The organism is Nocardia otitidiscaviarum NBRC 14405 (assembly GCF_000308635.1).
Lineage (GTDB): Bacteria > Actinomycetota > Actinomycetes > Mycobacteriales > Mycobacteriaceae > Nocardia > Nocardia otitidiscaviarum.
Genome location: NZ_BAGD01000048.1, coordinates 1 through 57,671 on the forward strand (window position 1 = coordinate 1; position 57,671 = coordinate 57,671).

Below are 57,671 nucleotides of genomic sequence, written 5' to 3' on the forward strand. Positions count from 1 at the left end.
GGAGCGACCGGCGCGGGCGCGACCGGCACCGGGATGGGCGCGGCGGGCGCGACCGGGGTCGCGGCGACCGGGGCCGGAGCGACCGGCGCGATGGGGGCGGCCGGAGCCACCGGGGCCACCGACACCGGGGCGACGGCGGGCGCGACCGCAGGAGCCACGGGTGCGGGGGCGGCCGGAGTGCCGACCGGGGTCGGTCCGGTCGCGCTCGGCGCCGTGCCGGGTACCGGATTGGCGCCCGTGCCAGGCGAATTCGCGCCCTGTCCGCGCAGCCCGGACAGCCCGCCGACGGACTGGTCGACCGCCCCGGAGCCCTGCGTGGCCGCCGGGTTGATCTTGGACGGATCGGACAGCGCATCCTCGACCGACTGGTTGAACCGGTCGAGCTGATCGCCGACATCACCGACGCCGATCTCGATGTTCATATGCGAGTCGACCCACACCCCGTCGAGGCCGACGTGCATCGAGAAGCCGGTATCGGTCGTGACGACCACACCGAAGTTCTCGCCGATGCCATCGAAAACACCGCTGTCCACACCGTTTCCGGAATTCACGGGGCCGAAGCCGCCGCCGTTCATCCCGGGCAGGTTGAGCCCCTCGGTGCCGGGCAGCTTCAGCCCCTGCCCGAACTGGTTCCACAGCTGCTGCGGTTCGTCGATACCGGGCATCCCGAAGCCGTGATCGCCGTCCGGCTGTCCGAGTCCGGCCGACGGGTCGAATCCGGCCGGACGCTGGAGACCCGCGGACGGGTCGAATGCCTCGGCGGGCCGGCCCGGCCCGGTGGCGGGGTCGAAGGCGCTCGGCGGCTGCCCGATCCCCGCGGACGGGTCGTAGGCCGACTGCCCGAGCCCGGCGGACGGATCGAATCCGGTCGGCTGCCGCAGTGTCGCCGAGGGATCCCAGTCGGCGGTGGGGTTGTGCCCGTATCCCGGCACGCCGTGCTGGCCGAAATCGGTCGGGAACAGGCCCGCGTCGGTGCCGAGCTGTTCGGCGACCGGCTCGATACCGCCGAGCAGCGGGGGCACCGACTCCGGGTCCAGTTCGGGGAAGGTGATGACGGGACTGGGTGCGTCGGGTTCCGGATCGTCGGGTTGGGCCCAGCCGACATTGCGGCTGTCGTGGGCGTCGCCGGTGCGGTCGGGGCTGCCGTTGGCGGCGATGAGCGCGCCGCCGGTGACGTACGCTCCGGCCCTAGCCACGCGCGAGATCCCGGTGGCCAAGCGATACGCGGTGTCCGCGTCCTCGCCCGGACCGGCCTCGTCGTCGAAGGACTGGTCACGCGTCATACAGGCTCCGCTCTCGGGTGTTCCGGCGGCTCCGGAGCGCCCGCCGAAAATCGGATCGTTTCACACCTTATTTCTCGCAAACCGGCCTGTCACATCCTCCAGGTCAGGTGAGGTGTGCACACCGATGCACCGGATAGCTTGTCATCCGCCCTATACGGACGCCAAGCCCCAGTTTTCGCCTGCTTTCGAACCTTACGAAGGTTTAAGACAGGGGCGCGGGCTGCCCACACCCTGTACCCCGGCGGCGGAACACGCAACCCCCGGAAACGCCGGTGCCCCGCCACCCATGGGCAGCGGGGCACCGCGAGTTCGCACTACCGCGTCGGACGCGCTACTTCTTCGGCTTGTCCGAGGTCGACTCGGTGGACAGCGCCGCCACGAAGGCTTCCTGCGGCACGTCGACCCGGCCGATGGTCTTCATGCGCTTCTTGCCCTCCTTCTGCTTCTCGAGCAGTTTGCGCTTGCGCGAGATGTCGCCGCCATAGCACTTGGCCAGCACGTCCTTGCGGATGGCGCGGATGTTCTCGCGGGCGATGACCTTGGAGCCGATGGCGGCCTGGATGGGCACCTCGAACTGCTGGCGCGGAATGAGTTCGCGCAGTTTGGTGGTCATCTTGTGCCCGTACGCCTGGGCGGCGTCCTTGTGCACGATGGCGGAGAAGGCGTCCACCGCCTCGCCCTGGAGCAGGATGTCGACCTTCACCAGCGCGGCCTGCTGCTCACCGGCCTCCTCGTAGTCGAGCGAGGCGTAGCCGCGGGTGCGCGACTTCAGCGAATCGAAGAAGTCGAAGATGATCTCGGCCATGGGCAGCGTGTACCGCATCTCCACACGGGTCTCGGACAGGTAGTCCATGCCGAGCAGTTCACCGCGCCGACTCTGGCACAGCTCCATGATGGTGCCGATGAACTCGCTGGGCGCGATGATGGTGACCTTGGTGACCGGCTCGTAGATCTCGCGCACCTTGCCTTCCGGCCAGAAGGACGGGTTGGTGACGACGTGCTCGGCTCCGTCCTCCATGATCACGCGGTAGATCACGTTGGGCGCGGTGGAGATGAGGTCGAGCCCGAACTCGCGCTGCAACCGCTCGCGGGTGATCTCCATGTGCAGCAGGCCCAGGAAGCCGCAGCGGAAGCCGAAGCCCAGCGCCACCGAGGTCTCCGGGACGTAGGTCAGGGCGGCATCGTTGAGCTGCAACTTGTCCAGTGCGTCACGCAGATCCGGATAGTCGGAACCGTCGAGCGGGTAGAGGCCGGAGTACACCATCGGCCGCGGTTCGCGATAGCCGGTGAGCGCCTCGGCGGCCCCGTCGCGCGCGGTGGTGACGGTATCGCCGACCTTCGACTGGCGGACGTCCTTCACGCCGGTGATGAGGTAGCCCACCTCGCCGACACCCAGGCCCTGGGTCGGTTTGGGTTCGGGCGACACGATGCCGATCTCCAGCAATTCGTGGGTCGCGCCGGTGGACATCATCTTGATCTTGGTGCGCGGGGTGAGCTTGCCGTCCACCACACGCACGTAGGTGACGACGCCGCGATAGGTGTCGTACACGGAGTCGAAGATGAGCGCCCGCGCGGGCGCGTCGGCCACCCCCACCGGCGGCGGCACCTCCGCGATCACCTTGTTCAACAGCTCGGTCACGCCCACCCCGGTCTTGCCCGAGACGCGCAGCACCTCCTCCGGCTCGCAGCCCACGATATGGGCGAGCTCGGCGGCGTAGCGGTCCGGATCGGCGGCCGGGAGGTCGATCTTGTTCAGGACCGGGATGATGGTCAGGTCCTTGTCCAGCGCCAGATAGAGATTGGCGAGGGTCTGCGCCTCGATGCCCTGCGCGGCGTCGACGAGCAGGATCGCGCCCTCACAGGCTTCCAGCGCCCGCGACACCTCGTAGGTGAAGTCCACGTGTCCCGGCGTGTCGATGAGGTGCAGGACGTAGTCCTCCCCGTCGACCTGCCAGGGCAGGCGCACGTTCTGGGCCTTGATGGTGATACCGCGCTCGCGCTCGATATCCATCCGGTCCAGGTACTGGGCGCGCATCTGCCGCTCCTCGACCACCCCGGTGAGTTGCAGCATGCGGTCGGCCAGCGTGGACTTGCCGTGGTCGATATGCGCGATGATGCAGAAGTTCCGGATCCGCGCGGGATCGGTGAACGTCGTGTCCGCGAAGCTTGGCACTCCACTCCTCAGGTGATCGGTGAACTGCCGTCCATCGTCCCATGGTCGGCCGATGTGACCGTGCCCCGGTCCGGTCCGGCCGGTCCACCGCCGCATCCTGCCCGGATGAGAACCCGGCCCGCCCCCGTTAAGCTGCCGACATGGCGGGCACGTGGAACGCTCTCGGAAAGCAGCTGGGTCTGATCGCGAAAGAGCAGGGCTCTCAGATCGTCAAGCGGCAGGGGCCGAAGCTCATCGGACGGGTACAGCGGTCGTCGGTGCTGTCGCGGACGATCCAGTCCCTCGGCGGCACCCGCAAGGCCCCGGGCGTGGCGGTGCGGCCGACGGCCTCGGTGGGGGTGCCGAGCACCGAACGCGCGCGGCGCATCGTCTACAGCCCCCAGCTGGACGGCCGCGCCGACCCCGGCGAGATCGTCTGGACCTGGGTCCCCTACGAGGAGGACCCCGACAACGGCAAGGACCGCCCCGTCCTGGTGGTCGGCCGCGAACGCGACACCCTGCTGGGCCTCATGCTCTCCTCCAACGCCGACCACGACCGCCACCACAACTGGGTTGGCATCGGCTCCGGACCCTGGGACCACGCCGGCCGCGACAGCTGGGTCCGCCTCGACCGCGTCCTCGACGTCCCCGAGGCGGGCATCCGCCGCGAGGGCGCGATCCTGCCCCGCAAGACCTTCGACCGGGTGGCACACCGCCTCTGCGCCGAATTCCATTGGCACTGAGGCCGGTCGCGGCAACCACGGCTCAGGCCGAATGGTCTTGACGGTTCCCGCATCGCCGCCGACACTCACTGAGTGCGGGCGGGAGAGGTGTTTGCGGGCTATCGCGTGGAACGCAAGCTGGGCGCGGGGGGAATGGGATCGGTCTACCTGGCCCGACATCCCCGCCTGACGCGCCTGACCGCGCTCAAGATCCTCTCCGACAACACCGGCTCCGACGACGAGTTCCGGGCCCGCTTCCTGCGGGAGGCGGAACTGGCCTCGCGCCTGGCACATCCCAATGTCGTGGCGATCCTCGACCGCGGAGTCTTCGGGGAGTCGCTGTGGATCGCCATGCAGTACGTCGACGGCACGGACGCCGCCCGCCTGCTGCGCGGATTCCCGGGCGGTATGCCACCGCAGCGCGCGGTCCACATCGTCACCGAGGCGGCGCGCGGTCTCGACGCGGCCCACGACGCGGGTCTGCTGCACCGCGATGTGAAGCCCGCCAATATCCTCGTCTCCCCGTCCACCGATGGCCCGGACCGCGTGCTGGTCACCGACTTCGGCATCGCGCGGGCGCTGGACGAGAACACCATCCTCACCGCCGCCGGTGATGTGCTGGCGACCGTGGCCTACGCGGCGCCGGAACAGTTGCGCGGCGAACCCCTCGACCACCGCGTCGATGTCTATGCGCTGGGCGCGACACTGTGCGAATTGCTCACCGGCACCAAGCCGTTCCCACGAGCCACCGCTGCCGCGGTCATGCACGCGCATCTGACGGAACCCCCGCCGCGCCCCAGCACCGTGAATTCGGCCGTGCCGCACCGATTGGATCGCGTGATCGCCCGGGCCATGGCGAAGGATCCGGCGCAGCGATACCAGAGCTGCGGCGATCTGGCCGCCGCTGCCAATGCGGTACTGCGCGGCGAGCCCGTGCTGAGCGTCACCGGCGCACGTCGGCCCGCCGGGCGCACCGTCGCCGCGGTCGTCGCGGCCGTGCTGGCACTCCTGATCGGCACCACCGCCTTCGTGCTGGGCACCGACGGCGCGGGACGAGACCAGACAGACTCCGTGACCACGGCTGCCGGGGCACCTCCGGTCGACGGCTCCGGCCCCTGGGGCACAGCGGAATTCGTGGTCGCCGCCTTTCCCGACCTACTGCCGCGCTCCCCCGTGAGCAGCGGTTATCGAGGACTGTGGTGCGACGTGCTGAGTGCGGACTTCCGGCAAATACCCTTGGACGTACGAACACCCCAGGTCAACCTGATGTGCACCGGCGATGGTGATCCCCTCGACACAGTGTGGGTGAGCTGCCTGGCCAACCGCCTGCCCTGGCCCGAACGTCCCTGGGACAGGGCCACCAAAGCCGGCGAAGAAGTCTGGACGCGCCCCTCCGGCACCGGCCGCATCGAGTGAGGCGACGCGGTTCCGGCACCCGGCGAAGCATCCCAGGGACAGCTGCGCATCAGCTTCGACGACTCCGATCGAACCTTCTGCGCGATAACGCTCTTCGCCGCGGGCGCGTCGGGGCGGCAACTGCGCGATGGCTGGTGGGCGAATGCTCCGCTCTGACCATCGTCTCGCCGGTGTGACGGCGCTGTGCGCGGTCGCCGTGCTGGCGGCCGGACTCCTGTGGGGCGCGCGTACCGTCGAGGGAACGCCGACCACCGCCGACATCGATCTGGCCACACTGGATTTCGGCGATCTGCGCGACGAATCCCTGACCGAGCCCGGCAACGACAACGACCGATACGGCCGCATCATCGAATCGGCACGCATGGCCGAAGCCGTCGTCGATCCTCGCGACATCGATGCCGACCTGTATCCCTATCAGCCGAGCCTGCTGCCGAAGCCGAAGGACACCATCGGCTTTCTCGCCGACGTCGCCCGCCCGATCCTGGTCGAGCACGGCATGCTGGCCGGTTACACGGTGATGGGGCGCCCCGACTGCCAAGGCGAGCACTGCCGCGATGCGAGTCGATCGGTGCGGGTGACGGTCCTGCGGATGCCGGACGGGTCGGCTGCCCGCGCCGCAGCGACCGCGATCGAAGCAGCCGACTTCGCCGTCAACCCCGAGAACACCGCGGTCACACTGCCGGAATACCCGGCTGCCCAAGGACACTGGCGACCGACGGTACCCACGCTCGGCATCGTCGTACCGCACGAGAGTTTCCTCGTCGCGCTGTTCGTCACCCACCCGAGCCCGGACCTGGCCGCGCTGACCGGCCTGGCCACCGCCACGCTGAAGGCGGAACTGCCGGTGCTGGACCGGTTCCAGCCCACTCCAGCGGCCGCGCTGTCCGACCTCGCGCTCGACACCGACGGGATGCTGCGGCGCATGGTGCCCACCGAACCCGGCGAGTGGCCCTATCCCTACACCACTCGGATGCACGGCGATCGAGAGGCGGGGGCGGGCGCGTATCGCGAGTCCAGTGGCGTGGTCTACGCCGGTACCGGAGCCAACCACTGGATGTCGGTGGATCCACGGACCTACGGCGTCCAACGCACCGAGATCGAGAGTCTGGCGGTGGTGGATCGACGCTGGCTGATCCGCTTCCGGGATGCTGCCGCCGCGCGCCGAGCCGCCGCGCGGGAGTCCGAGCCCTCCGCCCGCCAGACCCCGATGGCGCCGCCTCGCATTCCCGACACGGCCTGTTTGCGAGCGGAGGGCATCGTACCCACCTACTACTGCGTCGTTCGGGACGGCCGCTATGTCGCGATGGTGCGCGCCATGGACGAAAAGTCCGTGCATCAGATGGCCGCCGCCCAGTACGCACTATTGGTTCGGAACCGGTAGGAGCCCCGATGCGCGCAGTGACTCCGGGGGCGGTGGTGGCCGGGTATCGCATCGAGCGACGCCTCGGTACCGGCGGAACCGGCAGCGTCCATCTGGCCCGGCATCCCCGGCTCCCGCGCCACGACGCGGTGAAAGTGCTGTCGCGGGGCGCGGATCCGGAATTCCGTGCCCGCTTCCTGCGCGAGGCCGATCTGGCGGGTCGCCTCGACCATCCCAATATCGTGGCCATCTACGATTGTGGCGGCGAGGGCGACATGCTCTGGATCGCCATGCAATACGTCGACGGCTCGGATGCCGCGGAATTGGTACGCCGTCATCGCGGCGGCCTGCCCGCGGAGCGTGCGGTCGCCATCGTGACCGGCGCCGCACGCGGCCTCGATCACGCGCATCGTGCCGGTCTGTTGCACCGGGACGTGAAGCCCGCCAACATCCTGGTCGAGCGCGGCGCACCCGGGGCGGAGCGGGTATTGGTCACCGATTTCGGAATCGCCAGGGCGACAACGGAAACGGATGCTCGCACGGCCGCAGGCAGACTACTGGCCACACTGGCTTTCGCCGCGCCGGAACAAATCAACGGCGGTGACCTCGACCCGCGCACCGATGTCTACGCCCTGGGCTGCACGCTGTACCAGTTGCTCACCGGCTCGGTGCCGTTTCCGCGCGAGACGGCGGCGGCGGTGATGAACGCGCATCTCACCGCGCCCCGTCCACGACCGACCGATATCGTCCTTGATCTGCCGAGCGGCCTGGACATCGTCATCGCACGGGCGATGGCGACGAATCCTCAGGAGCGCTACAGCAGTTGCGGCGAACTGGCGGCCGCCGCGGCGGCCGCGTTGCGCGGCGAACTCGTGGCGTCACCCCTAACCCGCCGACGCAACCGGCGCGCGTTCGCGATCGCCGCCGTCGGTGCCGCCGCGCTGATCGTGATATCCGGCGCGGTCGTAGTCGCCCAGCGCGTCGGTGGTTCCCATGAGAAACCCGTGGCCACGCCCCCAATCACCGCCGCCGTTTCCCCGTGGGGTACGGCCGGGTTCATCGTCGACGCCTTCCCCGGTCTACTGCCCGCAACCCCATCCGATCGCGGCCACGACGACTTGCGCTGTACCGCCGCCGACGACGCCAACCAGGCGGTAGCCGCCGACGTCGTGCTGGAGCAGCCGCGAATCGTCTGCACCGGGCGCGTGTCCGCCCTGTGGGTGAGCTGCCGGCGCGACCGATCGCCCATGCCCATCGAGGATCCGCCGGCCCGGGTGATCGGCCGCGAATCCTGGTCGCGGGCGTCCGGATCCGGGCACCTCATCTGGTCGGACCTCACCACCGACGGAGTCGAACGCGGTCGTCTCGACATCTGGTTCGACGACGACGACCGCGAATTCTGCAAGCTGTGAACAACCGGGGCGGGCTCGGGACGCGAGCTGTACGACCGATGGTGGCCGACGGCCCCGATCTAGCGAGGACGGTGGATGAACGAGGTCAGTGAGCCCGGTGGGCGCACGCGGCTGTGCGCGCGGACGGCGGTCACGGCGGCCGTGCTGCTGTCCGGGCTGCTCGGCGGCTGCGCGGAGACCGTCACCGGCACCGAACGGATCGCCACGCCGGATCTGAGCACGCTCGATGTGGGCGAACTGCGCACCCATCCGGTCACGGTGCCGTCCAATGACAACGACACGCACGGGCGCGTGCTCGAATCCGCCCGTCTGTCGGAGGCCGTGATCAACCCGCCTGATATCGATCCGGCGCTGATCTACGGCACGTCCACGCTGTTGCCGACGCCCGGGCGCGTCTCGGTGCTGGCCCCCGAGATAGCCATCGAGCCGATCGCGAACTTCGGAATGATCGCCGGATACACCGTGACCGGCAGTGATGTCACCGGCCAGGAACCACGGGTGGGCGAAGCAAAGGCCATGCGGTTCACGGTGCTGAGCTTCCGCGACGACGACATCGCGCGGATGGTCGCGGGGCGAATAGACGAGGCCGATATCGCGCGCACCCCCGATGCCGTGCGCGTCCACGTGCCGGGACACGCCGGGGCGTACGCGCATTGGCGGGATCGATCCCCGATCCTGTTCACCACACTCGCGTACCGGTCCTTTGTCATCGTGGTCTTGGCGGCGGATCGGACGCGCGACGAGGCGGCGCTGACCACGCTCACCGCGAATGCGCTCACCGCTGAACTGCCCCTGCTGGACGCCTTCGAACCGACCCCGCCGGACAAACTGTCCACCATGCCGTTCGACGACGACGCCATGCTGCGTCGCATGCTGCACCCGGACGAAGACCGTTGGCCGTATCCTCTCGCCGACGCGAACGGCACCGCGCAGGACGACTCGTCCTGGCCGGACGAGGGCTGGGGCAGTGGCGTCGTCTACGGGCCGCGCGGGGTGAGCCACCTGCTCGGCCGCAGTCCCGAAGGCCGCGACAGTCCGGGCGCCGGGGTCGAGCGGGCCGCGTTCATCGGCAGCCGGTGGCTGCTTCGGCTGTCCGATCCGGCACGGGCGCGCGCAATGAACGTGCGCCTGACGAACACGAGCCAGCACGAGGCGGTGACGCCGCCGAGCGGGGTGCCCGACAGCGCGTGCTTCCGCAATCCCGCCGTGACCGACGCCCAGCGCGAGAGCCGCTACTACTGCTTCGTTCTGGACGGGCGCTACTGGGCCATCGTCTCGGCAGCCGACGAACCAACGGTCAAGCAGCGCGCCGCCGCGCAGTACGCGCTGCTGGTGAACGCCCGCACGATCATCTAGGACGGTACGGGCGGTCTCAGCTCAGCGGATTGCGGGAGCGGCCGAAGATCAGGCCGTAGACCAGTGCGCCGAGTACGCCACCGACCAGCGGGAAGACGATGAACACCCAGACCTGGGCGGCCGCGCCGTCCTGGTAGAAGGCCACCGCGAGGCTGCGGGCCGGGTTGACCGAGGTGTTGTCGATGGGGATCGAGATGAGGTGGATGACCGCGAGGGTGATGCCGATCGACAGGCCCGCCAGCGGGACATCGGAGATCTGGTCGGTGGAGGCCAGCACGACGAAGACCAGCAGGGCGGTCAGGATGACCTCGACGGTGATGGCGGCCGCCAGGCCGTAACCGTTGAGGGTGATACCCGCCAGCTCCGTGGCCGAGGGGCTGTGCGGGCCCCAGCCGTTCGCCCCGAGACCGTCCTCGGCGCGATCGTAGGAGGGTAGGTTCTGGGCGATGGCGTAGATGACCGCACCGGCGATGAGACCGCCGATGACCTGCACCAGCATGTACGCGCCCGCGACCAGGGCGGTGACCCGGCCGAGCAGGAACTGCCCGACGGTGACCGCCGGATTCACATGGCACCCGGAGATGGGTCCGATGGCGTAGACCAGGAACAGCAGGGTGAATCCGAACGCCAGCGCCACTCCGAGCGCGCCGACCCGGCTGCCCGCGAAGACCGCGGTGCCGACACCGCCCAAGACCAGGACGAAGGTGCCGAACGCCTCGGCGAACAGCTTGCGCCCGAGCGACACTTCCTCGAATTCCGTGAGATCCTCGACGACTTCCTGCGCTGTGGGAGACATCAGCCACCTTCCCGGATCGTCCCCGCCGGTCGCGGAGAACTCCTGTGTTCCGCTACATCAGGCACCACGTACATCAGGCATCAGGCGAGGCGGGTGATCTCCACCACGACCTCGAGATCGGTCGAACCACTACCGGAGAAGATACCTTTGAGCGGCGGCACATCGGCGTAATCACGACCCACCCCGATCGCGACGTGTTGCTCGGTGACCGGAATGTTGTTGGTCGGGTCGTAGCCCCACCACTGCCCGGTCCACGCCTCCACCCAGGCGTGCATCTGCCCGGCGACCGTCCGCCCCACCGCACCGGCCGGATCGGGATGCAGATAGCCCGACACGTAGCGGCTGGGAATGCCCATGCCGCGCAACAGCAGCAGGGTCAGATGCGCGTAGTCCTGGCAGACGCCGCGACGTTCGGCGAACGCCTCCACCGCACTGGTGTGCACGGAGGTGGTCCCGGCCAGGTAGGACATTTCGCGGTGCACCCATTCGGCCGCGCGCACAACGGCTTTGGCGGGCGCGACGCCGCGGGTCAGCTGCCGCGCCACCGTGCCGAGCCGCCGGTCGCGCGGCACATATCCGGTGGCGGTGAGCAGTTCGTCGTAGCGGTCGACGACGGGTTCGGACCGCAACCGCTCCCAGGGCAGTTCCTCCTCCGGGCTCGCGAACGGTTCGGTCTCCACCACCGAGGAGCCGGTGACCTCCAATTCCGTATGCGGGGCATGCAGATCGAAGGCGGTGACGGTGGTGCCCCAGTAGTCGACATAGCGGTAGGAGCGGGTGGAGGGCACCGTCTCCACGCGATTGAGGATGACGTTCTGCCGGCTGTCGGCGCGCGGGGTCAGCCGGGCCTCGTTGAACGACCGCATGACCGGGGCGTCGTACACGTATCCGGTGGTGTGCACCACCCGCATCCGCCAACTCACAGCGCCTCCTCGATCATCCGGTCGCGATGCCCGTGCAGCCCCGTCCACGCCACCCACGATTCGGCGTGGAAGTACTGCAGCGCCACCGCCTCCCCCACGTCCCGGCAGGACTGCTGCAACCACAGCAGCCGGTGGTGCAGATCCTCCAGCAGCACGCCCGAGGGCAGGAATTCCAGTTCGCTGCGTGCCCGGCCGAGCAGCCGGTGTGCCTCGTAGCGCGCGGCGAAACGACTGCCCGGGCGCTGATCCAGTTCCTTCAGACAGGTTTCGGCCACCCGCAGCGAATGGAAGACCGAGCGCGGGAAGAGCCGGTCCAGCAGGATGAATTCGGCGATGAGGGTGGCGTCGATGACGCCACGGTGGGTGCGCAGGTACGGGTCGTGCGCGCCGACCGAACGCAGCACCGTCACCCAGGCCGGAGAGGAGGTGCGGTCGCCGGCGCGGGACAGCAACAGCCGCACCGTCATATCCACGCGCTCGATGGAACGGCCGAGCAGCAGGAACCGGTAGCCGTCGTCGCGGCTGAGGGTGGAGTCCGACAGCCCGCCGAACATGGCGGCGCGGTCGGTGATGTAGCGGCAGAACTCGTGCGGCCCCAGCGACCGGGCGGCGCGTTCGGCCGTCGCCAGGCCGTTGTAGGTGGCGTTGAGGCACTCCCACATCTCGGTGGAGGTGACCTCCCGCGCCCCACGGGCATTCGCGCGAGCCCGTGCGATCGAGTCGACGATCGACCCGTCGTTGTCGCGGTCGAACGCGACCAACTCGGTCACCGACCACACGTCGAGTTCGTTCTCGGGCAACTCGATCCCCAAGACCCGCAGGAGAACTCGCGAGGTGCGGTCCGGGTCCACGGTCGCGTCCTCGAGCAGTTGATGGACCGTGACGTCGAGAATGCGCGCGGTGTAATCCGCGCGCTCGACGTAGCGGCCGATCCAGTACAGGGATTCGGCATTGCGCGCCAACATGTTCCGAATCACCTCACGTATTCGGTAGTCGCCCTTCGTTTCGGTGCGCCGCCCGCGGCGCTGGGGACGGGCGCATCCGCTGTGCCTGCTGTTGTTGCTGCTGTTGCTGATTGCGCACCGGCGCGGTCTCGGGGGACTGGTCGCGCTCGCGGTCGATGGCCAGCTCACCCACCAGCTCGGTGCCCGCGAGCTCGCGTTGTTCCCCGGAGGTGCGCGGGGCCAGCACCCAGGTGTCCTTGCTGCCGCCGCCCTGGCTGGAGTTCACCACCAGGGAGCCGTCCGGCAGCGCCACCCGCGTCAATCCGCCCGGCAGCACCCAGATGTCGTCACCGTCGTTGACCGCGAAGGGGCGCAGGTCCACGTGCCGCGGCAGCAGCTGGTCGCCGATCTTGGCGGGGACCGTGGACAGCTGCACCACCGGCTGCGCGATCCAGCCGCGCGGATCGGCGCGGATCTTGCGGCGCGCGCCCTCCAGCTCCTTGGCGGTGGCGTCGGGTCCGATGACGATGCCGTAGCCGCCGGAACCCTCGACCGGTTTCACCACCAGTTCCGCGATGCGGTCGAGCACCTCGTCGCATTCGGATTCCTCCCAGCAGCGGTAGGAGTCCACATTCGGCAGCACCGGCCGTTCGCCCAGGTAGTACTCGATGAGGTCCGGCACGTAGGTGTAGATGAGTTTGTCGTCGCCGACGCCGTTGCCGACCGCATTGGCCAGCACCACGGTTCCGGCGCGGGCGGCATTGAGAATGCCCGCCACCCCGAGCATGGAGTCGGGCCGGAACTGCATGGGGTCGAGGAAGGGGTCGTCGATGCGGCGGTAGACGACGTCCACCTGCCGCTCCCCCGCCGTGGTGCGCATGTAGACCACATTGTCGCGGCAGAACAGGTCGCGGCCCTCGACCAGTTCCACGCCCATCTGCCGAGCCAGCAGCGAATGTTCGAAGTAGGCGGAGTTGTAGACGCCGGGGGTGAGCACCACCACGGTCGGATCGGCCTCGTTCGGCGCGGCGGCGGCGCGCAGGGCGCGCAGCAGATGCGTCGGATAGTCGCCGACCGCGCGCACCCGGTGCGAGGCGAACAGGTCCGGGAAGACTCGCGCCATGGTGCGACGGTTCTCCATCACGTACGAGACCCCGGACGGGGAGCGCAGATTGTCCTCGAGCACCCGGAAGTCACCGCGTTCGTCGCGGACCAGATCGATGCCGGCGACGTGGATGCGCACACCGTTGGGCGGCACCAGCCCGGCCGCCTCGCGGTGGAAGTGCCGACAGGAGGTGACGAGGCGTTTGGGCACCACCCGATCGCGCAAAACCATCTGTTCGCCGTAGACGTCGGCGAGGAATGCCTCCAGCGCCCGCACCCGCTGTTTGATGCCGCGCTCGAGTTTGGTCCATTCGGTGGCGGCTATCACCCTCGGCACCAGGTCGAGCGGGAACGGCCGCTCCTGTCCGGACAGCGAGAAGGTGATGCCCTGGTCGACGAAGGCGCGGGCCAGCGCCTCGGCCCGCCCGGCCAGATCCGCCACGTCGATCTCCGAGAGTGCCGCGAAGATCCCCCGGTAGGCGGCGCGAGCGCGGTCGCCGTCGAACATCTCGTCGTAGGCGCGGTCGTATTTGCCCGGCCGGTAGCCCTCGAACACTCCCACGGCGTCGCCGACTTCGGCGCGGCCGATCGGTGGAGCGGCCGCGGCCGAACGCGCGGCAGCGGCGGGAGTCATGCAAAAATAGTCCATCACGCGGGAGCAACACGCAGGTGGACGCAGGTAAATTTCTTGCATCTTCCGCGATCCGGTCGGTTTCGAACCGTGATCGGCGACCGGGCCGATTTCGTCCGGCGGTACGCCGCCTGGTAACCTCGATCGTCGGTGCTGCGCTACAGGTAGTAGTGCGCGCCCCGCAGACTTTGCATCCCGCGTAAACCACCAAGCGAAGGAACACGAGGAAACAGGCGTGGCCAACATCAAGTCCCAGATGAAGCGGATCCGCACCAACGAGTTGGCGCGGCAGCGCAACCAGTCGGTCAAGTCCGCGCTGCGCACTTCGATCCGCAAGTTCCGCGAGGCCGCCGCGCAGGGCGACAAGGACCAGGCCCTGACCCTGCTGCGCTCGGCCAGCAAGAGCCTCGACAAGGCCGCCTCGAAGGGCGTCATCCACGCCAACCAGGCCGCCAACAAGAAGTCGGCGCTGTCGCTGGCGTTCAACAAGCTCGGCTGATTCACCCCCGGCGTACCGCCGGAAGCTTACGCATAGCCGCCGTGGCCACGACGACCACGGCGGCTTTTGTCGTGCCCGCACCACGCCGGCCGTCGACGCGGATTCGCCGCCGGTGTGCCGGTCTCGAAACGCCCATCGGTAAGCTCGGCATTCGTGCATACGACGGGTCGCCGCAAGTTGGGGGTGATGGGCGGCACCTTCGACCCCATCCACCATGGGCATCTGGTTGCCGCGAGTGAGGTCGCGCATCGGTTCGAGCTGGACGAGGTCGTCTTCGTGCCGACCGGGCAGCCGTGGCAGAAGGCGGGCAAGAAGGTCAGCCCGGCCGAGGACCGGTATCTGATGACGGTGATCGCTACGGCGTCCAATCCGCGGTTCTCCGTGAGTCGGGCCGATATCGATCGCGGCAAGATGACGTATACCGTGGATACCCTGCGCGACCTGCGGGAACAACATCCGGACGCGGATATCTACTTCATCACCGGTGCTGACGCGCTGGCGAACATCCTGACATGGCAGGATTGGGCGGAGTTGTTCGAGTTGGCGCGATTCGTGGGCGTGAGCCGGCCGGGGTACGAATTGAATGTCGATCATCTGGCCGAACACCTTCGCGACTACCCCGCCGACGCGGTCACCATGATCGAGATCCCGGCCCTGGCGATCTCGTCGAGTGAGTGCCGGAAGCGGGCTGGAGAGGGGCGTCCGGTGTGGTACCTGGTGCCCGACGGGGTTGTGCAGTACATATCCAAACGGCATCTGTACGTGCCGGAGAACGGGAAGGTTGCAGGGTGAGCGCATCGGTCGAGGCACTGGAGATGGCGCAGGTCGCCGCGCGGGCGGCGGACGAGAAGCTGGCGTCCGATGTGTTGGTGCTGGATGTTTCCGAGCAGCTGGTGATCACCGACTGCTTCGTGATCGCGTCCGCGCCGAACGAGCGGCAGGTCAACGCGATCGTCGACAATGTCGAGGAGAAGCTGCGGGAGGCCGGGCGCAAGCCGGTGCGCCGCGAAGGCACCCGCGAGGGGCGTTGGGCGCTGCTCGACTACTCCGATGTGGTGATCCACATCCAGCACAATGACGAACGCGACTTCTACGGCCTCGACCGGCTGTGGAAGGACTGCCCGCAGGTGCCGGTGGAGGGTATCGGCGACGGCACGGCCCGGTCCGAGCGCTCGGCCGATGAGAACGAGGCCGGGGACGACGAGTGAGCAAACTTGCCGGGGTACGCCGGTTGATCATGTTGCGGCACGGGCAGACCGAATGGAACGCCTCCGATCGCATGCAGGGCCAGATCGACACCGAACTCAGTGAGCTCGGCCGCCGCCAGGCCAAGGACATCGCCCGCGACCTATCCGACTGCGGTGCCATCCGCATCGTCTCCTCGGACCTCAAACGCGCCCACGACACCGCCCTCGCGGTCGGCGACAGCATCGGCCTGCCGGTGACGACCGACCCGCGGCTGCGCGAGACCAGCCTCGGCGAATGGGAGGGCCTGACCCATATCGAGGTCGACGCCATGGCTCCGGGTGCGCGCGTCGCCTGGCGCATGGACGCCACCTGGACCCCGCCCGGCGGGGAATCCAAACTCGAGGTCGGCCGCCGCGCCCTGCCCGTGGTGCACGAACTGTTCACCGAGCGGGCGGATTGGCCGGGTCGTACCATCATCCTGGTCGCGCACGGCGGGCTCATCGCGGCGCTGACCGCGGCTGTGCTCGACCTGCCGCCCCAGAACTGGCCTGCCCTCGGCGGGCTCGCCAATACCAGTTGGGTGCAGCTGAGCAGCCACGGTCCGAGCCTCGAGCAGCCCGGGTGGCGACTCGATGTGTGGAACGCGGCGGCGAAGGTAGCTCCTGATGTCCTCTGAGTTGGACGGTGTTTCCGGCGAACGGCAGGTATCCGACGAACTGCTGCGGCGGGCGTCGGAGGTGAAGCAGGTCCGGCATCTGCCGGACGCGCTGCTCGGCGCACCCGCGCCCGCGCCGGAGCACGATACCGGCGGCGAGCGGCCGGTGCTGCTCGTCATCGCCGACTCGCTGGCCTACTTCGGCCCGCAGGGCGGACTGCCCGCCGACCATCCCCGGATCTGGCCCAATCTGGTTGGAGCCGAACTGGATTGGGATGTGGAGCTGGTGGCGCGCATCGGCTGGACCTGCCGCGACGCCTACTGGGCGCTGATCGGCGATCCGCGGGTGTGGGCCGCCGTGCCACGGGCCGCGGCGGTGGTGTTCGCCACCGGCGGCATGGATTCGCTGCCCTCCCCGCTGCCGACCGCGGCACGCGAGCTGATCCGCTACATCCGGCCGCCGTTCCTGCGACGGCAGGTGCGCACCGGATACAACTGGTTGCAGCCCAAGCTGTCGCACCTCGGCTACCCGGTGGCGCTGCCGCCGTCGGTGAGCGTGGACTACCTGGAGCAGGCGCGAAACGCGTTGGCGCAGTTGCGGCCCGATCTACCGGTGGTGGGAACGCTGCCGTCGGTGCACGATTGCGAGGCGTACGGACGGGTGCACCGCGGGCGCGATCCGCAGGTGCGCGCCACCCGGGCCTGGGCCGCGAAACACGATGTGCCGCTGGTCGATCTCGGGGAGGCGGTGCGCGACAACATCTTCTCCGGCGACGCCAATCCCGATGGTATCCACTGGGGTTGGGCGGGGCACGACGCCGTGGCGCGGGCCATGGTGAAGGTGCTGTCGGAGCTGCGGTCCAGCGAGGTTCGCACTGCATGACCGTGGTGGTTGTGACCGACTCGTCGGCCAGTCTGCCCGCCGACCTCGTCGCCGACCTCGGCGTGCTCACCGTCCCGCTGCACGTGCTGGTGGATGATCGCCAGTTCCGGGACGGGGTGGACGAATTCGATATCGACTACGGTTCGTCGGCGGTGACCACCTCGGCGGCGTCGCCGGGGGAACTGCGCGAGGCGTACGAGCGGGCGCTGGACCTCAGTGCGGGCGACGGCGTTGTGGCCGTGCATCTTTCGCGGCAGCTGTCGGGGACCTGGGAGGCCGGGCGGCAGGCGATCCGGGATATGGATGCCGCCGACCGGGTGCGGCTGGTGGATTCGCTCAGCGCCGGACTGGGCACCGGGCTGACGGTGCTGGCCGCGGCGCGGCGGGCCCGCGACGATGGATCCCTGGACGTGGTGTACGACGCGGCGGTGGCGGCCTCGGTGCGGGGACGGGCGTTCATCGTGGTCAATCGCACCGAACAACTGCGCCGCGGCGGCCGATTGTCCAGTGCGGCGGCATTTTTCGGGACCGAACTGGTGACCAAGCCGATCCTGCAGATCGTCGACGGTCGGATCGAACTGCGGGAGAAGGCGCGGACCCGGTCCAAGGCGATCACCAAACTGGTGGCGGCGGCGGTGGACGCGGCGGGCGAGGACGGAGCCGCGGTGGCCGTGCAACATCTGGGAGCCGAGGAGGCCGCCACCACGGTGGTCGAGCAGCTGCGCGAACTCATTCCCGGCATTCGGGAAATGATCGTGACCGAATTCGGGCCGACGCTCGGGGTACATCTCGGCATGGGGGCCGTGGGTGCCCTGGTCGTCCCCGGCGGGTGCGGCTGAACCCCGGTTCTCCACAGCCCCTGAGCTATCCACAGACTTTTCGAAAGCCCAGTTCGGAGCGGTTGGACCGAGACGCGGCGGCCATACCGTGGCCGCATGTCGCACATCGATGAGAGTACGCAGGTCCGCAGACGACTCGACACGCTGAGCGGACCCGAACCACCCCGCTCCGGGCGCTGGGACGAGAACGAACTGGAATCCGACGGACGCGCGGGGGTCTGGCACGAGCGGCTGCTGCCCGAACGCCTGCGCGGGACGCGGTGGGATCCGGGACAGCGGGGGGTGCTGGCGCTGGCCGGGGTGGGGTTGCTCGCGGTATTGATCGCGGGGGCGATGGCGCTGCGCGACGGGCCGGTGACGCAGGCGGTGCCGCCGGTCGCGGCGGTGCGGACCGGGGTGGTGGCGAGTGGGGTACCGGGCGCGCAGCACGGCACTGGAAGTGAGGTGCGAGGCGCTGGGTCGGGTGCCTCGACTGGCGGGCCGGGTGTGGCGGGGGCGGGCGCGGGTGCCTCGAATGCCGGGTCGGCAGCAGCGGGAGCCGGGCCGATGGGCAGTGGCGCGCACGGACCCGTCGATCCCGGACTGGCCGCACCGCCCGGCGCGGACGACCCGACCGGCAGCAACGGCCACTCGGCCAGCGGAGTAGTCGTCGTGAGCGTCGTCGGCCTCGTCGAACGCGGTGGGCTGCTGCGCTTTCCGACCGGTGCGCGGGTGGCCGACGCCCTGGCCGCGGCCGCACCCCGCCGGGACGCGGATTTGTCCGGCCTGAACCTCGCCCAGTATCTGTCCGACGGCGACCAGATCGTCATCGGCCGCACCGGGCCGAATCCCACTGCCCCGCAAGCGGGCAGCAGCATCGTCGGCGCGCAGGCGCAGCACCCCGACACGCCCCGCACTCCCTCCGGCGCACCCCGCCCCACCGCCACGACCACCATCGTGAACCTCAATACCGCCACCGAGGCCGAACTCGACGCCCTCCCCGGCATCGGACCGGTGACGGCCAAGGCGATCATCGCCTGGCGCACCGAACACGGCCGCTTCGGCTCCGTCGACCAACTCGCCGACGTCCAGGGCATCGGTCCGTCCCGACTCGAACGGCTGCGCGGGCTGGTGACGGTATGAGCGGCCCGCCCGAGGGCGGGGCGGGACCGCCAGGGGCAGCCACGACCCCGTCGACCGCGTCCGCAGCGGCCACGACCCCGACGACCATGCCTGCCGCGGCATCGTCCATGGCGGCGACGCCCCAGGCGGACACGGCCGCAACGCTTCTGACTCCAGCGGCTGAAGATGCGACGACTTCGGCACCGGCGACGACGGCTCCGGGGGCTGCGGGGGCTGCGGGGGCTCCGGAAACATCGGGAACAGCGGCTCGGCGGGGTGGGGGTCGAGGTGCGACGACGGCGGCATCGGACCGGTGGGCGGTGGAACCCGAGCAGGTGGTGGATGCGCGGCTGGTCGGTCCTGCGCTGTGTTGTTGGGCGGCAACCATTGTCGGGGTGGTGGCGGGGTGGCGGGTCGGGACGGTGCTCGCGGCGGTGCTGCTGGGGGTGGCAGTCCTGCTGTGGGTTCGGGTGAGGCGTGGCGCGCGATGTGGTCGGCAGGGATTGTCGGCGGCTCTGGCCACCGTGCTGATCGGTGCGGGATTCGCGGCGGCCGCGGCCTGGCACGACAGCCGGACGGCGGCGCATCCGCTGCGCGACCTGGATCGGGGAGCGCACGTGTGGGCGACGGTGATCCCGGTAGACGATCCGAAGGCGTTGTCCGCCAAGGCGGTGCGCGGCAAGCAGTGGCTGGTGCGGGCGCGGCTCGCCGAATACCGGTACGGCGCGGACACCGTGCGCGTGGGTGGGCGGGTGCTGGTTCTGGCGCACGGGGACGCCTGGACCCGCCTGCTGCCCGGTCAGCGGGTGACGTTCCGCGCCACGGTGTACCCGCCATGGCGGTCGGATCTCACGGTGGCGGTGCTGCGGGCGCAGGGACCGCCGGCGGGCATCGGCCCGCCGCCCGGATGGCAGCGGATCGCGGGCGCGGTGCGCGGGGATTTCGCCGAATCCGCCGCTCGCGCACTGTCACCCGATGCGGCGGGCCTGCTACCGGGTCTGGTCATCGGCGACACCTCGCGCCTACCCGACCACGTCCGCACGAACTTCCGCGAAACCCATCTCACCCACCTGACCGCCGTCAGCGGAGCGAATGTCACGATCCTGCTCGGCGCGGTGCTGCTGTCCCTGCGCGCGCTCACCGTCGATCCCCGGGTGGCCGCCGTCGTGGCCGGTGCCGCCCTCGTCATGTTCGTGATCCTGGCCCGCCCGACGCCGAGTGTGCTGCGCGCGGCCGTCATGGGTGCGGTCGCACTGCTGGCCCTGTGCACCGGCCGACGCAAACAGGCGCTGCCCGCCCTGTGCACGGCCGTCATCGCCCTGCTCGCGTGGTCCCCCGAACTGGCCGTCGACGCGGGCTTCACCCTCTCGGTACTCGCCACGGCGGGCCTCGTCCTGCTCGCCCCGGGCTGGTCGGAATGGCTTCAGGCCCATCGCTGCTGGCGCGCCCCCGCCGACGCACTCGCGGTATCCGCCGCCGCCTTCGTCGTCACCACCCCCGTCATCATCGCCCTCACCGGCCACCTCAACCCGCTGGCCATCGTGGTCAATGTGCTGGTGGCCCCGGTGGTCGCCCCGATCACCGTCCTGGGCGCGCTGGGCGCGGTCTTCGCATCGCTGTGGGCCCCGCTGGCCCATCTGGTGCTGTACGGCACCGCGCCGCCGCTCTGGTGGCTGCTCACCGCTTCCGAGCACGCGGCCGCTCTCGGCACCTCGATCACCGTGCCAGCGGGCACCGGGTCGAGTTTGGTCGCCGCTGGGCTGTGCGTGCTCATCTATATCGTGGGGCGGCGTATCGCCCGGGCGCGATAGCCGACATCCGATGGCGGGGTGCGGCGAATTCGCTCGCGTCCACCGCACGCCGCCACCGTCGTACCGCCCGGCGGCACGGGCTGTCGGTGTGGCCTCGTAGGATCGGCTGCGTGACCGAACGCCCCGCGCCTCTGCATCTCGTGCTCGGTGAAGAAGAGCTGCTCATCGAGCGGGCCGTCAGCGCGATCACCGCGCAGGCGCGGGCGGTGACGGAGGATCCGGATGCCATGCCGGTGGATCGGATGCGGGCGGGCGACGCCAGTACGGCCGAACTGGCGGAAATGCTGAGTCCGTCGCTGTTCGCCGAAGACCGGGTGATCATTCTGGAGTCCGCGGCCGAGGCGGGCAAGGACGCGGTCGGGGTGATCCAGTCCGCCGCCGCCGCGCCGCCGGACGGCGTGGTGCTGGTGGTGCTGCACACCGGCGGCGGGCGGGCCAAGGCGCTCGCGCCCGCGCTGCAGAAGGCGGGCGCGGTGGTGCACAACTGCGCCAAGCTCACCAAGGCCAATGAACGAGCCGAGTTCGTGCGCAACGAATTCCGCGCTGCCGGGGTGCGGGCGTCCGCGGACGTGGTGCAGACGCTGCTGGAGGCCGTGGGATCGGATCTGCGCGAACTGTCCGCCGCCTGCTCACAGCTGGCCGCCGACACCGGCGGCAAGATCGACATCGCGGCGGTGCGCCGCTACTACTCCGGCAAGGCGGAGGTCTCCGGTTTCGACGTCGCCGAACTCGCGGTCTCCGGTGACCGCCCGGCCGCCATGGAGGCGCTGCGCTGGGCCACCGACCGCGGCGTCCCCGCGGTCCTGCTCGCCGACGCCCTCGCGGACTCGGTCCACACCATCGCCCGGGTCGGCTCCGCCGGCCTCCGCGCCGACCCGTTCAAAATCGCCCCCGAACTCGGCATGCCACCCTGGAAGGTCAAAAAGGCCCAAGCCCAGGCCCGCGGCTGGACCCCCGCCACCATCGGCGACGCCCTCCAGGTAGTCGCCACCCTCAACGCCGACGTCAAGGGCGGCGCCGCCGACACCAACTACGCCCTCGAACACGCCCTCGCCCGCATCCTCGACCTCCGCGACCACGCCTGACCAGATAGCCCTCAGCCCGGACACCTAGTTGGTGTATGGCAGCCTAGTCACCCTGCGTTCCCCGAAGGGTAAGCCGCCCTCGCGCGCGTCCGTTTCGCGCACGGTCGGGGGGAAGGCCATGGGTGATATGCCCTGTATATCCACCGCGATGCCGGTCGGGGTGAGGCGGGTGGCGGCGAAGTCGGTGAGGTGCGCGCCGGTGAGGGTTTGGTAGGGGTACGGGTGTTCGGGGGTCAGGGCGTCTCGTGCTGCCAGCCAGCGTGCGTATTCGTCGGCGTCGGTGAAGGCGCAGATCCAGTCGATGCCGCCGTAGGTCGAGGTGGTGATGCGGCGGTCGGGGGTGAGGGGGATCAGGAGGACGGCGTCGTGGAAGGTGTGGCGCAGGGCGGTCGGGTTGCCGAAACCGGCGTAGAAGGCGGCGACTTCCGCGCGGAAGGCGGGGGTGGTCGGGCCGAAGTCGATCATGGTTCGTCCTGCCGGGCACCGGTTTTGGCGAGGCAGTAGGCGAGCCATTCGTCCATCGCGTCTCCTCAGATCGGCAGTAGGCGGCCGACCACGGCGGTCAGCTGGCGGGCGTTGCGGCATTCGTGCATCTCGACGATTTCGGCGTACTTGCGGGCGGCGGAATCGCCGGTGCCCCACATCTTCTCGGCCTCGGGGTTGAGCCAGTAGGAGTGTTTGGCGGTGGCGGCGAGACCGCTCAGCACCGCCAGTTCCGGATCGCGGTAGTTGGTGCGGGCGTCGCCGAGGATGAGCAGGGAGGTGCGGCTGGTGACGGCGTCGGGGAAGTCGTCGGCGAAACCGCGCAGGGCCGAACCGTAGTCGGAGTGACCCTCGATGCCGACCACCCGGGTTTCGGTGAAGATGCGCTTGGTCACCTGGTCGAGCGGGGTGACCTGGTCGAACAGGCCGGTGACCTCGTCCACGCGGTCGACGAAGGCGAAAATCCGCACCCGCGAGAACTGTTCGCGCAGCGCGTTCACCAACACCATGGTGAAGCTGGAGAATCCGGCCACCGAACCCGAGATATCGCAGAGCAGTACGAGATCGGGGCGGCCGGGACGCGGTTTGCGGGTGACCAGGTTGACCGGCACCCCGCCGGTGGACATGGATTTGCGCAGCGTCTTGCGCAGGTCGATCTCGCCGCGCCGCGCCCGACGGCGGCGGGAAGCCAAGCGGGAGGCCAGCACTCGCGCCAACCGCTGCGAACTGCGGCGCAGTTCGGCCAGTTCGTTCTCGGACAGACGCAGGAAGTCGGCGTCCTCGGCCTGGCGCTGCACGCCGTAGGTGGCGACCCGCTCCCGGCCCAGCCGTTCGGCGACGCGGCGGCGGGTCTCGGCCTCCACGGTGCCGCGAAACGCCTTGACCCGCTGGCGGGCCGCGCGGCGCGCGACCTCGTTGTCGAACTCCGACGGTGCGGCATCGGTGTCCATGCCCGCGGCCAGTCCCGCCAGTAGCTTGCTCACCAGCAGTTCCGGCTGCAGATCCTTGAGGGCCTGATAGGCGGAGAAGGACGGCCCGGAGGCGGACTGGTACTGCCCCATCTCCTCGACCAGCTGCGCGGCCAGCAGCTGCAACTGCTGCGCCCGCTCCCCGGACGGGTCCTGAGCCAGCAACTCGCCCAACATCTTCCGCAGCGCGATGATGTCCACCGAACCATCGGGCCGGTGCGGGATCTCGATGTCCTCGGCTCCGACCCGCTCCCCCAGCGCCGCCGGGAACCACAGATCGAACAGCCCGTCGAAGGTGGTGCGCTGGCTGGTGCGCCGCAGCAGCGCGCACGCCAACCCCTCGCGCAGCACCTCGCGGTCCATGAGATCCAGGACGGTGACCACCCGCCCGGCATCCACGGTCTCGGACGGTCCGACCGGAATCCCCCTGGCGCGCAGGGCTTCCACGAAGCCGACCAGATGGCCGGACAGACCGTGCGGCGCGGTCGGCCCGAGTTCGGCCTGCCCGCGCGCGCCGGGGGCCGAACCGCCGCTCACCGCGCGCTTGGCGGCCGAGACCAGCGCCCGCGGAGTGTTGGGTACGCCGCCGACCATGACGTCACGCCAACTTCAGCTCATTGAGCGCGCGTAGGTGGTCGGCCTGGTGTTTGAGCACCACGCCGAGGGTGGCGCGCACCGTCTTCTCGTCCAGATCCTTGGCTCCGAGGGCGAGCAGGGTGCGCGCCCAGTCGATGGATTCGGCCACCGACGGCAGCTTCTTCAACTGCATGCCGCGCAGCACGTGCACGATCCGCACCAGCTGCGCCGCCACCGCGGGCTTCAGCTCGGGCACCCGGCTGGCCAGGATGCGCCGCTCCAATTCCTCGTCGGGGAAGTCGATGTGCAGGTACAGGCAGCGCCGTTTCAGCGCCTCGGACAGTTCGCGGGTGGCATTGGAGGTGAGCACCACGAACGGGCGGCGCGAGGCGGTGATGGTGCCCAGTTCCGGGACCGTGACCGAGAAGTCGCTCAGCACCTCGAGCAGCAGACCCTCGATCTCGACATCGGCCTTGTCGGTCTCGTCGATGAGCAGCACCGTCGGATCGGCGCGCCGGATGGCGGTCAGCAGCGGCCGGGAGAGCAGGAACTCCTCGGTGAAGACGTCGGCTTTGGTTTCGGCCCAATCGTTCTCCGACGACGCCTGGATGCGCAGGATCTGCTTGGCGTGGTTCCACTCGTACAGCGCCCGCGATTCGTCGACACCCTCGTAGCACTGCAACCGCACCAGTTCGGCCCCGGCGACCTCGGCCACGGCCTTGGACAGCTCGGTCTTGCCGACACCGGCCGGTCCCTCGATGAGCAGCGGCTTGCCCAGCCGGTCGGCGAGGAATACCGACGTGGCGGTGCCCTTGTCGGCCAGGTAGCCGGTGCGGGCGAGACGCTCGATCACATCGTCGACCGACGAGAAGATCGGCTCCTGGATGGGAGTGGATGTCGGAGCCAAGGGTGCTGTCCTTCCTGGAGGGGCGGATGGGTACACCGTACGGTGTACAAACCCATCCGCACCAGTTGTACTACACGGGCCGAATCTGCCCGTCACCCCACACGATCCACTTGGTGGAGGTCAGTTCCGGCAGGCCCATGGGGCCGCGAGCGTGCAACTTCTGGGTGGAGATGCCGATCTCCGCGCCGAAGCCGAACTGCTCACCGTCGGTGAAGGCGGTGGAGGCGTTCACCATGACAGCGGCGGCGTCCACCCGGTTGGCGAATTCGCGGGCGGCCCGCAGATCGCCGGTCACGATCGCCTCGGTGTGCCCGGTACCCCAGTGGTTGATGTGCTCGACGGCCGCGTCGAGATCGTCGACCACCTTCAGGGCGATATCCAGGGAGAGGTATTCGTCGGCCCAGTCGGTATCGGTGGCGGGCACCAGGCCAGGCAGGTCGCCGTGGATGGTGACGCCCGCACCCTCCAGCGCGGCGATCAGCCGCGGCACCGCCGTATCGGCGATGGCGGCGTCGATGAGCACCGTCTCGGCGGTGTTGCACACGCTCGGGCGGCGGGTCTTGGCATTGAGCAGAATCGATTCCGCCATCGCGAGATCCGCGCCCCGGTGCACGTAGACGTGGCAGTTGCCGGTGCCCGTCTCGATGGTCGGCACCAGCGCGTCGCGCACCACGGCGCTGATGAGTCCGGCACCGCCGCGCGGGATCACCACGTCCACCAGCCCGCGCGCCTGGATCAGGTGCGTGACGCTGGAGCGGTCCTCGGCGGGCAGCAGCTGCACGGCATCCGACGGGAGACCCTGTGCGGCAAGGGCTTCGCGCAACACCTCGACCAGCGCGGTATTGGACCGCACGGCGGACGAGGAACCGCGCAGCAGGGCGGCGTTGCCCGACTTGAGGGTGAGCCCGAAGGCGTCCACCGTGACATTGGGCCGCGCCTCGTACACCATGCCGACCACGCCGAGCGGCACCCGCACCTGCCGCAGCTCCAGGCCGTTGGGCAGGGTGGACCCGCGCACCACGTCGCCGATCGGATCCGGCAGGCCCGCGACCTGCCGCAGTCCGGAGGCGATGCCGTCGATGCGGGCCGCGGTCAGCCGCAGCCGGTCCAGCTGCGCCTCGGCGGTGCCGCCCGCCGCGGCGATCTCGATATCCTCGGCATTGGCGGCGAGCAGCCGATCCTTCGCGGCGAGCAGCGCGTCGGCGGCGGCGTGCAGCGCCTCGTTCTTGCGTGCGGTGGTGAGCTGTGCGAGCGTGCGCGAGGCCACCCGGGCCCGGCGCGCCGCCTCGTGCACCACCTCGCGGACGTTGTCCAGGTCGGCGGCAGTTCCTGCTGTCATGGGTACAGCCTAGGCGCACGCGTTCGAGCGGTTTCCGCGGCTGCGCCCCGAGCGCCTGTCACCCGCGGCCGCCGACCGGCTTTCGTCGGCGGGTGCGGTTACGGTGTGCTCATGGCCGCGAGCATTCAGATGTCGTCGGGGGCGGGACGCTGGACCCTGCTGGCGACGGTGCTCGGGTCGGGAATGGCCATGCTCGACGCCACGGTCGTGAACGTGGCACTGCCCAAGATCGCCGCGGAGTTCGGCTCCTCCATGGCCGGATTGCAGTGGACGGTCAACGCCTACACGCTGACGCTGGCGGGCCTGATCCTGCTGGGCGGATCGCTCGGGGACCGGTTCGGGCGCAAGAAGGTGTTCCTGATCGGCGTGGTGTGGTTCGCCATCGCGTCGGCGCTGTGCGGTGCGGCGCAGGATATTTCGATGCTCATCGCGGCGCGGGCGCTGCAGGGCGTGGGCGGGGCGCTGCTGACGCCCGGATCGCTCGCCATCATCCAGGCGTCGTTCGCGCGGGAGGATCGAGCCAGGGCGGTCGGCGCATGGTCCGGACTGGGCGGTGTGGCCGGTGCCATCGGACCGTTCCTGGGCGGCTGGCTGGTCGACGTCGCGGGCTGGCGGTGGGTGTTCCTGCTGAATCTGCCGCTGGCCGCCGTGGTGATCGCGGTGACGCTGCGGCACGTTCCCGAGACCTTCGACGAGGAGGCCACCGGCAGGTTCGACATTCTCGGCGCGGTGCTGGCGGCGCTGAGCCTGGCCGGAATCACCTACGCGCTCACCGAGGCTCCCGACGCGGCCGGGAACACGGCGCTGGTGATCGCCGGTGGCATGGCCGGTGTCGCCGCCGCCGTCGCCTTCATCGTGGTGGAGCGCCGCCGCACCGGAGGCGGCACGCACCCGCGCGCCATGCTGCCGGTGGACATCTTCAAGTCCCGGCAGTTCACCTCCATCAACCTGGTCACCTTCGTCATGTACGGGGCAATGGGCGTGGTGTTCTTCCTACTGGTGCTGACCTTGCAGGTGGTGGCGGGCTTCGATCCGATCGCGGCGGGCACGGCCATGCTGCCGGTCACCGTGCTCATGCTGCTGCTGTCGGCCCGGGCCGGGGCTCTCGCCCAGCGGATCGGGCCGCGCATTCCGATCACGGTCGGCGTGCTGCTCGCGGCGGTCGGCATGCTGCTCATGACCCGGATCGGACCGGACACCTCGTATCTGTGGGATGTGGTGCCCGCCGCCCTGGTCTTCGGCCTCGGGTTGTCCCTGGCGGTGGCTCCGCTCACCGCGACCGTGCTGGCCGCGGCCTCCGAACGCCACGCGGGCATAGCCAGCGGAGTGAACAATGCCGTGGCCCGCGCGGCCGGTCTGCTCGCGGTGGCCGCCATTCCACCGCTGGCGGGGCTCACCGGCGACGCCTACACCGATCCGTCGGTCTTCGCGAGCGGCTTCCGCGTGGCGCTGCTCATCTGCGTGGCGCTCATGCTCGGGGCCGCCGTCCTCACTTTCACCACCGTCCGTGACGACACACTGAGCACCGCCGCGCCGGACACCGAACCGGAGTGCAAGGTGCACTGCGCCGTGACCGGGCCGCCGCTCGAGCCGACCGAGCACGGCGCGCATCCGCACCCGCGCGACTGAGCCCGTCCCACCCGTAACCGGCACCGTGCGCCGGTCGGAATAACCACGCACCTGCTCGTCGTTCACTTGGTTGCCATGTCCACAAATTGCCGATATGGTTGCCGCATCCACCAAATGGATGCCACGACGAGGAGGACGCGTGCAGTTCGGAATCTTCACGGTCGGTGACGTCACCGCCGACCCGACCACCGGCCGCACCCCCAGCGAGGCCGAGCGCATCAAGGCGATGGTCGCCATCGCGCGGAAGGCCGAAGAGGTGGGCCTGGACGTATTCGCGACCGGCGAGCACCACAATCCCCCGTTCGTGCCGTCGTCGCCGACCACCATGCTCGCCTATATCGCGGCGCGCACCGAGAAGCTCATCCTGTCCACCGCGACCACGCTCATCACCACCAACGACCCGGTGAAGATCGCCGAGGACTTCGCCATGCTGCAGCACCTGGCCGACGGTCGCGTCGACCTCATGCTCGGACGCGGCAACACCGCACCGGTCTACCCCTGGTTCGGGCAGGACATCCGCGAGGGCATCCCGCTGGCCATCGAGAACTACCAACTGCTGCACCGGCTCTGGCGCGAGGACGTGGTGGACTGGCAGGGCCGCTTCCGCACTCCCCTCCAGGGCTTCACCGCCACGCCGCGCCCGCTCTACGGCGTCGCGCCGTTCGTGTGGCACGGTTCCATCCGCAGCCCCGAGATCGCCGAGCAGGCCGCCTACTACGGCGACGGCTTCTTCGCCAACAACATCTTCTGGCCCAAGGAGCACTTCCAGCGGCTGATCGGGCTGTACCGTCAGCGCTACGAACACTACGGACACGGTTCGGCCGATCAGGCCATCGTCGGTCTGGGCGGACAGGTGTTCATGCGCAAGAACTCCCAGGACGCCATCCGCGAGTTCCGCCCCTACTTCGACAACGCGCCCGTCTACGGCCACGGACCCTCGCTCGAGGACTTCATGGATCAGACACCGCTCACCGTGGGCAGCCCGCAGCAGGTCATCGACAAGACGCTGACCTTCCGCGAATCCTTCGGCGACTACCAGCGGCAGCTGTTCCTCATCGACCACGCCGGACTGCCGCTGTCGACCGTGCTGGAGCAGCTGGATCTGCTGGGCGAGGAGGTGATTCCGGTGCTGCGCCGGGAATTCGCCGCCGCGCGCCCGGCACACGTCCCGGACGCGCCCACCCACGCCTCGCTACTGGCACAGCGCACCGCCGCCGCCAAGTAACCGATTCGACCCCCATCGCACGACCACGACACCGCACAACCGCACAACCACAACGAGGAGTAATCATGACCGCCAGCACCACCGCCCTGACCGCCGGAACCTGGACCATCGACGCCGCGCATTCCACGCTCGGCTTCGCGGTGCGCCACCTGATGGTGTCCAAGGTCCGCGGCCGCTTCACCGACTTCTCCGGCCAACTCGTCATCGGCGAGGACGGCACCGCCAGCGCCGAGGCCGAGATCCGCGTGGACTCGGTGACCACCGACAATCCGCAGCGCGACGCCCACCTGCGCACCGCCGACTTCTTCAACGCCGAGAACTTCCCGCTGGCCACCTTCAAGTCCACCGGTTTCCGGGTCAACGGCGAGGACTTCGAGGTCGACGGCGAGTTCAGCATCGCCGGAGTCACCAAGCCGATCACCCTCGAGGTGGAGTTCCTGGGCGTGAATCCGGGCATGGGTCAGGGCCCGGTGGCCGGTTTCGAGGCCAAGACGGTCATCAATCGCCGAGATTGGGGAATCACTATCGATATGCCTCTGGCCGACGGTGGCGCGGTGATCGGCGACAAGATCACCCTCACCCTCGGCATCGAGGTCGTCCAGCAGGGCTGAACCACTTCGCCGCGCGGCGAACCGATCGAAAGCGAGGAAATATGAGCGACCCGACCGTCATCCAGCGGGACGACGCCACCCCGGAACAGTTCGATATCGAGGTGGATGGTGAACGCGCCGGACTGGCCGCTTATGTGGATACCGGTGACCAGCGCATCTTCTACCACACCGAACTCGATGATCGGTTCTCCGGCCGGGGCCTGGGCAGCGTCCTGATCCACGCGGCGCTCACCGAGACCCGGAAACAGGGCAAACGCGTCGTCCCCGTCTGCCCCTTTGTCGCGCACTTCGTGGAGAAGCACCACGACTTCGACGATCTCCTGGATCCGGTGACCCCGGAGGCCAAGGCGGCGGCCACGGCCGACTAGCGCGGCCGCCGCGACAGGTCTCCCGGCTACGCCTCCAGATACACCGGCAGGGCGGCGTGCCCGTTGGAGATGAAGCTGGCCAGGGGTGTCAGCTGGTCCGGCGTGACCGCGAGCCGCATGTCCGGGAAGCGCCGGAACAGCGCGGGCAGCGCGGAATTGGCCTCCAGCCGGGCCAGCGGGGCACCCAGGCAGTGGTGCGCGCCGTACCCGAAGGCCATATGGCTCTTGTCCGCCCGCGCCAGGTCGAGCTGGTCGGCGGTATCCCCGTGCACCTTCGGGTCGCGGCCGGGTCCGGCGTAGCAGGCCAGGATCGGATCGCCCTTGGCGATGCGCACGCCGTCGAGTTCGATGTCGTCCACCGCGTAGCGCAGCGGCACATGCACGACCGCACCCTCCAGCCGCAGCGATTCCTCCACCAGATCCGACCAGGCCGCCCGGCCCGCCATCAGGTCGGCGCGCGCTTCCGGATGGGTGAGGGTGGCGAAAATAGCCTGGTCCAACAGGTTGATGGTGGTCTCGTGCCCGGCGGTGATGACCAGCAGCAGGGTGTCGACGAGTTCCTGCTCCCCCAGCGTCGACCCGTCCTCGTCGCGGGCGGTGATGAGCACACTGGTCATATCGTCGCCCGGCGTCTCGCGCTTGTAGGCGATGAGCTCACCCAGAATCCGATAGAGCTCCAGGTAGTTCGCCTGCGACTCCTCGGGGCCGAGGGTGGTGTCGAAGACGCCGTCGGCGCACTTGCGCAGGCCGGGCACCAATTCGTCGGGCACACCCATGAGTTCGGAGATCACCCGGATCGGCAGCGGGTAGCAGAACGCCTCCCGCAGATCGACCGGCTCCCCGGCCGGAGTGGCGGCGATGGCGTCGAGCAGTTCCGCGGTGATGGCCTCGATGCGCGGTTGCAGGGCCGCGGTGCGGCGCGCGGTGAAGGCGGGCGCGACGAGTCGGCGCAGCCGCCGATGATCGGCCCCGTAGGCGGTGAACATATTGTTGACCGCCACCCACAGGAACAGCGGCCAGTCCTGCGGGATCTCACCGTTGATGAAGGCGGGCCAGTGCTGGCGCGGATCCTTGGAGACGCGCGAATCGGTGAGCAGGCTCTCCAGCAGCGCGGTGTCGGTGACCGACCACGCGGTCACGCCGCCGGGCAGTTCCACCAGGCTCGCCGGTCCGCGCTCGCGTAGTCGATGGATCTCGCCCTGGATGTCGGCGCCCGTGGGATCCAGGACGATGGGGTCGGTGGTCACGCTTTCTCCTTACGGCACGGTCAACGGGGCAGTCGGGGGGAAGACGACCGGCAGCGCGGTGAGGGACCGGTGGAAAGGTCCCGGCCGCCAGGCCAATTCGTCCACGGCGACGCCGAGCCGCAGGTCGGGCAGTGCGTCGAGCAGTTGGTCGATGGCGTCCTCGGCGATCAGGTACGCCGTCGGGCGGGCCGGGCAGGCGTGCGGTCCGACGCCCCAGGACAGATGCGCGCGATTGTGCAGCGTCCGCCCCGCACCGATGTCCGGATCGTTGTTGCAGGCGGCCATGCTGATCACCACCGGCTGATGCGCGGGCAGCCACACCCCGTCGATGAGCATGGGCTGGCGCGGATAGCTCACGCAGTAGTTGGCCATGGGCGGATCGGTGTAGAGCACCCGGTCCAGGGCATCGCGGGTGGTGAGGCTGCCCGCGTGCAGGCCGTCGGCCAGGGTGCTGTCGACGAGCATGTGCCGCAGCGCGTTCACGATGAGGTTCTGGGCCGGTTCGATGCCCGCGCCGTAGAGGGTGACGATCTGGTGGATCATCTCCTCGTCGGACAGTTCGGCCGGATCGGCCGCCAGTCGGGAGACGATGTCGTCGCCGGGCCGGGATCGCTTGCCGAGCACCAGTTCCAGAATGGCCTCGGTGAGGACGCGGTTGCCCTGTTCGGCGTCGACGCCGTCGAAGATGGCGGCCATACCGGCGGCGATGCGCTGGCCGATCTCCGCCGGGCAGCCCAGCAGGGCGTTGACCGCCTCGAAGGCGAGCGGAAACGCGTACTGGGCCATCAGATCCGCGCTTCCGGACGCGCAGAAGGCGTTGATCAGCGGTATCGCGATGCGCTCCACGGTGTCGTGCAGGGCGTAGAGGTCCACGGCGCGGATGGCCGCCACATTGGCCTGCCGGTACCGAATGTGCTCATTGCCCGCGCTGCGCAGGGCGTTCGGCCGCCATTCCAGCATCGGCATGATCGGGCTGTCGGCGGGTGCGGTGCGCTGCCAGTACCGGGGATCGGCGGGAAAGTGCTCGGGGTCGTTGAGGATTCGCACGGCGGTGCGGTATCCGATGACCAGGGTGGCGGGTATGCCCGGAGCGAGGTCGACCGGGGCCATCGGGCCGAAGCGGCGGCGCATCTCGGCGTAGGCGCCGTGCGGGTCGGCCGCGAATTCGGCGGTGTACATGGCGATCCGGGGTCCATCGGAGCCGATGGGCGAGCCGTAGGGCACCGGGGCGGTGATCGGCTCGATGAAATTGCGGGTCACCGCATGGACCCCGCACGGCGGGACAGGTATTCCACCAGCGTGATCAGGGAACGCACACAGGTGCCGCGATCGCGGGCGTCGAGCGCCATCAGCGGGGTGTCGGGGGTGAGGTCGAGTGCGTCACGCACCTCCTCGAGCGGGTACCGGACCGCGCCGTCGAACTCGTTGATGCCGACGGCGTAGGGCACCTCACGCTCCTCCAGCAGCGCCAGCACCTCGTCGGACTGTTCGATCCGCCGGGTGTCGACCAGGACCAGCGCGCCCAGCGCGCCGCGGGCCAGCTCCTCCCACAGCGGGACGAAGCGATGCTGTCCCGGGGTGCCGAACAGGTACAGGGCCAACCGCGGATTCAGGGTGATGCGGCCGAAGTCCATGGCCACGGTGGTGGTCGTTTTACCGGGCAATCCGGCCATATCGTCCACGCCCACACTGGCTTCGGTAATGGTCTCCTCCGTGTGCAGCGGCCGGATCTCGGAAACGCTGGCGACGAAGGTGGTCTTGCCGACGCCGAAATTGCCCGCCACCAACAGCTTCACCGACCGGGTGACGGTATCGGGAACGTGATCGACGACGAGCTCAGGCCGAGAGAGCGCGGAGCCCATTCAGTACCTCCTCCAGCAACGCAGCATCCGGCAGTTCCTCGGCCGGGGTAGGAGTGGTCAGGTGTCCGCTGTCGAGCAGGTCGGCTGCGACGATCTTCACGACGGACGGCGGCAGGTCGAGATATGCCGCGACCTCGGCGAGCGACAGGACACCACGACGGCAGATGCTCAGCACCCGGATCGCGTCGGGAGTGGCCCCGGGGTCGGGTTCCCGCGCCGCGATCACCAGGGTGACCAAGCCCAGATTCCGGGTCGGCCGGCTCCGGCCGCCCGTGCGCACGTACGCCCGGACCAGGTCCGGATCCCGCCGCTGCCCGGTCATTGCAGGTCGCCGCCAACCCTCTGGTTCGACATCGAACCCAGTTCGTGCCCGACGCGGACCGCGAGCGCGTTCATGCGGTGCGCGACCAGGCTGACGTCCACCTCGGTGGTGGTGGCCACCCCTAGCAGCGCACCCACGCCGGCGGCGGTTATGAAGATCATCCCGCCGTCGTACTCGGTCATGTTCTGGCGCACCGAGTTCGAATTGCCGCAGAATTCGCCGAGCGCCTTGCCCAGTGAACGCAGGCCCGACGCCGCGGCGGCGAAGCGCTCGGCGTCGTCCACACCGATACCACCGGTGTGCGCGATCCGGAGCCCGTCGTCGGAGAGTAGGACGGCGAAACGCACGCCTGGAATCTCCAATTCGCTGAGCATCCACGCCAATTTGTTGGCGCGTTCGGTTACGGCGGTGCCGGGTGTTCCCATCGGAAACGTCATCCCTTCGGTGTCAACGTGCGCTGTCAACGCGCGGCGGCGCGGCCGCTCTGCGAACCGCTGTGCCAGGCGGCGGCGATATCGGGTCGAGCAATGGTGCTGGTGTCCTGCTGCGTTTCCGCCTCAGGGCGCGGCTCCCGAGCGGTGCCCACGGCCGCGAGCGCGGGCGACCGGCGACGGCGTTTGGGCAGACCACCTTCGGTGATATCGCGCACCGATGCGGGCTCCTCGGTCGGCGCCGGGGCCGGCGCGGGGTCGGGTGCGGGGGCGTCGACCTGCGGCACCGGCACCACCTCGGTGGCCGGGCCGTCGACTCCGGCGCGGCGGGGAACGAACAGCGCCTCGGGCACGAACACCATCGCCCTGGTGCCGCCGTAGGCGTTGGGGCCGTCCACGTAGACGGTGAAGCCGTAGCGGCGGGCCAGCGCGGAGACGCTGGGGAAGCCGACGCGGGGGGTGGGTCCGAGCTGGTGGATGTCGACCGAGCGCTCACCCGCGAGCACCTGGCGGGCCTCCTCCATCTGCTCGTTGTTCATGCGCACGCCGGCGTCGTCGATGATGATGGTGACGCCGTGGTGCCCCTCCTGGAATCCGACGTCCACGTACGAGGTGGGCGGCGAATAGCGCAGGGCGTTGTCCAGCAGCGTCGCGATGGTGTGCACCAGCGGTTCCACGGCGCGGCTGATGACCACCCGGTCGAGCTGGTTGAACCGCACCCGGGTGAAGTCGCGCACGCGGCCGATCGCGCCGCCGACGATGTCGGTGAGCGGCTGCTGCGGCCAGCGGCGGCCCGGCAGGCCACCGGAGACGATCACGTACGACTGGGCCTGGCGCAGCATCTGCTGCACGCTGTGGTCGATCCGGGTGAGGGTTTCGTAGACCTCGTCGCCGCGATGTTCACGCAGCGCGTTGCTCACCACCTGACCCACGTCCACGCCGAGGCTCACCACGGAGGTGCCGAAGGAGCGCACCGCCGCGCCGGTGGCCGTACGCGCACCGGATTCCAGTTCGGCGCGCACCGATGCCTCGGCACGGGCGACGGCTTGGCGCGCTTCCTCTTCGAATTCGAGTCGGCTCTGCTCCCAGGCTTCGGTGCGCATCCGAAGCTCGTGCTCCAGCGCCCGGGCGCGCGTGCGCTCCCGTACCGCATAGGCACCGAGCGCTCCGAGGAGCAACAGAGCGACGACCCAGGAAATCACCATGGCGATGGATAGATTCACAGCGTTCGGTCTCGCCCTTCCTCGCAGCTCATGTCGAGTGTTCGGAGATCGCGCGCGCGGCAGCGGCTTTCATTGCGCACGGACTGCGATCCCGACGACTCGAACACAGTAGCAGCATCACAGCGAATCCTCGACCGACTCTGCAAGATCGGAAAACCGTGCACTGCACGGTATTACGCGAGGTGTCAGTTCGCGGTGGCGGCGGCGCGGGTGTACTGGGCGACCAGGGCGGTCAACTGCTTCCCGGTGCGCTCCAACGGTTCGGTGGACCGCTGTGCCAATGACATGACAATCGCGCCCTCTACTGCGGCGATGATGGTGGTCGCCAGCGTGCGCGCGGTCTCGGGGTCGACCTGCTCGGCCCGCAGGCGCTCGGTGAGGATGTCCTCCCATTCGGCGAAGACGTCCCCCGCGGCGTCGGCGGCGGCCGCCGATTCCGCGCGCCCCAGCGCGGCGGCCACGATCGGGCAGCCCGCGGAGAAATCGCTGGCTATGAGGGCTTCACGCCAGATCCCCGGCACGGCGGCGATACCGGAGACCACATCGGCGCCGGCCGCGAAAGTTCGGATAAGGGCACTTGACGCCGCACCGGCCGCCCGGGTGGCCTCGGCGACCAGTTCGGCCTTGCCGCCCGGGAAGTTCAGATAGATCGAGCGACGCGAGATGCCGCTGTGCTCGAGCAGTTGCGCCACACCGGTGCCCGCGATGCCGTAGCGGCGCATGAGGTCGATCGCACTGTCGACCAGTTTGTCCCTGGCTCCCATCCGCGCACCCCTTTCCGCGTCGGCCCGCGATGATCAGTCTACGGCTTGTCCTAGACCGGTTGGTGTACTACCGTCCGAGTATACCGATTGGTCTACCAACCCGGGCAACCACTCCACACGAACGGGGGCCAACGATGCCGACCCTGCACGATCCACTACCGCTCGCCTGCGGCCGGACCCTGCCCAACCGGATCATGAAGTCCGCCCTCAGCGAGGGCCTGGGCAACGCCGACCTCGCACCCGACGAACGCCTGGAACGGCTGTACCGCCGCTGGGGCGCGGGCGGCTACGGACTGCTCGTCACCGGCAATGTCATGGTGGACGGCCGCCACCTCGGCGAACCGGGCAATGTGGCCATGGAGGACGAGCGCCACCTCGGAGCGCTGACCCGCTGGGCCAAGGCGGGCAAGGACGGCGGCACGCCGGTGTGGGTCCAGCTGAACCACCCGGGTCGGCAGGCCAACCCGCTCGTCACCCGGCACCGCCCGGTCGCCCCGTCGGCCGTCGCGCTGACCATTCCGGGCCTGCCCGCCCCGCGCGAACTCACCGAGGACGAGATCCTGGACATCGTCGGCCGCTTCGGCACCGCCGCCCGGGTGGCGGAGGCGGCCGGATTCGACGGCGTGCAGATCCACGGGGCACACGGCTACCTGGTGTCGCAGTTCCTGTCGCCGCTGTCGAATCGCCGCACCGACGCCTGGGGCGGTGATCCCGAGCGGCGGGCGCGATTCGTGCTCGAGGTGGTGAAATCCATTCGGGCTCAGGTGAGCCCCGGTTTCGCCCTCGGAATCAAGTTGAACTCGGCCGACTTCCAGCGCGGCGGCTTCACCGAAGCGGAATCGCGCGACGTGGTGGCCCGGCTGGCGGCCGAAGCCGTCGACCTCATCGAGATCAGCGGCGGCAGTTACGAATCCCCCGCCATGATGGGCCGGCCGCGCACGGTCGCGGCGAGCACCCGCGCCCGGGAGGCGTACTTCCTGGACTACGCCGACACCGTGCGCCGCGTGGCCGGGACCACGCCGATCGCGGTGACCGGCGGGTTCCGCTCCGCCGCGGCCATGGCCGAGGCGGTCGCCTCCGGGCGCTGCGATGTGGTCGGGCTGGGCCGCCCGACCGCCGTGTTCCCCACCGCCGCGGCCGATCTGCTCACCGGGCGCACCGAGGTGCTGCGCCCGCCGCACGTCACCCTGGGCCTGCCGCCGCGGTTGGCGGCCAACGGCAATCTGAAAGCGTTCGACGGCGCGCTGGATCTGCAGTGGCACACCGACCAGCTGCACCGCATGGGCTCCGGGGCGGATCCGGATCCGGCCCGCTCCCCCTGGCTCACGGCCGTGAACATGGTGCGCCACCACGGTATCGACGCCTTCCGCAGCAAGCGCTCCCCCGCCTCGCGCTCCGCCGACGACCGGGCGGCCCGCAAGTTCCGGCGGGAACGCGCGCTCGGCCGCTACCTCATGAATCCGACGGTGCGGGCGCTGGATCGGGTGGGCGTGCGCACCACGCTGGCCACCGAGATCGAGACCATCGGCCGCAAATCCGGTGCCCCGCGCCGGGTTCCGGTCTCGGTGCTGTTCGACGACGAGGGCGCGTGGATGATCTGCCAGCACGGCATGCGCTCGGGGTGGGGTCGCAATATCGCCGAGAATCCGACCATCCGGGTGCGCCAGGGCGATCGGTGGCGCACCGGCACCGCCACCCTGCTGCCGGAGGACGACGTGGTGGCGCGAGCGCGTACCTTCGCACCGCATCCGCTGCTGGCGCCACTGGCCCGAACCATGTTCGCCGCGCTGGAGACGACTCCCGTCACCGTGCGCGTCACCTTCACCGATCAGGATTCTCCCGTCCGATCCTGAAACCCGATGAATACCCGACGGCGGTCGTTCGAATCCAGTGCTCGAACGACCGCCGTCGGCCCTGCCCGGGGGCTCACAGATCCGGACGGACCAGGATCTGGATGTGGTCGTCGGGGCGGCGCAGCGCCTCGATCGCTCCCGCGACGCCGTCGAAACCGACCTCGTCGGTGATGAGCGAGGCCGCGTCGACGGTGCCCTCGGCGATGCGGCGCAGGGTGCGCGCGTACTCCTCGTGCGGGTACACCATGCACATCTGCACCGAGATGTCCTTGTAGATGCCCACGATGGGCCGGATCACGTCATCGGTCATGACCGCGCCCACCTGGAGAATCCGGGTTTCGCGCGGACACCGGTACAGCAGGTCGTTGAGCAGTCCGGGCACCGCGGCGCACACCCAGACGTGCAACTGCTGCCCGGGCGCGGCCAGCTCCCGCCAGACGTCCACGGGGTCCTCGGCGGCCGGATCGATCACCCGGTGCGCCCCCAACCGGAGCGACGCCGCCCGGCGCAGCGGGGACGGATCCGAGGCGACGATCGGTGCCGCGCCACGCTCCGCGAGCGCCGCCACCGCACCCAGACCCACGGGCCCGCAGCCGATCACGACGCCGGTGCCCTCCGGACCGATACCCGTGCGGGCGACATTGCCGAAGCCGACGGCCAGCGGTTCGGTCAGGGCGGCCACCCGCGGCAGCACATGGTCGGGAATGGGCTCCAGCGCCATGGCCTGCAACACCATGCGCTCCCCGTAGCCGCCCGGGAAGTCGTTGGAGTACCCGACGCCGTGGATGCCGCCCGCCGCGTCCAGCGCCCACGGCAGCGCGACCACGGCCTGCCCCTCGGTGTAGGGCGTATCCGGTCCGGCCCCGATCACCCGGGCCGCCAGTTCATGGCCCATGACCAGGTCGCGGTGCGGGTCGAACAGGAAGGTGGGCACGCCGCTGTCGCGGGACGCCTGCAGGAATGCGTCGGTGTGGTCGAGGGCCTGTTTGTCGGAACCGCAGATCCCGCAGGCGATCGTCTCCACCAGCACCTGACCGGGTCCGGGCACCGGTTCGGGCACCTCGTCGACCACGAGCCGCCGATCACGCATGACTACCGCGCGCATCTCACTGTCCTTCCCGACGGGGCCGGAGCGCGGCGGCCAGCGCCTGTCCGTGCCGTTCGAAGGCGGCCTCCACTCCGGCCCGCATACCGGACATGAGTCGCTCACTATTGGCGTTGGCCCAGTCCAGCGAGGCCACCCGATTGCGGTTCGCGCGGGTGAAGTGCGGAATGACGTGTTCGGCGAACAGCCGCGCCGAACGTCGGGTGGCGTCCCGGTCGGCCACGTCGAGCGCCAGCACCAGGAAGGTGCCGAATCCGCCGGACTGCTCGGCCAGATCGGTGATGGCGGCGATGGCGTCATCCGGGGTGCCGATGGTGGCCCGGCCGAAGGCGGGGAATCCGGGGCCGACCCACTGTGCCACCGCCTCGGCGGCGGTATCGCCCCAGGGCACGTCCATGCCGCTGAGCTTGCGGATGTAGTCCACCAGATGCCCGATGCCCCATTCGACTTCGCGCCGCGCCTGGTCGCGGGTCTCGGCCAGGTGCATGGGTGCGACCAGCCGCCAGTCGGCGCGGCGCACGGTGTGGCCGTGCTCGGCCATGGTCTGCTCGTAGACCCGGAAGTTGGGCAGCAGCGCCTCGTAGCCGCTGGGATCGGAGGCCGCGAGGGAGAGCAGCCCGGCGCCGTGGCGTCCGGCCAGCACCGCACCGGACGGCGAGATCGTGGACGCCACCGCCATTTCCAGGCCGTGCTGCTGATAGGGCAGCAGTTGCAGGCGGGCCTCGTCGAGCTCGAACCAGTTCGTCTTGGCCGTGACCACCTCACCGCGGAACAGCCGGACGAGTACGTCCATCGACTCGTGCATCATGTCGCGCTGGCGGGGCTGGGGTATGCCCATCATGGCCGCGTCGGAGGCCAGCTGCCCCGGACCGATGCCCATCATGAGCCGCCCCTTGGTGAGATGGTCGACCAGGCACAACCGATCGGCCAGCATCATCGGCTGGTGATAGGGCAGTGAGTTCACGCCGGTGCCGAGCCGGATGTGGGTGGTGCGCTGCGCGGCGGCGGCCAGGAACACCTCGGGCGCTGCGATGATCTCCATTCCGGCCGAATGGTGTTCGCCCACCCAGGCTTCGGCGAAACCGAGCCGGTCGGCCAGCTCCACCAGTTCCAGGTCGCGCTGCAGTTGCAGGGTCGGATTGCCGTTCAGCGGGTGGTACGGCGCGATGAAGAAGCCGAACCGGGTGGGTCCGGACGCGGTGGGCTGATGCACGTGTCGACGCTCCTTTGCGGGTATGCAGTTGTGGGTCCGACGTTGTGGGTCCGACGGGGTGGGGCCGGGTCAGCCTCGGGCCCATTCGTGACCCCAGTAGCTGTCGGCGGTCATCTCCTCGGCGACGTAGTCGTCGCCGACAAGCATTCCCGCGCAGCCGAATTCGAGATCCCAGCCGCCCGGCGTGCGGACGTAGAAGGAGATCATCTTGTCGTTGGTGTGGCGGCCCAGGGTGGAGGAGAGGTGGTAGCCCGCCGTGGTGACGCGGTCCAGGGCGCGGCCGACGTCGTCGAGCGTGTCCACCTCGACCATCACGTGCACGATGCCCGGTCCGTCGGGACGGCTGCCCGGGATGAGGGCCAGGCTGTGGTGGCGGGCGTTGACGCCCAGGAACCGGATCCAGATCGGCTGCTGCGGCGGACCCACCCGGAAGGAGCCGCGCGCGGTGAAATCCAGTACCTCGGTGTAGAACCGGCGCGCGGCCTCGATATCGCGCACCGGCAGCACCACATGCCCGAGTCCCAGCTCGCCGGTGACGAAGCGGGCGCCGTGCCGGGTGAGCACCGGGCTGTGGTCGAGCAGCGGACCGTGGAACACCTCGATGGTGAAGCCCGACGGATCGGTGAACGCGATGGCCTCCTCCACGTGCCGGGCCGCGGCCTCGGCCGGTGACAGCGCGGTGACCGCGACGCCCGCCTGCTCCAGGGTTTCCCGCACCAGGGTCAGCGACCGGCCGTCGGCCACCTGCCAGCCCACGGCGATCACCTCGTCGCGGTCGCCGGGCACCAGTTCGAAGCGGTAGGTGTGCTCATCGGTGCGCAGGTAGACCGAATCCGGATTCGGCCCCGACCCCTCCGCGAAACCGATGGTGTCGAAGGCGAATTCACGCCAGGCCCGCACGTCGGCGATACGCGCCCGCACATAGCCGAGGGAGCTGAGGACAGCCATGGGAACTCCTCTGGGTTCGGAGGGAATCGGTTCGGGGGAATCAGGAATAGGTGACCGAGACGTCGTCGGTCTCCGGGACGGCCTGACAGGCGAGCACATAGCCCTCGGCCAGGTCCTCGTCCGTGAGCACCTCGTTGCGGCGCATGGCGACCGCACCCGAGACCACCCGACACACGCAGGCGCTGCACGCCCCCTCCCGGCAGGAGTAGGGCGCTTCGATGCCCTGCGCCAGCAGGGCGTCCAGCAGGGTCCGGCGGCGCGGCCAGTGCACCTCGTGCTGCTCGCCGTCGAGCTCCACGTGTGCCGTCGCCGGCGCGCCGGAGTCGGGTCCGTCGTCGAGCGCGGTGTCGGTACCGGTGTCCTCGAAGGGGTTTCCGGTGAGCGAGACGAACTTCTCCAGGTGCACCCGCTCGCGGTCCGCGCCGAGTTGCGTCATGGCCGACGTGACCGCGTCCATGAACGGGCCCGGGCCGCAGACGAAAACCTCCCGCCCCGCCCAGGGGCGCGCCACCGCCGCCAGCTGCGCCACGGTCGGCAGGCCCTGCACGCTCTCCAGCCACTGCCAGACCAGCAACCGCTCCGGATGCGCCGCGGCGAGTGCGGCGAGTTCGCCCGCGAAGATCACCGATTCGGCGTCGCGATTGGCGTAGAACAGCGTGATGTGGCCGGTGCCCTCGGCGAGTGCGGCCTTGAGTATCGACAGGACGGGGGTGATACCGCTGCCCGCGCCGAACAGCAGCAGGTCGGTGTCCAGCGAGGCGGGGGTGAACAGGCCCGCCGGGGGCAGCGCCTCCAGGGTGGTGCCCGCGACGGCGTTGTCGCACAACCAGTTCGAGCCGTAGCCGCCGGGGGTGCGTTTCACGGTGACCTTGAGCGGGCCACCCTCGTGCGGTGCGCTCGACAGCGAATAGCAGCGGCTCACCGAACCGGTCAGCGCACTGGGGATGCGCAGGGTCAGGAACTGGCCGGGCCGGTAGCCGAAGCGCGCGGCGTGCGCCGGTTCGGGCGCGAGTTCCAGCGACACCGCGTCGTGGGTTTCCCGCACCACGCGCACCACCCGCACGCTGGCGACAGCACCGCCGTGTCTGGCGCTGTCCGGTTCCAGCTCTGTCACCGTCATCCATTCCTCCAGTACTCTTCACGCGCACCGCACCGCGGCGGCCGCCGTCGTCGTCGCGGGTGACCGGTTCGGCGCGACACTCAGCGCAGCGTCCGGCCGCGGGTGCGCACGTCCGCGTCGCGCGTGCTCACGCCCAATTCCCCAGCCGCCACCGCGATTTCGATGCTGTCCCGCAGCGCCGGGCAGGTATGCGAGCGCAGTCCGTCACGGGCCAGACCGGTACACGCGGCCACGGCCGCACTGTTCCACTGCACGCTGGTGTGCTGCGGGCTGAACTTCTCCACCGAGACGCACGTCCCGCAGGACCGGCACGAAACCTGTTCCATGGCAGTGGCTCTCAGAACGGCGCGGTCGCGCCCTCGGCGAGATTCGCGGCGACCTCCGCCTCCCACGCGGTGACCGCGCGGGTGGTGTCCACCTCGAATTCGAAGCGGGTGGTCATCTCCTCGGTGACGTCCGCGACGTCGGTGTAGAACTGCTCGTACCAGCGGCGCAGCTGGTACACCGGGCCGTCCTCCTCGCACAGCAGCGGATTGTTGATGCGACTCTTGCGCTTCCAGATGGCGGCGTCCTGTTCGAAACCCTTGCCCAGACCGCCCGCGAACTTGTTCGCGATCTCGAGGGCCCTGTCCTCGTCCATGCCCTCGGGCTTCTTGACGATGGCCCCGTACTGGAGCACGAACCGGTTCTCCGAGACCGGGTAGTGGCAGTTGATCAGGTAGCCCTCGACGGTCAGCCCGGCGCTCTCGCTGCGCAGGTAGTCGATCATGTAGGAGGGGCCGTAGTAGGACGCCTCGGAATGCAGGACGTTCTTGCCGCCCAGGGCTTTCGCGGTCTCGCCCATCATGTCCTCGCGCGAGATGGAGGTCATGTACTGGCTGGCGACGTGGCCCTCGAAGACGTTCTTGAAGAAGGTCGGGAAGCCGTAGTGCACGTAGAAGAAGTGCGCCATATCGACCACGTTGTCGATCACCTCGCGGGCATTGGCGTCGACGACCATGCTGTTCCAGGTCCAGTCGGTCCAGCCGTCGTCGAACGCGCCGTCGATGCGTGGAATGGCCAGTTCGGCGGGCGGCTGCCGGTGTTCCGGGTCGTTCCACACGAAGAGCTGCTTGTTCTGCTCCATGGTCGGCCATGCCCTGGTGCGGGCCAGCGGCGGCACCCGGCGCGCATAGGGAATGCCGGTGCATTTGCCCTTGCCGTTCCAGCGCCAGTCGTGGAAGGGGCAGGCCAGGGAATCGCCCTTGACGGTGCCGTCGGCCAGGTTGCCGCCCATGTGCGGGCAGTAGGCGTTGAGCACGTTGAGCGCACCGTCGGCACTGGCGAACACCACCAGCTCGGTGCCGAAAGCCGTGATGCTGTGCGGCTTTCCGTCGCGGAAGGAGTCCGCCAGACCCAGGCAGTGCCAGCCGCGGGCGAACCGCGTGGGCGGTGCGCCCGCGTCGATCACGCGCACGTCACTGTCCGTGGTGGTCATGTGAGGTCCTTTCGAGAATCCGTTGATTCGAGGTTGCGGCCGCGGTGCTGGGCGTCGCAGGCGAAGTCCCACTGGCCGGGAGGTGGCTACCGGTAATCGAGACGCCGGACTACCGCTGGGCGAGACGCTCGAAGGCCGCCCGGTAGAACACCAGCGGCGACGCGTCGGAATGTTCGGTCAGGCCGGTGACGCGGGCGATGACAACGGTGTGGTCACCGCCGTCGACCTCGTCGTGGAGTTCGCAGTCGATGCTGGCCAGCGCGCCTCCCAGCCGGGGTGCGCCATTGGCCGAGGGCGTCCAGTCCACGCCCGCGAACTTGTCCGGCCCCCGGCCGCCCAGCCGTCGGCAGAGCTCGTCCTGATGGTCGGCCAGGATGTTCACACAGCAGCGGCCCACCCGCCGGATGCGCGGCCACGTGGTGGAGGTGCGCGCCGGAAAGAAGCTCACCAGCGGCGGGTCCAGGGACAGGGCGGCAAAGGATTGGCAGGCGAAGCCGACGGGATGCCCGTCGTCCAGCGCGGTGATCACGGTGACGCCGGAGCAGAACCGCCCCAGCACGGCCTTGAACGCCGCCGCGTCGATCGCCGGAACCTCGTCGAGAGCCGGTTCCACGGCAACTCCTTATTTCGATCCGAAATATCGCTGGCAGTCATAACAGCAGGTCGGGCCGAGGAAGCGTCAATATCGGGGTTCGGTCACCGGGACACGGATCCGTGGAACATACGTAGTTCTCCCGATTCCTCCGTATGTGCCGCAGGGCACTGTGATGGGTAGCACAACGTCCGAAACAGGTACATGCCTAATCGGCATAGTCCTAGACTGGACACGAACCAACGGAGGTACTCATGTCCGTCGCCCTGCTCTCTTCGGCGGAGAACCGAACCCCCATGCGCGGCAGAGACTCTCACACCAAAGACGCCCGCAACACCGCCGCGGAGGTCCCGGTGTCGATGATCGAGCGCATGACGCTCATCCTGGACGCGTTCGATGCCTCCACTCCGACGCTCACCCTGCTCGGCCTGGTCGAGCGCACCGGACTGCCGCGTTCGACGGTCCATCGCATTCTGGACCAAATGATCAAACTTCGCTGGCTGGCACACACATCCGGCGGATATCGGCTGGGTATGCGCGCCCTCGAACTGGGCGGACTCACCGCCGACCACAACGAGATCCGCGACGCCGTGAGCCCGCTGCTGCACGAACTGTCCCAGCGCACCGGCATGGTCGGCCATCTCGCCGTGCTCGACGGGCGCGATGTGGTGTACCTGGACAAGGCCGGTGGCCGTTTCGCCGCCAGCCTGCCCACCCGACTCGGCGGCCGGATGCCCGCGCACGCAACAGGACTCGGCAAGGCCATGCTGGCCTGTCTGGAACCGAATATCGCCGAGGCCGCGGTGCGCGCCCGGCTGCCCCGGCTGACCCCGCGCACCATCTGCGACGCCGAGGCGCTCAGCCGCGAGCTCCAGCAGATCCGCCTGCGCCAGGGGGTGGCCATCGACCGCGAGGAGGCGGTGGTCGGAATCGCCTGCGTGGCAGCGCCGCTGCGGGGACGCGGCACCGCGCCCGCGGCCATCTCGCTGTCGGGGCGCGCCGACGCCATGAGCTTCGACCGGCTGGCCCGGGTGGTGCTCGAGGTGGCGCACGAGGCCGGCCGCACCCTGTTCCCGCGCCGTGCCCACTGGCGCTGAGCCGGGACGGGCGGGGGTAGATTGCAGTGATGACCGAAGGCGCAGCAGCGCGGTCCGGGCATTCCGACGGGCAGCGCCCGGACCTTCCGACGACGGCGTGGGCCGTGCTCGGAATGCTCTCGCACGCCGATGAACTGTCCGGTTACGACCTGAAGAAATGGGCCGACTGGAGCCTCCAGTTCTTCTACTGGAGTCCGTCGTTCAGTCAGATCTACGCCGAACTCAAACGGCTGGAGAAGTACGGCTACGCGACCTCGCGCACCGTGGTGTCCGAGGACGGCATGCGTGGAAAACGCATGTACGCCATTACCGAATCGGGTCGCGAGGCCGCCGCGCACTGGGTGAACCACTCCCCCGTCGAGGCGCCGGTGCTGAAACACAGCGTGATGCTGCGGGCCTGGCTCGGTCATCTGGCCGAACCGGAGCGAATGCGCGAAATACTGGGCCAGCACATCGATTACGCCGAAACCATGCGACGGCGCGCCCAGGCCGACGCCGACGGCGCGGACGCCAATCCGGAATGGGCCTATCCGAGCGCGGTACTGCGCTGGTGTGTACGCCATTACGAGGCGGAGCGGGAATTCGCCCGAGATCTCCTGGACGACCTGGACAAATTGGCGAAAAAGCGTAACCGGCGCAATGCCGCCGGGAACCGGAATTCCGATAGTTCCCACTGACCGAACTCGGTTGTTCTCGGCGATCTCCGGGTGTGACACGGTTCACGCCATCGTGTTACCTACCCACCTGGAGGACGAATATGTCCACCTCCGTCGAAACCACGACGCCGTCGGGCGTCGGCGATGAGGACACCGGCCGTCTCGACGGCGCGTCGAAGCTGAGGATCTTCGGCGTCCTCGCGGTGATCGTGCTGTTCACCGAGGTCGCACCCATGCAGTACGTCATGGTGTCGGCGGCGCTGCGCCAGATCGCGCCCAGCTTCCCGACCGTGGGCGCCAATCTGAACTGGGCCATCATCATCTTCGGCGTCATCGGCGCCGCCACCTCACCGCTCATCGGCAAGCTGAGCGATATCTGGGGCAAGAAGAAGATGTTCCTCACCTGCGGCGTGCTGTTCATGATCGGCTGCGTCATCTGCGCGGTCACCAGCAACTGGCTGCTGTTCCTGTTCGGCCGGGGACTCCAGGCGACGGCCATCGCCACCGCGGTGATCTCCTACGGACTCATTCGAGATCTCATGCCGCGCAGGCTGGTTCCGGTCGGCATCGGCATCGCCGCCACCGGACTGGGCGTCTCGGCGCTGGCCGGTCCGCTCATCGGCGGCTGGATCGTGGAGCACAACAGCTGGCGCGCCATCTTCTGGTTCCTGTTCATCTTCACCGCCGTGATGATTCCGCTGGTGATCCTGGTGGTGCCGGAATCGAAACTGCGGGTGCCGCAGCGGCTCGACGTCGTCGGTGCGGCCCTGCTGGGCGCGGGCGCGGTGCTGACCCTGATCTACCTGGACAACGGTCAGGCGTGGGGATGGACCGAGCCGACCTCGCTGGCGTACCTGATCGGCGGCCTGGTGCTGCTGGCGCTGTTCCCGGTGGTGGAGCTGCGGGTGAAACAGCCGATCATGGATATGAAGCTGCTGTTCACGCCGCGGGTGAGCGTGGTGCTGTTCATCGCCCTGCTGGCCTCGTTCATGATCGGGTACCAGTCCTACGCCATCGGCTACATGACCCAGTCGCCGCCCGAGTCCGCGGTGGCCGGCGAGGTCACCGCCGCCACCTGGGAGCAGGTGAAAGCCGGTGCGATGCAGCAGGCGCAGGCCGCCGCCGAGGAGCAGGCCCGCGCACAGCTGCCGCCCGGGGTGGAGCTGCCGCCGGGCGCGGTCCAGGTGCCCGAGGAGCCGGTGCTCGCGCAGCTGCCGCCGGATATGGTGCGGGTGCAGATGAATCCGGGGTATTCCTACGGCGAGGGCTTCAGTCTGCTGGAGTTCGCCACCCACCTCGCGTTGGCGCAGGCGGTGATCTCCATGATCTTCGGCTTCGTGGCCGGGCTGTGGATTCGCCGATCCGGTGCGCGCATACCGCTGATCGTGGCGCTGTGCATCTTCGTCGGCGCGGCCGTCGCCTATGCCGCGCTCGGGCACGGCTGGGTGACCCTCGCCCTGATCAGCGCGGTCTTCGGAATCGCGTTCGGCATCTACTACGCGGCCACCCCCAATCTCATCGTGGAGGCGGTGCCCGCCCAGCAGCAGGGCGTCAGCGCGGGCATGCTCGGCGTCATGCAGGCCATGGGCGTGGCCATCGGACTCGCGGTGGCGACCGCCTTCCTGCACGCCAATCCGGTCGCCGCGGATGTGACGGTGACCGGGCAGCCGACGGTCACCAGTGAGATCCCGCTGCTGTTCTCCGATCGCGGGTACGAGATCACCTTCTGGGTGATCGCCGCGACCTCGCTCATCGCGCTGCTCGGCGCGATCTGGATGAAGCACGGCCGCACCCCGGCCACCGGCGGCACCGCCTACTGAGCGGACCGAGCCCGACCGCATGCGGCCCGGAGGCGATGTGCCTCCGGGCCGTGTCCGGTGATCGAGACGCGACCTCGCTCTTCTCCACCCGACATATTTCGATGTGAAATACCGGAGGAGGTGGTCGACGATGACCGGTCAACTCGACCCGATCGCGAACGCGGTGGCGGCGCTCGCACGCGGCGACATGGTGCTCGTGGTGGACGACGAGAACCGCGAGAGCGAGGGCGATCTCGTGCTCGCCGCCGAGCACGCGACGGCCGAACGCATCGCGTTCCTGGTGCGGCACACCAGCGGTCTGCTGTGTGTCCCCATGCCGGGAGCCGATCTCGACCGACTTCGGCTGCCGCCCATGACCGCGGTGAACCAGGACCCCAGGGGAACCGCCTACGCGGTGGCGGTGGACGCCGCGTCGGGGGTGAGCACCGGGATCTCCGCCGCCGACCGGGCGCACACCATGCGACTGCTGGCCGATCCGCACACGACTCCGGAGCATTTGACCCGCCCCGGGCACGTGCTGCCGCTGCGCGCGAATCCCCGTGGCGTACTGGGCCGTCCGGGCCATGCCGAAGCCGCCGTCGACCTGCTGCGACTGGCCGGAATGCGGCCCGCCGGGGTGATCGCGGAGGTGGTCACCGACGACGGTTCCGTGGCGAGGCTGCCCGAGCTGCTCGCCCTGGCGCGCGCCCACGACCTGCCCGTCATCTCCATCGCCGATCTCATCGCCTATCGAAAGCGGCTGGAGCCCGGTGTATCTCGGGTGGCCGAGACGCGCCTGCCCACTCCGGCGGGTGAGTTCCGGGTCATCGGCTACGCCGACGAGTATTCCGGCGCCGAGCATCTGACGCTGGTGTACGGGGATCCGGCCGGCACGGACACCCTCGTCCGCGTGCATTCGGAATGCCTCACCGGTGACGCCTTCGGTTCCCTGCGCTGCGATTGCGGCGCACAGCTCGACGCCGCCCTGCGGGCCGTCGCCCACGCGGGCCGCGGGGTGGTGGTGTACCTGCGCGGCCAGGAGGGCCGGGGTATCGGCCTGCTGAACAAGCTGCGCGCCTACGAATTACAGGACGACGGCGCCGACACCGTGGACGCCAATCTCGCCCTCGGCCTACCCGTCGACGACCGCGATTACGCTGCCGCCGCCCGCATCCTCGCCGACCTCGGGGTGCGTTCCGCACGGCTGCTCAGCAACAACCCCGCCAAACAGTCCGGGCTCGAGGCGCACGGCATCGCGGTCACCGACCGCATCCCCCTGCAAACCCGCCCGACCGAACACAATGTGCGCTACCTGCGCACCAAGCGCGACCGCATGCGACATCAACTCACCGACGTGGACCCGGCCGTCGGCTACCCCTGATCCGCGGCCGCCTGGGTGACGTCGAGATCGCGGTTCGCGCGCTGTGGTGCGGCAGCCGCTTTCGATGCTTTCAGCAGGTTCTCCAGACGCGCCGCCATGGCCGCGCCCGCGGCGTGCAGGGGTTCGGACGAGCGGAGGGTGCGGCTCAGGATGAACGCGCCCTCGAGTGCGGACAGAATGGCGAGGATGGTCTCGCGGGCGTCGGTCGGAGCGAGGCCGCGACGCACGAAATAGCTAGTGCCCCGGTCGATCCAGTCGGTGATGACCTCGGCGGCGACCGCGCGCAGATCGGGTTCGCTGTCCGCGATCTCGCCCGCGACCGTGCCGACCGGGCACATGTTCATCCAACCGCTCTGCTCGATGGTGTCGGCGGCAGCGGCGAACGCGGCGGGGACGGCCGCGCGCAGATCGTCGTGCGGGTCCATGAGCAAGGGCAGCAGCTGGATGTAGGCCGCGCCGGAGGTGCGCAGCGCCTCGGCGGCGATCTGCGGCTTGCCGCCCGGGAAGTGGTGGTAGAGCGAGCCCATGGGCGCGCCCGAGGCGGTGGTGATCTGTTTGACCGTGACCGCGCTGTAGCCGTGCACCCGCATGAGCTCGGCGACCGCCGTGACGAGGCGAGTCCTGGTACCGGTTGACATCTTCTCGCTCACCCCACCAGACTAGAGCAAACGCACTAGAGCGTCTGCTCTACCGGAGGTGAGAGATGCCCACTGTCGATATCGCCGCAGGTCGGATCCACTATGCCGAGCGCGGCGAGGGGCCGCCCGTGGTGCTGCTGCACGGCCTGCTCATGAACCACACCGTCTGGGACCCGGTGCTCGACCGGCTGCCCGAGGGGTTCCGGTACGTGCTGCCGGATCTGCCGCTGGGTGCGCATCCCGAGCCGATGCGCCCCGGCGCGGACCTGAGTTTGCGCGGGCAGAACCGGATCATCGCCGACTTCCTCGCCGCCCTGGATCTACGCGCGGCGACCCTCGTGCACAACGATTGGGGCGGTGGGCTCTTCCTCACCGCGTACGGTCTGGACGAGCGGGTCGGGCGGCTGATCATCACCCCCTGCGAGGCATTCGACAACTTCCCGCCCGGATTGCCGGGCAAGACCGCCGTCCTCGCGTCCTACGCACCGGGCGGCGTCCGGCTGGCTCTGCGACAGCTGCGGATAGCGTGGCTGCGCCGGTCCCCACTCATGTTCGGCTGGATGGCACGCGAGCCGCTGCCGGACGAGATGGTGCGCGGCTGGACCGAATCCGGGCTGCGGGACCGGCGCATTCGCCGGGATCTGCTGTCCTACACCCGATCCGGCTTCCGCAAGGCCGATCTCATCGCGAATACCGAGGCGCTGCGGAACTTCTCGGGCGATGCCCTGGTGCTGTGGTCCGCGGCGGGCAGGGTGATGCCGCGCGAGCACGGCCGCCGCCTGGCCGAGTTGCTCCCGCACGGGCGGCTGGTCGAGATCGAGGACGCCTACGTGCTGTCCATGCTCGACCGCCCCGACGCGGTCGCCGCCGCCATGACATCCTTCCTGACAGGAGCCGCCGCGCACTGACCCCGCCGCCCCGGCACGATTCCGCCACGCGGCCCTGTCCGATTATTCCGGCTTTTATTCGCGTGTGCTGGCCGAGACAGTGCGCGATACCTTAGGTTGATCCCATGGCGCGGCGTGTCATCGGAAACCTCGCTGAAGAGGTCACAAGTTTCGTCGGCCGCCGCGACGAGCTGGCTACCGCGAAGCGCTTGCTGCCCTCCACCCGGGTGCTGACCCTGCTGGGACCGGGCGGAATGGGGAAGACCCGGCTGTCCAGACAGGTCGGGAAGCTGGTGGCCCGAGCGTTCCCGGACGGCGTCTGGCTGGTGGAGCTGGCCGACGTGCAGGACCCGAACCTGGTGACGCTCAGCGTGGCCGAGACACTGGAGCTGCGCGACGAGACCACGGCCCCGCTGCCGCGGCTCACCGAATTCCTGGCCGACAAACGCCTGCTGCTGATTCTCGACAACTGTGAGCATCTGATCGACGCGTGCGCCGCACTGGTGGGGCGGATCATCGCCACCACGCCGGATGTGCGGGTGCTGGCGACCAGCCGCGAGGTGCTGGGGATTCCCGGCGAGCAGGTGATGCCGGTCCCGCCGCTGCCGGTGCGGGAGGACGGGTCGGGCGAGGACGGCGACGCCATGCGCCTGTTCGTCGAACGAGCCAGCGCGGCGAACCCCGGTTTCACGGTGACGGCGGCGAACCGTCCCGTCCTCGCCGAGATCGTCAGCCGCCTGGAGGGCATGCCACTAGCCCTGGAACTGGCGGCCCTGCGCCTGCGCATGTTCACCCCCGAACAGATCCTGGCCCGCCTCGACGACACCATGGATCTGCTCAGCGCCGGCCCGCGCACGGCCCCGCAGCGCCAACAGACCATCGAGGGCGCGATCCGCTGGAGCTACGACCTGTGCACTCCCGCCGAACAGCTGCTGTGGGAACAACTTTCGGTATTCGCGGGCGGCTTCGACATCGATGCCGCCGAGGCGGTGTGCGATCTGGGCGGCGCGTCGCTCATGGAGGCGCTCACCGGCCTGGTGGACAAATCGGTGCTGACACCACGCTATGACGGCACGGTGGGCCGATATTCGATGCTGGAGCCCATCCGCCAGTTCGCCGCCGACCGACTGGCCGCGCGCGGCGATGTGCAGGCCGTGCGCACCCGCCATCGCGAGCACTACCGGCAGCTGGCCCTGCGCGGCCAGACCGCCTATTGGACGGGCGAGGACGTGGCCTGGTTCCGCGACCTGACCCGGGAACACGCGAATCTCCGTGCGGCACTGCGCTCCGGACTCCAGGACGAGCCGCTGGCCACCATGGAGACGGTGAGCGTGCTGCGCCCGTTCTGGGAGCACCACCGCTTCCTCTCCGAGGGCTACCGCTGGCTCACCGAAGCCCTGGAACTCAACCCCGAACCCACCCGGGCTCGCGCCCGCGCCCTGTCCTCCGCGGCCTCCCTGGCGGCCCTGCTGTCAGATCAGGCGTCCGCGGCCCGCCTGGTCCACGAATGTCTGGTGCTGGCAACGGATCTCGGCAATACCGACCTGCTACCCGAAATCAACCTGGACCGCTCCCTGCTGGCCTTCACCGAGGGCGACGGCAGCCGAGCCCTGGAACTGGCCCGCACCGCCATCGACCTGGCCGTGGACACCGGCCAAACCGCCATCGAAATGGACAGCCACGCCTTCGCCTTCATGTGCGCGGAGGTCACCCACGCCACCGGCGGCGCGGAACTGGCCGAACGCTTCCTGAAGCTCACCGAGGATTCCGGCTCCCACCTACTCGGCGGGCTGGCCCTGTGGACGGTCGGCATCGTGCACTGGCGACGCGGCGACTACGACACCGCCGCCCAGTACCACGTCCGCTCCATCGAACAACTGGCCCTGTTCGAACGCTGCGTCTGGCTGGCCTCGGCCTTCGAGGGCCTGGCCTGGACCGAGGCCGCACGCGGCGAACCGCACCGCGCCGCCCGCCTGATGGGCGCGGCCGAAACCCTGCAACGCAGCACGGTCCGCCTGGCCGACCACATCACCAGCGTCATAGCCGACGAGGAACGCCGCCGCGTCCGCGAGGCACTGGGGGACAAGATATTCCGCGAGCAGTTCGACGCCGGAGCCAACGTCCCGCTGGAAGACGCCATCGACTACGCCCTGGGCCGCACCCCCGCCCCGATCGCGGACCCCGAACCCTCGGCTCCCCGCCGTCCGCCACGCGTCTCCGCCACGACCACCGCCGAAACCGATGTCCTCACCCGACGAGAAAAGGACGTCGCGCGCCTGATAGCCGCCGGGTACAGCAATAAGCGCATTGCCACCGAATTGGTGATTTCCACTCGCACGGCGGAAACGCATGTGGAGCACATTCTCACCAAGCTCGGATTCACATCACGAACACAGGTTGCGGCGTGGGCTCACGAGCATGGGCTGTGAAATAGGCCCGGAACGGACATTTCGTATCTGAATATCCGCAGTTCAGATGCTATTTTCCCTTCTACCGCAATGCATTTCGCGATAGAATGGACGCATGAATCCGGGGGAGGGAATCCACGACAGCGGTATCGCCGCTGTGCGCGCGGGCTTGACCGCGTTGCAGACCGTGGATCTGACCACCCTTCCCGATGACGAGTTCGAGGGCCTGCTCGCCGCTTTCGAGACCTGCCGCCGGATAGCGGAGTCGGTGTCGCATCGCCTGCTCATCGAAACCAGCGACCGACACCTGCCCCGCATGATCGGCCGCCGCGGTCTGCACCGCTACCTGGTGGAGACCCTGCGCCTGTCCCGCTTCGAAGCCGCCTCCCGCATCGACGCCGCCCACGCCCTGGGAGTGTTCCGCGAACCCAGCGGCGCGATCCGCGAACCCGCGCTGCCCGCCACCGCGACCGCCCAAGCCGAGGGCGCGATCTCGCCCACCCACGCCCGCGCGGTCATGCGCGTGATGCACCGGCTGCCCGACGCCATCGACACCGCCACCCGCGCCCTCGCCGAAGAACACCTCGCCGACGCCGCCCGCACCCTCGCCCCCGAACAACTCACCCACGTCGGAGACCGCCTGCTCGGCTTCCTCGACCCCGACGGAACCCTCACCACCGACCATGACCGCGCCCGCCAGCGCGGACTCACCCTCTCCCCACAACGCCTCGACGGCATGTCCGACCTCACCGGATGCATCGACCCCGAGTTACGGGCGTTGCTCGACACCGTCCTGGCGAAATGGGCGCGACCGGGCATGTGCATGCCCGACGACCCCGACAGCCCCCGCCCCGGCACCCACGACCCCGAGGACTCCGACGGAGTCAACGCCCACGGCATGAGTGTCGACACCGTCCGCGCCAACGGGGTCGGTATCGGCGGTGTCGGTGCTGGCGGTGTCACTGTCGCCGGTTTCGGTGCCGCCGGGTTCGATCCCGCCCGCCTGCACGCGGCCATCGCCCGCGACACCCGCACCACCACCCAACGCAACCACGACGCACTCAAAGCGTTCCTGTCCTCCGACGGCGGCCCCGGCCGCACCGACCTCGGTACCCACCGCGGACTGCCGGTCGCGGTCACCCTGACCATGGACGTCACCGACCTACTGCGCGGCACCGGCCACGCGGTCACCGCGACCGGCACCACCATCCCGATCCGCGACGCCTGGCGGATGGCCGAAGGCGCCATCCCGCTCCTGATGATCTTCGACAAACACCACGGCAAACCCCTCTACCTCGGCGAAGGCCCCCGCCTCGCCAACAATTGGCAGCGCCGCGCCAAAACCGCCATCGAACGCGGCTGCACCCGCCCCGGCTGCACCGCCCCCGCCACCATGTGCGCCATGCACCACATCATCCCCTGGGCCACAGGCGGCCCCACCGACATCGACAACCTGACCCTGGTCTGCGACAGCTGCCACGCCCACATCACCGCCGACCCCGACAACCCCCACGGGTGGGCCACCGAGACAGTCCCGGCCGGATCCGCGTTGGCCGGACGCACCCAATGGCGGCCACCAGTCGAGATCGACCCGCACCGCACCCCGCAGGTCAACCACCTCCACCACCCCGAACACATCCTGGCCGAAAGCCTGAAACGCTACCGCGCCAAACTCACCCGCCTCCGCAACTAACCCACCCACCCGCAAACGCCGAGGACTCCGAGCACCCTTCGGGCGCACAGCCGCACCCTGTGCCGCCCCAGGGGTGCTCGGACTCGTTGCGGGACCCCCATACATGCCCGCGATCGTCCTCAACCGCCCACACCCGCTCGCCCCCGGTAACGCCGGGGTGCCCGCGCACCCCATCTCCCCGTGCTCGAGCCTTCGCCGTGCTCGAGAAAGTGCCCGACCATTCCGCAGTTCCGAGAGCGGCACGATCCTCCGCTGCGCCCGCTTATCCCACCTTCCCCAGACACCCGACCTTCCCACGCTCGGGACTGCCCCGGGTTCGAGGTCGTCCGACTGCTCCGCGCCTCCGCCCTTGCCTGGTGCTCATGGCCGTCCCCGACACTCGGTTCCACTCGACTCCAACGCTTCTCCGCCACAAACCCCCGGTGCGCCCCCGGCACGCCACGACGGAACCCAACATCCCGAAGCAGCCCCATACCACTCACCCGAGGCACCCCGCCGAGCACTACACGACCACGTCCCTTCAACCGTGTATCTGATGCTCAGCACCCACACACGACAACGGCTGCCTCATGCGCCTCCTGCCACAGGCCACCACCCCAAGAATCTCGAGAACGCCCCCACAGCCAGTCCGCCCGCCGGAATCGCAGCCCACGGCACCCCACCCGGCGTCAGCGAAAGCCAGGAAAGGCACCCAACGCAACCACACTATTTCTCTTCATCTCTGCAGCAACACCCCCACCCAAGCGCGACCGCACGACGACAACACATGGACAAGGCCGAAACCCTCCCCACTCAATACCCCACTACCCGGTCCACCCTCTCCCGCAACAAGTCAGCATGCCCCAAATGCCGCGAGTACTCCTCAACCATGTGCAGATAAATCCACCGCAGCGATAGATCCCGCCCACTCCGAGGATGCTTCACGGTGTACTCCACCGGCAGCCCCGCAACCGCCTTGTCGCACAACGCGATTTCCTCGCGATAGCGTGCGATGTCCGCCTCGGCCTCCGATGCGGAGATGTCGTCGAAGTCTCCGTCGCGGTTGGTTTCGTCGCAATAGATGTAATCCACCCGCTCCCCCGCCGCCGTCTGCCGAAACCAGCCCCGCTCGACCTCGGTCATATGGCGAACGAGGCCGAGCAGCGACATCGAGGAGGGTTCCACGCTGCGGGAGGTGAGTTGAACTGCGCTGAGCCCCTGGCATTTCCACAGCAGCGTGTCGCGGGAGCGGTCCAGGAAGGACTGGAGCATGGTGCGTTCGTCACCAACGAGTGCGAACGATCGGCGATCGACTTCCGGTGCGGTCCATGTCATTCTCGCAATCTAATGCGACCACCGCCCCGACGTGATCACATTCCCCGGGTGAGGAAGTCGATCACCGCACGTTCGAAGGCGTCCTTGCGCTCGACCTGCACCCAGTGCCCACAGCGCGAGAAAATCCGCAGGTCGGCATTGGGGAGCTGACGGGCCGGGAACAGCGCGCCCTCCACCGGCGTGACACGGTCGTCACGTCCCCACAGCATGAGGACCTGGTGCGGAACGCCTTTCAGACGCGCCCACAGCGGCAGCGGTTCGGCCATTCTCGGGTTGTAGAAGGTGGCGTAGGCATCGGCCAGCGCCTTGGTCTGCGCGGGATCGGTGGCCGCCGCCGTGCGGGCGGCGATCAAGTCCTCGGTCAGCACCGCCGGATCGAAGACCATGGTCCGCAACCAGTCGATGGCGCGTTCGGCCGTCGGATCGGCGTTGAAGGCCAGCAGCCGGTTGATGCCCTCCGACGGCTCCGGTCCGAGGATGTTCACGCCCACGCCGCCGGGGGCCATCAGCACCAGCTTGTCCACTCGCCCCGCATGTTCCAACGCGGTCAGCGTCGCGACGCCGCCGCCCATGGAGTTTCCCAGCAGGCTCGCCTTCTCGATGCCCAACTCGTCCAGCAGGGCGATGACAGCGTCCGAGGCGATGCGCAAGTAGTTGCGCTCGTACACCTCCGGCCGTCCGCTCGCCCCGAAGCCCGGCTGATCCAGGACGAGACAGCGGAAGTGCCGGGACAGCACCTCGAGGTTGGCCCCGAAGTTTGCCCACCCCGACACTCCCGGCCCGGAGCCGTGCAACAGTACCAGCGGCGCACCGGATCCCGCCTCGTGGTACCGCAGTTCGACACCGTCCACGCTGAACCGGCACGAGGTGTTCTCGGCGGTGAACGTCATCTACAGCATCCGATCCGTGACCTCGAGCCCCATGGCGCCCTTGCCGAACATGGCCAGGGCACGCTCCACGTCGTTGATGGCGTGCACGCTCCCGGCGTGCGCGTCGCGCCAATGCCGTTCGATGGGGTTGGGTCGGCGGATGGAGTGGCCACCGGAGTTCTTGAACAGCAGATCGATCGCCTCCAGCGCCCGTTCGGTGCCGCGCACCTGGTCGCGCCGCGCCCGCAACCGCGATTCGAACGGAATCTCCTCGCCCGCTTCGGCATAGCGCAGCTGCTCGCCGATATTGCGCTCCATCTGCAGGATCGCGGCGTCGATCTCCGACGCGGCGCGCGCGATGCGCACGTGCGCGAACGGATCCTCGGCCACCTTCTGACCGCCGTAGGACAGCCGCACCCGCTCGCGCTGTCGCGCGATATGCGCCTCGTACGCGCCCTGCGCGGCACCGATGATGGGTGCGGTGATGGTGTTGGAGAACACGCTGC

The 57,671-nt window shown here is 69.3% G+C and carries 53 protein-coding genes and 1 pseudogene (1 of these 54 running past the window's edge); 26 read left to right on the plus strand and 28 right to left on the minus strand.

Translation table 11 applies throughout. The features are described from left to right. Positions 1-1,283: pseudogene (locus ON31_RS36215) on the minus strand (hypothetical protein); the annotation flags it as partial. Positions 1,284-1,614: 331 nt separating this feature from the next. Then, on the minus strand, positions 1,615-3,552 hold the full coding sequence (gene lepA / locus ON31_RS08510; protein WP_370450415.1) for a translation elongation factor 4: 1,938 nt from the start codon (positions 3,550-3,552) through the stop codon (positions 1,615-1,617). A gap of 44 nt (positions 3,553-3,596) precedes the next feature. On the opposite strand from lepA, the gene ON31_RS08515 reads away from it, so the two are divergent. From ON31_RS08515 to ON31_RS08535, 5 genes are all read left to right on the plus strand, one after another. Then, positions 3,597-4,178 (plus strand): type II toxin-antitoxin system PemK/MazF family toxin, encoded by a 582-nt coding sequence (locus ON31_RS08515; protein ID WP_029927266.1) that lies wholly within the window; start codon positions 3,597-3,599, stop codon positions 4,176-4,178. A gap of 105 nt (positions 4,179-4,283) precedes the next feature. Further along, entirely contained in the window at positions 4,284-5,573 is a 1,290-nt protein-coding gene (locus tag ON31_RS34550; RefSeq protein WP_147287079.1) for a serine/threonine-protein kinase, read from the plus strand. A gap of 142 nt (positions 5,574-5,715) precedes the next feature. Beyond that, a complete protein-coding gene (locus ON31_RS08525) occupies positions 5,716-6,954 on the plus strand; it encodes a DUF7373 family lipoprotein (RefSeq protein ID WP_147287078.1) in 1,239 nt (412 codons plus the stop codon). 8 nt (positions 6,955-6,962) lie between these two features. Beyond that, positions 6,963-8,345: a serine/threonine-protein kinase gene (locus ON31_RS08530; RefSeq protein WP_081592302.1), complete on the plus strand. Its 1,383-nt coding sequence runs from the start codon at positions 6,963-6,965 to the stop codon at positions 8,343-8,345. 75 nt (positions 8,346-8,420) lie between these two features. Then, positions 8,421-9,701, plus strand: coding sequence for a DUF7373 family lipoprotein (locus ON31_RS08535; protein ID WP_039811276.1), 1,281 nt, complete (start codon positions 8,421-8,423; stop codon positions 9,699-9,701). A 16-nt stretch (positions 9,702-9,717) separates the two neighbouring features. Here the strand turns inward: ON31_RS08535 and ON31_RS08540 are convergent, their stop codons facing one another. The 4 genes from ON31_RS08540 to ON31_RS08555 all read right to left on the minus strand — a co-directional run bounded on the left by ON31_RS08540 (position 9,718) and on the right by ON31_RS08555 (position 14,102). Next, on the minus strand, positions 9,718-10,497 hold the full coding sequence (locus ON31_RS08540; protein WP_039811279.1) for an aquaporin: 780 nt from the start codon (positions 10,495-10,497) through the stop codon (positions 9,718-9,720). 80 nt (positions 10,498-10,577) lie between these two features. After that, positions 10,578-11,408, minus strand: coding sequence for a transglutaminase family protein (locus ON31_RS08545; protein ID WP_039811282.1), 831 nt, complete (start codon positions 11,406-11,408; stop codon positions 10,578-10,580). An 8-nt stretch (positions 11,409-11,416) separates the two neighbouring features. Next, positions 11,417-12,385 (minus strand): alpha-E domain-containing protein, encoded by a 969-nt coding sequence (locus tag ON31_RS08550; protein ID WP_039811411.1) that lies wholly within the window; start codon positions 12,383-12,385, stop codon positions 11,417-11,419. Between the two features lie 13 nt (positions 12,386-12,398). Next, positions 12,399-14,102 carry a circularly permuted type 2 ATP-grasp protein gene (locus ON31_RS08555; protein WP_081592303.1) on the minus strand — a complete coding sequence of 568 codons (1,704 nt, stop codon included), beginning with the start codon at positions 14,100-14,102 and terminating at the stop codon, positions 12,399-12,401. A 232-nt stretch (positions 14,103-14,334) separates the two neighbouring features. On the opposite strand from ON31_RS08555, the gene rpsT reads away from it, so the two are divergent. From rpsT to holA, 9 genes are all read left to right on the plus strand, one after another. Beyond that, the gene (gene rpsT / locus ON31_RS08560; RefSeq protein ID WP_029927256.1) at positions 14,335-14,598 is read left to right on the plus strand and encodes a 30S ribosomal protein S20; all 264 of its coding nucleotides are present in this window, start codon (positions 14,335-14,337) and stop codon (positions 14,596-14,598) included. Between the two features lie 153 nt (positions 14,599-14,751). Next, a complete protein-coding gene (nadD, locus tag ON31_RS08565) occupies positions 14,752-15,390 on the plus strand; it encodes a nicotinate-nucleotide adenylyltransferase (RefSeq protein ID WP_085996362.1) in 639 nt (212 codons plus the stop codon). Further along, a complete protein-coding gene (gene rsfS, locus ON31_RS08570; protein ID WP_039811284.1) occupies positions 15,387-15,806 on the plus strand; it encodes a ribosome silencing factor in 420 nt (139 codons plus the stop codon). The genes nadD and rsfS overlap by 4 nt, the downstream gene beginning before the upstream one ends. A 29-nt stretch (positions 15,807-15,835) precedes the next feature. Then, positions 15,836-16,462, plus strand: coding sequence for a histidine phosphatase family protein (locus ON31_RS08575; RefSeq protein ID WP_039811415.1), 627 nt, complete (start codon positions 15,836-15,838; stop codon positions 16,460-16,462). After that, positions 16,452-17,324, plus strand: coding sequence for a diglucosylglycerate octanoyltransferase (octT, locus tag ON31_RS08580; protein WP_081592305.1), 873 nt, complete (start codon positions 16,452-16,454; stop codon positions 17,322-17,324). The genes ON31_RS08575 and octT overlap by 11 nt, the downstream gene beginning before the upstream one ends. After that, a complete protein-coding gene (locus ON31_RS08585) occupies positions 17,321-18,163 on the plus strand; it encodes a DegV family protein (RefSeq protein WP_039811288.1) in 843 nt (280 codons plus the stop codon). Before octT ends, ON31_RS08585 begins: the two co-directional genes overlap by 4 nt. A gap of 96 nt (positions 18,164-18,259) precedes the next feature. After that, entirely contained in the window at positions 18,260-19,285 is a 1,026-nt protein-coding gene (locus ON31_RS34555; protein ID WP_255222025.1) for a ComEA family DNA-binding protein, read from the plus strand. Positions 19,286-19,584: 299 nt separating this feature from the next. Continuing rightward, positions 19,585-21,075 (plus strand): ComEC/Rec2 family competence protein, encoded by a 1,491-nt coding sequence (locus ON31_RS08595; RefSeq protein WP_051036991.1) that lies wholly within the window; start codon positions 19,585-19,587, stop codon positions 21,073-21,075. Between the two features lie 110 nt (positions 21,076-21,185). After that, the gene (gene holA, locus ON31_RS08600) at positions 21,186-22,160 is read left to right on the plus strand and encodes a DNA polymerase III subunit delta (protein WP_039811291.1); all 975 of its coding nucleotides are present in this window, start codon (positions 21,186-21,188) and stop codon (positions 22,158-22,160) included. Positions 22,161-22,184: 24 nt separating this feature from the next. Here the strand turns inward: holA and ON31_RS08605 are convergent, their stop codons facing one another. The 4 genes from ON31_RS08605 to ON31_RS08620 all read right to left on the minus strand — a co-directional run bounded on the left by ON31_RS08605 (position 22,185) and on the right by ON31_RS08620 (position 26,433). Beyond that, positions 22,185-22,625: a hypothetical protein gene (locus ON31_RS08605; RefSeq protein WP_051036992.1), complete on the minus strand. Its 441-nt coding sequence runs from the start codon at positions 22,623-22,625 to the stop codon at positions 22,185-22,187. Between the two features lie 65 nt (positions 22,626-22,690). Beyond that, a complete protein-coding gene (locus ON31_RS08610) occupies positions 22,691-24,205 on the minus strand; it encodes a vWA domain-containing protein (protein WP_081592307.1) in 1,515 nt (504 codons plus the stop codon). Positions 24,206-24,209: 4 nt separating this feature from the next. Then, positions 24,210-25,094 (minus strand): AAA family ATPase, encoded by an 885-nt coding sequence (locus ON31_RS08615; RefSeq protein ID WP_029927231.1) that lies wholly within the window; start codon positions 25,092-25,094, stop codon positions 24,210-24,212. Positions 25,095-25,164: 70 nt separating this feature from the next. Further along, complete coding sequence (locus ON31_RS08620) at positions 25,165-26,433, minus strand: glutamate-5-semialdehyde dehydrogenase (protein ID WP_039811294.1); 1,269 nt, start codon at positions 26,431-26,433, stop codon at positions 25,165-25,167. Between the two features lie 111 nt (positions 26,434-26,544). Here ON31_RS08620 and ON31_RS08625 point away from each other — a divergent pair, with 111 nt between their 5' ends. The 4 genes from ON31_RS08625 (at position 26,545) to ON31_RS08640 (ending at position 30,266) form a co-directional block, all read left to right on the plus strand. Next, complete coding sequence (locus tag ON31_RS08625; protein WP_039811296.1) at positions 26,545-28,062, plus strand: MFS transporter; 1,518 nt, start codon at positions 26,545-26,547, stop codon at positions 28,060-28,062. A 139-nt stretch (positions 28,063-28,201) separates the two neighbouring features. Next, positions 28,202-29,287 (plus strand): LLM class flavin-dependent oxidoreductase, encoded by a 1,086-nt coding sequence (locus ON31_RS08630; protein WP_039811297.1) that lies wholly within the window; start codon positions 28,202-28,204, stop codon positions 29,285-29,287. A gap of 65 nt (positions 29,288-29,352) precedes the next feature. Beyond that, complete coding sequence (locus ON31_RS08635) at positions 29,353-29,898, plus strand: YceI family protein (RefSeq protein WP_039811300.1); 546 nt, start codon at positions 29,353-29,355, stop codon at positions 29,896-29,898. A gap of 41 nt (positions 29,899-29,939) precedes the next feature. Continuing rightward, the gene (locus ON31_RS08640; RefSeq protein ID WP_039811302.1) at positions 29,940-30,266 is read left to right on the plus strand and encodes a GNAT family N-acetyltransferase; all 327 of its coding nucleotides are present in this window, start codon (positions 29,940-29,942) and stop codon (positions 30,264-30,266) included. A gap of 26 nt (positions 30,267-30,292) precedes the next feature. Here ON31_RS08640 and ON31_RS08645 read toward each other — a convergent pair whose 3' ends face one another. From ON31_RS08645 to ON31_RS08675, 7 genes are all read right to left on the minus strand, one after another. Beyond that, entirely contained in the window at positions 30,293-31,513 is a 1,221-nt protein-coding gene (locus tag ON31_RS08645) for a cytochrome P450 family protein (RefSeq protein WP_039811306.1), read from the minus strand. Positions 31,514-31,522: 9 nt separating this feature from the next. Further along, entirely contained in the window at positions 31,523-32,692 is a 1,170-nt protein-coding gene (locus tag ON31_RS08650; RefSeq protein ID WP_228809542.1) for a cytochrome P450 family protein, read from the minus strand. Positions 32,693-32,769: 77 nt separating this feature from the next. Continuing rightward, a complete protein-coding gene (locus tag ON31_RS08655) occupies positions 32,770-33,375 on the minus strand; it encodes a GTP-binding protein (protein ID WP_029927213.1) in 606 nt (201 codons plus the stop codon). Next, the gene (locus ON31_RS08660) at positions 33,350-33,697 is read right to left on the minus strand and encodes a DUF742 domain-containing protein (RefSeq protein ID WP_029927211.1); all 348 of its coding nucleotides are present in this window, start codon (positions 33,695-33,697) and stop codon (positions 33,350-33,352) included. Before ON31_RS08660 ends, ON31_RS08655 begins: the two co-directional genes overlap by 26 nt. Continuing rightward, complete coding sequence (locus ON31_RS08665; protein WP_029927209.1) at positions 33,694-34,122, minus strand: roadblock/LC7 domain-containing protein; 429 nt, start codon at positions 34,120-34,122, stop codon at positions 33,694-33,696. The genes ON31_RS08660 and ON31_RS08665 overlap by 4 nt, the downstream gene beginning before the upstream one ends. Positions 34,123-34,157: 35 nt before the next feature. Beyond that, positions 34,158-35,351 carry an ATP-binding protein gene (locus ON31_RS08670; protein WP_255222026.1) on the minus strand — a complete coding sequence of 398 codons (1,194 nt, stop codon included), beginning with the start codon at positions 35,349-35,351 and terminating at the stop codon, positions 34,158-34,160. Between the two features lie 185 nt (positions 35,352-35,536). Beyond that, positions 35,537-36,115: a TetR/AcrR family transcriptional regulator gene (locus tag ON31_RS08675; RefSeq protein WP_029927205.1), complete on the minus strand. Its 579-nt coding sequence runs from the start codon at positions 36,113-36,115 to the stop codon at positions 35,537-35,539. A 134-nt stretch (positions 36,116-36,249) separates the two neighbouring features. Here ON31_RS08675 and ON31_RS08680 point away from each other — a divergent pair, with 134 nt between their 5' ends. Beyond that, positions 36,250-37,968, plus strand: coding sequence for a nitroreductase family deazaflavin-dependent oxidoreductase (locus ON31_RS08680; protein ID WP_039811310.1), 1,719 nt, complete (start codon positions 36,250-36,252; stop codon positions 37,966-37,968). 73 nt (positions 37,969-38,041) lie between these two features. Here ON31_RS08680 and ON31_RS08685 read toward each other — a convergent pair whose 3' ends face one another. The 7 genes from ON31_RS08685 to ON31_RS08715 all read right to left on the minus strand — a co-directional run bounded on the left by ON31_RS08685 (position 38,042) and on the right by ON31_RS08715 (position 44,444). After that, entirely contained in the window at positions 38,042-39,073 is a 1,032-nt protein-coding gene (locus ON31_RS08685; RefSeq protein ID WP_039811314.1) for a zinc-binding dehydrogenase, read from the minus strand. A gap of 1 nt (position 39,074) precedes the next feature. Next, on the minus strand, positions 39,075-40,286 hold the full coding sequence (locus ON31_RS08690; RefSeq protein WP_039811317.1) for an LLM class flavin-dependent oxidoreductase: 1,212 nt from the start codon (positions 40,284-40,286) through the stop codon (positions 39,075-39,077). A gap of 69 nt (positions 40,287-40,355) precedes the next feature. Next, positions 40,356-41,234 (minus strand): VOC family protein, encoded by an 879-nt coding sequence (locus ON31_RS08695; RefSeq protein WP_039811319.1) that lies wholly within the window; start codon positions 41,232-41,234, stop codon positions 40,356-40,358. Positions 41,235-41,274: 40 nt separating this feature from the next. Further along, the gene (locus ON31_RS08700; protein ID WP_051036993.1) at positions 41,275-42,354 is read right to left on the minus strand and encodes a ferredoxin--NADP reductase; all 1,080 of its coding nucleotides are present in this window, start codon (positions 42,352-42,354) and stop codon (positions 41,275-41,277) included. Between the two features lie 80 nt (positions 42,355-42,434). Then, complete coding sequence (locus ON31_RS08705; protein WP_039811321.1) at positions 42,435-42,680, minus strand: hypothetical protein; 246 nt, start codon at positions 42,678-42,680, stop codon at positions 42,435-42,437. Between the two features lie 11 nt (positions 42,681-42,691). Next, entirely contained in the window at positions 42,692-43,831 is a 1,140-nt protein-coding gene (locus ON31_RS08710) for a 3-ketosteroid-9-alpha-monooxygenase, oxygenase component (protein ID WP_039811323.1), read from the minus strand. Positions 43,832-43,940: 109 nt separating this feature from the next. After that, positions 43,941-44,444, minus strand: coding sequence for a flavin reductase family protein (locus ON31_RS08715; protein ID WP_081592308.1), 504 nt, complete (start codon positions 44,442-44,444; stop codon positions 43,941-43,943). Positions 44,445-44,677: 233 nt separating this feature from the next. Here ON31_RS08715 and ON31_RS08720 point away from each other — a divergent pair, with 233 nt between their 5' ends. The 4 genes from ON31_RS08720 (at position 44,678) to ON31_RS08735 (ending at position 49,356) form a co-directional block, all read left to right on the plus strand. Further along, a complete protein-coding gene (locus ON31_RS08720) occupies positions 44,678-45,520 on the plus strand; it encodes an IclR family transcriptional regulator (protein ID WP_081592309.1) in 843 nt (280 codons plus the stop codon). A 29-nt stretch (positions 45,521-45,549) separates the two neighbouring features. After that, on the plus strand, positions 45,550-46,197 hold the full coding sequence (locus ON31_RS08725) for a PadR family transcriptional regulator (protein WP_051036995.1): 648 nt from the start codon (positions 45,550-45,552) through the stop codon (positions 46,195-46,197). A gap of 80 nt (positions 46,198-46,277) precedes the next feature. Continuing rightward, a complete protein-coding gene (locus ON31_RS08730; protein WP_039811325.1) occupies positions 46,278-47,996 on the plus strand; it encodes an MFS transporter in 1,719 nt (572 codons plus the stop codon). Positions 47,997-48,126: 130 nt separating this feature from the next. Next, complete coding sequence (locus tag ON31_RS08735) at positions 48,127-49,356, plus strand: bifunctional 3,4-dihydroxy-2-butanone-4-phosphate synthase/GTP cyclohydrolase II (protein ID WP_039811328.1); 1,230 nt, start codon at positions 48,127-48,129, stop codon at positions 49,354-49,356. Here ON31_RS08735 and ON31_RS08740 read toward each other — a convergent pair. Beyond that, positions 49,347-50,006, minus strand: a complete 660-nt coding sequence (locus ON31_RS08740; protein ID WP_255222027.1) for a TetR/AcrR family transcriptional regulator — start codon at positions 50,004-50,006, stop codon at positions 49,347-49,349. The genes ON31_RS08735 and ON31_RS08740 overlap by 10 nt on opposite strands. A gap of 53 nt (positions 50,007-50,059) precedes the next feature. Between ON31_RS08740 and ON31_RS08745 the strand changes: the two genes are divergently transcribed. The 3 genes from ON31_RS08745 (at position 50,060) to ON31_RS34560 (ending at position 54,982) form a co-directional block, all read left to right on the plus strand. After that, a complete protein-coding gene (locus ON31_RS08745) occupies positions 50,060-50,902 on the plus strand; it encodes an alpha/beta fold hydrolase (RefSeq protein ID WP_039811329.1) in 843 nt (280 codons plus the stop codon). A gap of 104 nt (positions 50,903-51,006) precedes the next feature. Then, the gene (locus ON31_RS08750; RefSeq protein ID WP_039811332.1) at positions 51,007-53,310 is read left to right on the plus strand and encodes a LuxR C-terminal-related transcriptional regulator; all 2,304 of its coding nucleotides are present in this window, start codon (positions 51,007-51,009) and stop codon (positions 53,308-53,310) included. Positions 53,311-53,404: 94 nt separating this feature from the next. Continuing rightward, positions 53,405-54,982, plus strand: coding sequence for an HNH endonuclease signature motif containing protein (locus ON31_RS34560; protein WP_051036996.1), 1,578 nt, complete (start codon positions 53,405-53,407; stop codon positions 54,980-54,982). A 792-nt stretch (positions 54,983-55,774) separates the two neighbouring features. Here ON31_RS34560 and ON31_RS08765 read toward each other — a convergent pair. The 3 genes in view from ON31_RS08765 to hsaA are tightly spaced (at most 35 nt apart) and all read right to left on the minus strand, a layout consistent with a single transcriptional unit that may run on beyond the window. Next, positions 55,775-56,296 carry a DinB family protein gene (locus tag ON31_RS08765; RefSeq protein WP_039811336.1) on the minus strand — a complete coding sequence of 174 codons (522 nt, stop codon included), beginning with the start codon at positions 56,294-56,296 and terminating at the stop codon, positions 55,775-55,777. Between the two features lie 35 nt (positions 56,297-56,331). Beyond that, positions 56,332-57,186, minus strand: a complete 855-nt coding sequence (locus ON31_RS08770) for an alpha/beta fold hydrolase (protein WP_039811340.1) — start codon at positions 57,184-57,186, stop codon at positions 56,332-56,334. Continuing rightward, positions 57,187-57,671, minus strand: the 3' end of a protein-coding gene (hsaA, locus tag ON31_RS08775) for a 3-hydroxy-9,10-secoandrosta-1,3,5(10)-triene-9,17-dione monooxygenase oxygenase subunit (protein WP_039811343.1). The gene runs 676 nt beyond the window's last position; 485 of the gene's 1,161 nt are visible here — the last part of the coding sequence; its start codon lies beyond the right edge, outside the window; its stop codon occupies positions 57,187-57,189.

Excerpts from the sequence above, each read along its gene's own strand:
- ON31_RS08710 (WP_039811323.1), bottom strand. The coding sequence starts at position 43,831 with ATGACCACCACGGACAGTGACGTGCGCGTGATCGACGCGGGCGCACCG.
- ON31_RS08650 (WP_228809542.1), bottom strand. The coding sequence starts at position 32,692 with ATGTACACCGCCGAATTCGCGGCCGACCCGCACGGCGCCTACGCCGAG.
- ON31_RS08545 (WP_039811282.1), bottom strand. The coding sequence starts at position 11,408 with ATGCGGGTGGTGCACACCACCGGATACGTGTACGACGCCCCGGTCATG.
- ON31_RS08745 (WP_039811329.1), top strand. The coding sequence starts at position 50,060 with ATGCCCACTGTCGATATCGCCGCAGGTCGGATCCACTATGCCGAGCGC.
- ON31_RS08525 (WP_147287078.1), top strand. The coding sequence starts at position 5,716 with ATGCTCCGCTCTGACCATCGTCTCGCCGGTGTGACGGCGCTGTGCGCG.
- ON31_RS08765 (WP_039811336.1), bottom strand. The coding sequence starts at position 56,296 with ATGACATGGACCGCACCGGAAGTCGATCGCCGATCGTTCGCACTCGTT.
- ON31_RS08555 (WP_081592303.1), bottom strand. The coding sequence starts at position 14,102 with ATGACTCCCGCCGCTGCCGCGCGTTCGGCCGCGGCCGCTCCACCGATC.
- ON31_RS08605 (WP_051036992.1), bottom strand. The coding sequence starts at position 22,625 with ATGATCGACTTCGGCCCGACCACCCCCGCCTTCCGCGCGGAAGTCGCC.
- ON31_RS08725 (WP_051036995.1), top strand. The coding sequence starts at position 45,550 with ATGACCGAAGGCGCAGCAGCGCGGTCCGGGCATTCCGACGGGCAGCGC.
- ON31_RS08535 (WP_039811276.1), top strand. The coding sequence starts at position 8,421 with ATGAACGAGGTCAGTGAGCCCGGTGGGCGCACGCGGCTGTGCGCGCGG.
- ON31_RS08720 (WP_081592309.1), top strand. The coding sequence starts at position 44,678 with ATGTCCGTCGCCCTGCTCTCTTCGGCGGAGAACCGAACCCCCATGCGC.
- ON31_RS08665 (WP_029927209.1), bottom strand. The coding sequence starts at position 34,122 with ATGGGAACACCCGGCACCGCCGTAACCGAACGCGCCAACAAATTGGCG.
- ON31_RS08700 (WP_051036993.1), bottom strand. The coding sequence starts at position 42,354 with ATGACGGTGACAGAGCTGGAACCGGACAGCGCCAGACACGGCGGTGCT.
- ON31_RS08515 (WP_029927266.1), top strand. The coding sequence starts at position 3,597 with ATGGCGGGCACGTGGAACGCTCTCGGAAAGCAGCTGGGTCTGATCGCG.
- ON31_RS08770 (WP_039811340.1), bottom strand. The coding sequence starts at position 57,186 with ATGACGTTCACCGCCGAGAACACCTCGTGCCGGTTCAGCGTGGACGGT.
- ON31_RS08730 (WP_039811325.1), top strand. The coding sequence starts at position 46,278 with ATGTCCACCTCCGTCGAAACCACGACGCCGTCGGGCGTCGGCGATGAG.
- ON31_RS08705 (WP_039811321.1), bottom strand. The coding sequence starts at position 42,680 with ATGGAACAGGTTTCGTGCCGGTCCTGCGGGACGTGCGTCTCGGTGGAG.
- octT (WP_081592305.1), top strand. The coding sequence starts at position 16,452 with ATGTCCTCTGAGTTGGACGGTGTTTCCGGCGAACGGCAGGTATCCGAC.
- ON31_RS08575 (WP_039811415.1), top strand. The coding sequence starts at position 15,836 with ATGTTGCGGCACGGGCAGACCGAATGGAACGCCTCCGATCGCATGCAG.
- ON31_RS08685 (WP_039811314.1), bottom strand. The coding sequence starts at position 39,073 with ATGCGCGCGGTAGTCATGCGTGATCGGCGGCTCGTGGTCGACGAGGTG.
- ON31_RS08735 (WP_039811328.1), top strand. The coding sequence starts at position 48,127 with ATGACCGGTCAACTCGACCCGATCGCGAACGCGGTGGCGGCGCTCGCA.
- ON31_RS34560 (WP_051036996.1), top strand. The coding sequence starts at position 53,405 with ATGAATCCGGGGGAGGGAATCCACGACAGCGGTATCGCCGCTGTGCGC.
- ON31_RS08625 (WP_039811296.1), top strand. The coding sequence starts at position 26,545 with ATGGCCGCGAGCATTCAGATGTCGTCGGGGGCGGGACGCTGGACCCTG.
- ON31_RS08695 (WP_039811319.1), bottom strand. The coding sequence starts at position 41,234 with ATGGCTGTCCTCAGCTCCCTCGGCTATGTGCGGGCGCGTATCGCCGAC.
- ON31_RS34555 (WP_255222025.1), top strand. The coding sequence starts at position 18,260 with ATGTCGCACATCGATGAGAGTACGCAGGTCCGCAGACGACTCGACACG.
- lepA (WP_370450415.1), bottom strand. The coding sequence starts at position 3,552 with ATGCGGCGGTGGACCGGCCGGACCGGACCGGGGCACGGTCACATCGGC.
- ON31_RS08620 (WP_039811294.1), bottom strand. The coding sequence starts at position 26,433 with ATGACAGCAGGAACTGCCGCCGACCTGGACAACGTCCGCGAGGTGGTG.
- ON31_RS08680 (WP_039811310.1), top strand. The coding sequence starts at position 36,250 with ATGCCGACCCTGCACGATCCACTACCGCTCGCCTGCGGCCGGACCCTG.
- ON31_RS08675 (WP_029927205.1), bottom strand. The coding sequence starts at position 36,115 with ATGGGAGCCAGGGACAAACTGGTCGACAGTGCGATCGACCTCATGCGC.
- ON31_RS08530 (WP_081592302.1), top strand. The coding sequence starts at position 6,963 with ATGCGCGCAGTGACTCCGGGGGCGGTGGTGGCCGGGTATCGCATCGAG.
- ON31_RS08660 (WP_029927211.1), bottom strand. The coding sequence starts at position 33,697 with ATGACCGGGCAGCGGCGGGATCCGGACCTGGTCCGGGCGTACGTGCGC.
- ON31_RS08635 (WP_039811300.1), top strand. The coding sequence starts at position 29,353 with ATGACCGCCAGCACCACCGCCCTGACCGCCGGAACCTGGACCATCGAC.
- ON31_RS08750 (WP_039811332.1), top strand. The coding sequence starts at position 51,007 with ATGGCGCGGCGTGTCATCGGAAACCTCGCTGAAGAGGTCACAAGTTTC.
- ON31_RS08540 (WP_039811279.1), bottom strand. The coding sequence starts at position 10,497 with ATGTCTCCCACAGCGCAGGAAGTCGTCGAGGATCTCACGGAATTCGAG.
- ON31_RS08585 (WP_039811288.1), top strand. The coding sequence starts at position 17,321 with ATGACCGTGGTGGTTGTGACCGACTCGTCGGCCAGTCTGCCCGCCGAC.
- ON31_RS08550 (WP_039811411.1), bottom strand. The coding sequence starts at position 12,385 with ATGTTGGCGCGCAATGCCGAATCCCTGTACTGGATCGGCCGCTACGTC.
- ON31_RS08610 (WP_081592307.1), bottom strand. The coding sequence starts at position 24,205 with ATGGTCGGCGGCGTACCCAACACTCCGCGGGCGCTGGTCTCGGCCGCC.
- ON31_RS08640 (WP_039811302.1), top strand. The coding sequence starts at position 29,940 with ATGAGCGACCCGACCGTCATCCAGCGGGACGACGCCACCCCGGAACAG.
- ON31_RS08655 (WP_029927213.1), bottom strand. The coding sequence starts at position 33,375 with ATGGGCTCCGCGCTCTCTCGGCCTGAGCTCGTCGTCGATCACGTTCCC.